General features: G+C 67.1%; 43 protein-coding genes, 1 tRNA gene and 2 pseudogenes (1 of these 46 running past the window's edge). 16 read left to right on the plus strand and 30 right to left on the minus strand.

The window, feature by feature from the left end:
- The first annotated feature begins 1,511 nt into the window (after positions 1–1,511).
- A complete protein-coding gene (locus C6N75_RS06240; RefSeq protein ID WP_105867837.1) occupies positions 1,512–2,948 on the plus strand; it encodes a DNA phosphorothioation-associated putative methyltransferase in 1,437 nt (478 codons plus the stop codon).
- A 13-nt stretch (positions 2,949–2,961) separates the two neighbouring features.
- On the opposite strand, the gene dndA is transcribed toward C6N75_RS06240, so the two are convergent.
- Positions 2,962–4,116 carry a cysteine desulfurase DndA gene (gene dndA, locus C6N75_RS06245; RefSeq protein ID WP_258177254.1) on the minus strand — a complete coding sequence of 385 codons (1,155 nt, stop codon included), beginning with the start codon at positions 4,114–4,116 and terminating at the stop codon, positions 2,962–2,964.
- A 249-nt stretch (positions 4,117–4,365) separates the two neighbouring features.
- On the opposite strand from dndA, the gene dndB reads away from it, so the two are divergent.
- The 5 genes from dndB (at position 4,366) to C6N75_RS06270 (ending at position 11,361) form a co-directional block, all read left to right on the plus strand.
- Entirely contained in the window at positions 4,366–5,505 is a 1,140-nt protein-coding gene (gene dndB, locus C6N75_RS06250; protein ID WP_258177255.1) for a DNA sulfur modification protein DndB, read from the plus strand.
- Positions 5,502–7,100: a DNA phosphorothioation system sulfurtransferase DndC gene (dndC, locus tag C6N75_RS06255; protein ID WP_105867839.1), complete on the plus strand. Its 1,599-nt coding sequence runs from the start codon at positions 5,502–5,504 to the stop codon at positions 7,098–7,100. Before dndB ends, dndC begins: the two co-directional genes overlap by 4 nt.
- On the plus strand, positions 7,087–9,117 hold the full coding sequence (gene dndD / locus C6N75_RS06260) for a DNA sulfur modification protein DndD (protein WP_105867840.1): 2,031 nt from the start codon (positions 7,087–7,089) through the stop codon (positions 9,115–9,117). Before dndC ends, dndD begins: the two co-directional genes overlap by 14 nt.
- Positions 9,107–9,487, plus strand: a complete 381-nt coding sequence (dndE, locus tag C6N75_RS06265) for a DNA sulfur modification protein DndE (RefSeq protein ID WP_105867841.1) — start codon at positions 9,107–9,109, stop codon at positions 9,485–9,487. The genes dndD and dndE overlap by 11 nt, the downstream gene beginning before the upstream one ends.
- Before the next feature lie 131 nt (positions 9,488–9,618).
- Positions 9,619–11,361: a DUF262 domain-containing protein gene (locus tag C6N75_RS06270; protein WP_105867842.1), complete on the plus strand. Its 1,743-nt coding sequence runs from the start codon at positions 9,619–9,621 to the stop codon at positions 11,359–11,361.
- Between the two features lie 2,841 nt (positions 11,362–14,202).
- Here C6N75_RS06270 and C6N75_RS06280 read toward each other — a convergent pair.
- The 5 genes from C6N75_RS06280 to C6N75_RS06295 are packed head-to-tail and all read right to left on the minus strand — an operon-like array spanning position 14,203 to position 20,943.
- Positions 14,203–14,676 (minus strand): DNA phosphorothioation-associated protein 4, encoded by a 474-nt coding sequence (locus C6N75_RS06280; RefSeq protein ID WP_105867844.1) that lies wholly within the window; start codon positions 14,674–14,676, stop codon positions 14,203–14,205.
- Complete coding sequence (locus tag C6N75_RS06285; protein WP_105867845.1) at positions 14,676–16,754, minus strand: AAA family ATPase; 2,079 nt, start codon at positions 16,752–16,754, stop codon at positions 14,676–14,678. The genes C6N75_RS06280 and C6N75_RS06285 overlap by 1 nt, the downstream gene beginning before the upstream one ends.
- Positions 16,751–16,936 carry a hypothetical protein gene (locus C6N75_RS30090; protein WP_086562769.1) on the minus strand — a complete coding sequence of 62 codons (186 nt, stop codon included), beginning with the start codon at positions 16,934–16,936 and terminating at the stop codon, positions 16,751–16,753. The genes C6N75_RS06285 and C6N75_RS30090 overlap by 4 nt, the downstream gene beginning before the upstream one ends.
- 60 nt (positions 16,937–16,996) lie before the next feature.
- On the minus strand, positions 16,997–19,147 hold the full coding sequence (locus tag C6N75_RS06290; protein ID WP_105867846.1) for a DEAD/DEAH box helicase family protein: 2,151 nt from the start codon (positions 19,145–19,147) through the stop codon (positions 16,997–16,999).
- Positions 19,147–20,943, minus strand: a complete 1,797-nt coding sequence (locus tag C6N75_RS06295; protein ID WP_105867847.1) for a hypothetical protein — start codon at positions 20,941–20,943, stop codon at positions 19,147–19,149. The genes C6N75_RS06290 and C6N75_RS06295 overlap by 1 nt, the downstream gene beginning before the upstream one ends.
- Before the next feature lie 270 nt (positions 20,944–21,213).
- Here C6N75_RS06295 and C6N75_RS06300 point away from each other — a divergent pair.
- Positions 21,214–21,809, plus strand: a pseudogene (locus C6N75_RS06300) (HD domain-containing protein).
- 107 nt (positions 21,810–21,916) lie between these two features.
- Here C6N75_RS06300 and C6N75_RS32190 read toward each other — a convergent pair.
- The 3 genes from C6N75_RS32190 to C6N75_RS06315 form a co-directional block, all read right to left on the minus strand.
- Positions 21,917–22,159: an NUDIX domain-containing protein gene (locus tag C6N75_RS32190; RefSeq protein ID WP_407703199.1), complete on the minus strand. Its 243-nt coding sequence runs from the start codon at positions 22,157–22,159 to the stop codon at positions 21,917–21,919.
- 562 nt (positions 22,160–22,721) lie between these two features.
- Positions 22,722–23,738: an NAD-dependent epimerase/dehydratase family protein gene (locus tag C6N75_RS06310; RefSeq protein WP_105867848.1), complete on the minus strand. Its 1,017-nt coding sequence runs from the start codon at positions 23,736–23,738 to the stop codon at positions 22,722–22,724.
- Between the two features lie 11 nt (positions 23,739–23,749).
- Entirely contained in the window at positions 23,750–25,045 is a 1,296-nt protein-coding gene (locus C6N75_RS06315) for a nucleotide sugar dehydrogenase (protein ID WP_105867849.1), read from the minus strand.
- A 340-nt stretch (positions 25,046–25,385) separates the two neighbouring features.
- On the opposite strand from C6N75_RS06315, the gene metG reads away from it, so the two are divergent.
- A complete protein-coding gene (metG, locus tag C6N75_RS06320) occupies positions 25,386–27,107 on the plus strand; it encodes a methionine--tRNA ligase (protein ID WP_105867850.1) in 1,722 nt (573 codons plus the stop codon).
- A gap of 32 nt (positions 27,108–27,139) precedes the next feature.
- Here metG and C6N75_RS06325 read toward each other — a convergent pair whose 3' ends face one another.
- From C6N75_RS06325 to C6N75_RS06350, 6 genes are read right to left on the minus strand one after another with little or no spacing between them, the layout of a single operon-like run.
- Positions 27,140–27,778: a histidine phosphatase family protein gene (locus C6N75_RS06325; protein WP_105867851.1), complete on the minus strand. Its 639-nt coding sequence runs from the start codon at positions 27,776–27,778 to the stop codon at positions 27,140–27,142.
- Positions 27,779–27,801: 23 nt separating this feature from the next.
- Positions 27,802–28,356: an FkbM family methyltransferase gene (locus C6N75_RS06330; RefSeq protein ID WP_105867852.1), complete on the minus strand. Its 555-nt coding sequence runs from the start codon at positions 28,354–28,356 to the stop codon at positions 27,802–27,804.
- On the minus strand, positions 28,308–29,903 hold the full coding sequence (locus C6N75_RS06335; protein WP_105867853.1) for a hypothetical protein: 1,596 nt from the start codon (positions 29,901–29,903) through the stop codon (positions 28,308–28,310). The genes C6N75_RS06330 and C6N75_RS06335 overlap by 49 nt, the downstream gene beginning before the upstream one ends.
- Before the next feature lie 7 nt (positions 29,904–29,910).
- Positions 29,911–31,053, minus strand: coding sequence for a glycosyltransferase family protein (locus C6N75_RS06340; RefSeq protein WP_258177256.1), 1,143 nt, complete (start codon positions 31,051–31,053; stop codon positions 29,911–29,913).
- Positions 31,054–31,067: 14 nt separating this feature from the next.
- Positions 31,068–32,384 carry a N,N-dimethylformamidase beta subunit family domain-containing protein gene (locus C6N75_RS06345; protein WP_105867854.1) on the minus strand — a complete coding sequence of 439 codons (1,317 nt, stop codon included), beginning with the start codon at positions 32,382–32,384 and terminating at the stop codon, positions 31,068–31,070.
- Positions 32,381–32,950: a class I SAM-dependent methyltransferase gene (locus tag C6N75_RS06350; protein ID WP_105867884.1), complete on the minus strand. Its 570-nt coding sequence runs from the start codon at positions 32,948–32,950 to the stop codon at positions 32,381–32,383. The genes C6N75_RS06345 and C6N75_RS06350 overlap by 4 nt, the downstream gene beginning before the upstream one ends.
- Positions 32,951–33,324: 374 nt before the next feature.
- Between C6N75_RS06350 and C6N75_RS06355 the strand changes: the two genes are divergently transcribed.
- The gene (locus C6N75_RS06355; RefSeq protein WP_105867855.1) at positions 33,325–36,846 is read left to right on the plus strand and encodes an NB-ARC domain-containing protein; all 3,522 of its coding nucleotides are present in this window, start codon (positions 33,325–33,327) and stop codon (positions 36,844–36,846) included.
- 25 nt (positions 36,847–36,871) lie between these two features.
- Complete coding sequence (locus C6N75_RS06360; RefSeq protein WP_105867885.1) at positions 36,872–38,098, plus strand: damage-control phosphatase ARMT1 family protein; 1,227 nt, start codon at positions 36,872–36,874, stop codon at positions 38,096–38,098.
- Positions 38,099–38,569: 471 nt separating this feature from the next.
- Here the strand turns inward: C6N75_RS06360 and C6N75_RS06370 are convergent, their stop codons facing one another.
- Both C6N75_RS06370 and C6N75_RS06375 read right to left on the minus strand, forming a co-directional pair.
- Positions 38,570–39,193, minus strand: a complete 624-nt coding sequence (locus C6N75_RS06370) for a nucleotidyltransferase domain-containing protein (protein ID WP_105867856.1) — start codon at positions 39,191–39,193, stop codon at positions 38,570–38,572.
- A 368-nt stretch (positions 39,194–39,561) separates the two neighbouring features.
- Positions 39,562–40,266 (minus strand): nucleotidyltransferase domain-containing protein, encoded by a 705-nt coding sequence (locus tag C6N75_RS06375; RefSeq protein WP_105867857.1) that lies wholly within the window; start codon positions 40,264–40,266, stop codon positions 39,562–39,564.
- Between the two features lie 190 nt (positions 40,267–40,456).
- Between C6N75_RS06375 and C6N75_RS06380 the strand changes: the two are divergent.
- The 3 genes and pseudogenes from C6N75_RS06380 to C6N75_RS06390 form a co-directional block, all read left to right on the plus strand.
- Positions 40,457–40,804 (plus strand): annotated as a pseudogene (locus C6N75_RS06380) (DUF317 domain-containing protein); the annotation flags it as partial.
- Positions 40,805–40,984: 180 nt separating this feature from the next.
- Positions 40,985–41,794: a DUF317 domain-containing protein gene (locus C6N75_RS06385; RefSeq protein ID WP_105867858.1), complete on the plus strand. Its 810-nt coding sequence runs from the start codon at positions 40,985–40,987 to the stop codon at positions 41,792–41,794.
- A 165-nt stretch (positions 41,795–41,959) separates the two neighbouring features.
- On the plus strand, positions 41,960–42,415 hold the full coding sequence (locus tag C6N75_RS06390; protein WP_146132497.1) for a hypothetical protein: 456 nt from the start codon (positions 41,960–41,962) through the stop codon (positions 42,413–42,415).
- A 301-nt stretch (positions 42,416–42,716) separates the two neighbouring features.
- Here the strand turns inward: C6N75_RS06390 and C6N75_RS31380 are convergent, their stop codons facing one another.
- The 7 genes from C6N75_RS31380 to C6N75_RS06420 all read right to left on the minus strand — a co-directional run bounded on the left by C6N75_RS31380 (position 42,717) and on the right by C6N75_RS06420 (position 48,707).
- Positions 42,717–42,893 (minus strand): hypothetical protein, encoded by a 177-nt coding sequence (locus C6N75_RS31380; protein WP_258177257.1) that lies wholly within the window; start codon positions 42,891–42,893, stop codon positions 42,717–42,719.
- Between the two features lie 30 nt (positions 42,894–42,923).
- The gene (locus tag C6N75_RS31385) at positions 42,924–43,103 is read right to left on the minus strand and encodes a hypothetical protein (RefSeq protein ID WP_258177258.1); all 180 of its coding nucleotides are present in this window, start codon (positions 43,101–43,103) and stop codon (positions 42,924–42,926) included.
- Positions 43,104–43,210: 107 nt separating this feature from the next.
- The gene (locus C6N75_RS06400) at positions 43,211–44,947 is read right to left on the minus strand and encodes a relaxase/mobilization nuclease domain-containing protein (protein ID WP_105867860.1); all 1,737 of its coding nucleotides are present in this window, start codon (positions 44,945–44,947) and stop codon (positions 43,211–43,213) included.
- Positions 44,944–45,231 (minus strand): mobilization protein, encoded by a 288-nt coding sequence (locus tag C6N75_RS32045; protein ID WP_322888030.1) that lies wholly within the window; start codon positions 45,229–45,231, stop codon positions 44,944–44,946. The genes C6N75_RS06400 and C6N75_RS32045 overlap by 4 nt, the downstream gene beginning before the upstream one ends.
- 388 nt (positions 45,232–45,619) lie before the next feature.
- Positions 45,620–46,858 (minus strand): hypothetical protein, encoded by a 1,239-nt coding sequence (locus tag C6N75_RS06410; protein WP_105867862.1) that lies wholly within the window; start codon positions 46,856–46,858, stop codon positions 45,620–45,622.
- 254 nt (positions 46,859–47,112) lie between these two features.
- Positions 47,113–47,814: an ATP-binding protein gene (locus C6N75_RS06415; protein ID WP_105867863.1), complete on the minus strand. Its 702-nt coding sequence runs from the start codon at positions 47,812–47,814 to the stop codon at positions 47,113–47,115.
- A complete protein-coding gene (locus tag C6N75_RS06420) occupies positions 47,811–48,707 on the minus strand; it encodes a hypothetical protein (protein ID WP_105867886.1) in 897 nt (298 codons plus the stop codon). Before C6N75_RS06420 ends, C6N75_RS06415 begins: the two co-directional genes overlap by 4 nt.
- 257 nt (positions 48,708–48,964) lie before the next feature.
- Here C6N75_RS06420 and C6N75_RS06425 point away from each other — a divergent pair, with 257 nt between their 5' ends.
- A complete protein-coding gene (locus tag C6N75_RS06425) occupies positions 48,965–49,249 on the plus strand; it encodes a helix-turn-helix domain-containing protein (RefSeq protein ID WP_105867864.1) in 285 nt (94 codons plus the stop codon).
- A 490-nt stretch (positions 49,250–49,739) separates the two neighbouring features.
- Complete coding sequence (locus C6N75_RS06435; protein ID WP_105867866.1) at positions 49,740–51,242, plus strand: LacI family DNA-binding transcriptional regulator; 1,503 nt, start codon at positions 49,740–49,742, stop codon at positions 51,240–51,242.
- 11 nt (positions 51,243–51,253) lie between these two features.
- Here the strand turns inward: C6N75_RS06435 and C6N75_RS06440 are convergent, their stop codons facing one another.
- The 5 genes from C6N75_RS06440 to C6N75_RS06460 all read right to left on the minus strand — a co-directional run bounded on the left by C6N75_RS06440 (position 51,254) and on the right by C6N75_RS06460 (position 55,024).
- Positions 51,254–52,039 (minus strand): helix-turn-helix domain-containing protein, encoded by a 786-nt coding sequence (locus tag C6N75_RS06440; protein ID WP_105867887.1) that lies wholly within the window; start codon positions 52,037–52,039, stop codon positions 51,254–51,256.
- A gap of 119 nt (positions 52,040–52,158) precedes the next feature.
- A complete protein-coding gene (locus C6N75_RS06445; protein ID WP_105867867.1) occupies positions 52,159–52,848 on the minus strand; it encodes a DUF488 family protein, N3 subclade in 690 nt (229 codons plus the stop codon).
- Between the two features lie 260 nt (positions 52,849–53,108).
- Positions 53,109–53,182, minus strand: a tRNA-Pro gene (locus tag C6N75_RS06450).
- A gap of 28 nt (positions 53,183–53,210) precedes the next feature.
- A complete protein-coding gene (locus C6N75_RS06455; protein WP_105867868.1) occupies positions 53,211–53,975 on the minus strand; it encodes a Pr6Pr family membrane protein in 765 nt (254 codons plus the stop codon).
- A 104-nt stretch (positions 53,976–54,079) separates the two neighbouring features.
- Positions 54,080–55,024, minus strand: coding sequence for a metallophosphoesterase (locus C6N75_RS06460; RefSeq protein WP_105867869.1), 945 nt, complete (start codon positions 55,022–55,024; stop codon positions 54,080–54,082).
- 139 nt (positions 55,025–55,163) lie between these two features.
- Here C6N75_RS06460 and C6N75_RS06465 point away from each other — a divergent pair, with 139 nt between their 5' ends.
- Entirely contained in the window at positions 55,164–55,628 is a 465-nt protein-coding gene (locus tag C6N75_RS06465; protein ID WP_105867870.1) for a GatB/YqeY domain-containing protein, read from the plus strand.
- A 190-nt stretch (positions 55,629–55,818) separates the two neighbouring features.
- Here the strand turns inward: C6N75_RS06465 and C6N75_RS06470 are convergent, their stop codons facing one another.
- On the minus strand, positions 55,819–57,671 hold the 3' portion of the coding sequence (locus C6N75_RS06470; RefSeq protein ID WP_105867871.1) for a transglycosylase domain-containing protein. Its footprint extends 391 nt past the window's final position; the window shows 1,853 of its 2,244 coding nt (coding positions 392–2,244); its start codon lies off the right edge, out of view — the gene reads right to left on this strand; it ends in the stop codon at positions 55,819–55,821.

Consider the following 57,671-nt stretch of genomic DNA (forward strand, 5'->3'; position numbering starts at 1 on the left):
CCCCCACCCGACCGGCGCGCCGCGACCTGCCGCCCCCGGCGCCCGCTGACCCCGAACGCAGTCCAGGCCCGGCGCTGATCTCTCAGCACCGGGCCTGACCTGGTGTTTCGGCTGTCGGGGTGGCGGGATTTGAACCCACGACCTCTTCGTCCCGAATGAGGTCCACCCAAGATCGACACCTGCCTATCTACTGAAACTGCAGGTCAGAGGGTTGGTCTGGGTTGGTGTGGCGGGGTCTCAGTTGGTCTCTGGGAGAAGATCATCTCCCAGATTTCTCCCAGCGCTTGGTGCTGGGACGGTGGCCCATCGGCGCGCTGCATCCGTGGGTCGCCTTGCGGTAGCAAGTTCGCACGCTGGTCAGGGCGACTCGGGTGCTCCTGCAGGCTGGCACGAAGGCGGGCAGGTGTGCGTCGTGGACACTGACGACGAGGTCACGTCGGAGAGGAGGCCGGCGGTGCCGGAGGCGAGTGAGCTGCGGACCAGCAGGTGGGTGACCGCGGTGGAAGCGGACAGCGGATCGCAGATGTGGTCAGCAGGGGCAGCTGGGTGCCGCCGGTTGGCATCGGTCAGGTCGTCGACTGCAGATCGGTCGGAGCCGGAGACAGGACGGTGGGCACGTGCAGTCCTTCCGGGCTGGTGGTGGTGCGGACAAGGGCGAGTGGCATCAGGAGGCGAGAGCGAGGAGCTTGGTCTCGCGGCGGTCCGCGTTCGCTCGCCTCGCTGTCGTCGAGCGCGGTGTAGAGGTCAGGGAACAGGTCGTAGACCCGGCCTTCGGACAGGGCGAAGGAGGAGGGAAGGCCGAGTCAGGAGTGCATGACCTGGCCTTTCTCGAAACCACCCTCGCGATTCGAACCAAGGACCTACGCATTACGAGGGTCCGCAAGATCATCAAGACTGGTGCCGGACGATGCCACAGAATCCCGTTTCGCCAGGTCAGAGACATCCGTCCGTGATCACCATGACGTTGGGTCTACCCTAGTGCCGCCCAGTCCGCTCACGCAGCGCTCACGCTTCAGACCTGCGCCCGCATACCAGCACTGAGCGGTCCGCATTGCCAGTGCGGATACCGCGAACCCAAGGAATCGTCGCAGCGGATTCACGCTGCCGGGGCGAGTGCTCATTCTGGGGTCAGCAGCCCAAGTCTCACCCAGTGCCATACGGCGGCGGGGTGCCGAGACGTCCGAAGCAAGGACGGCCACGACGGTTACCACGGCAAGAGCCCAGGGCTCCCGGTTCTGCTGACCCAGGTGCCAGGTGGCGTGTCGACGGCAGCGGTGAGAACAGCTGTTCGCGCCGGCAGCCGAGCCGAGGGTGCGCAACGTCGCCGCTGCCGAGATAGTCACATCCACCTGCTCGGGCGGCGACTGGTCCCCTCTTGCCTGCCAGCCAGGCAAGTTCACCGGTTGCAATGAGGGACACGCTGGAAACCTCAGCTTCCGGAATCCTCTTCGCCCGTACCGTCACCCTGCCTATGCTGCGACCCGCACCTTTCCTCGACTGACGAGGCCGACATGCAGAAGTCATGGAACAGCGACCGCCGCCGCACCGCGATCGGTCGCTCCAGCCTCTCCGTACCGGCACGCCAGGCTCTGGCCGACCGCCAGCTCAACGCGGACCGCACGATCCTCGACTATGGCTGCGGTCGAGGCGGCGACGTCGCCTCCCTCCAGCGCCTCAATTGCAAGATCACCGGTTGGGACCCCTACTACAGCTCGAGCACGCCGGTGGCCCCCTCCGACGTCGTCCTCCTCACCTACGTCCTGAACATCATCGAGGACCCCGTCGAGCGTCGGCAGACGCTCAAGGAGGCATGGAGGCTCGCGACCACCGTACTCATCGTCTCGGCTCGCCTCACCTGGGAGCGGTCCAAAGTCCGCGGCCAGGAGTACGGCGACGGCCTCCTCACCAGCCGGCAGACGTTCCAGCACCTCTTTAGCCCGGACGAGCTCCGGATCTACGTCGAGGAGGTCACAGGAACACGATGCGTATCAGCGGCCCCCGGCATCGTGTACGCCTTTAAGGACGACTCAGCCCGACTGGGCTACCTCGCACACCGCATCGTCCCCGACGCCGAGTGGCTCGCTTCAGCCGATACCACTTCCGCTATCGCCTCGCTGGTCGACTACGTCGAACGGCGTGGCCGTCCGCCCCGTGTCGACGAGATGCCCCGGCCGATGGCCGAACAGCTCGCCCACCTGAAACCCGGCGAACTTAAGCGCCTCATACGCGACTCCGTCGACGCCGAGAAGGTCTCCGAGGGCGCCAAGCGCACGACGCTGAACACGCTGCTGTTCCTCGCCGTCGAGCTCTTCAACGGCCGAGGTCCGTTCAGCAGCCTCCCCCTCGGCGTCCAGCTCGACGTCCGTTCGTTCTTCACCTCGTACAAGGAAGCCTGCAGGCGCTCCGACCGTCTGCTCCTCAAGCTCCGGGACGACACCTATGTCCGGGCCGCCATGAACGCATCCAGCGTCGGCAAGATCACCCCGACCGCGCTGTACGTGCACCGCCGGGCGATCGACCGGATGCCGACAGTTTTGCGCCTGTACGAGCACTGCGCCTCCGTCGCCGCTGGCCGGCCTCAGGAATGGACCATCGCCAAGCTGAAGCACCAGGGGCGAGCCATCAGCTGGCTCGACTACCCGGAGTTCGACAAGGACCCACACCCGCGGATCACTTCCTCGTACCTCGTAGATCTCAAGACCCTCGAGACCTCGCACATGTCCTACGCGAACTCTCCTAACCGTCCTTTGCTCCACCGCAAGCACGAATTCCTGGCGCCCGACGACCCGGACGCGCCGCGTTACCGCCGTCTAACCGAGTTGGAGCTACGCGCCGGCCTCTACGAGAATCCGCACCTGATCGGCACCGAGAATGGCTGGGAGGCCGAACTGATCAGGTGCGGTCGCATGCTTCGGGGACACCGGCTGGTCCAGCGCCCCGAAGACTGAGCAGCTCAAACGGTCAGGGGGCATCCGGTTGCATGTACGCGATCATCTCCGCCAAGCCGTCCGGGTCGAAGTCCGAGACCTGCCCGGGGAACCACGAGAAGCGGAGGCCATTGGTGGCCACCTCCTCCGGGAGGCCCATTGCGGTCAGCACGTGGCTCGGTGTGTACGAGGCGCTGGTGCATGCGGAACCGGTCGCCACGGCCACCTGGTCCTTGATCCGTACGATCAGGGCCTCGGCGTTGAGCCCGTCGAAAGTCACATTGAGGATGTGCGGGACCGCGTGGTCGGCATCACCGTTGATCTGGAAGCGGGTCTTCCCGAGCGCGGCGAGCAGCCGCTCCCGCATCTCCTTCGCGTCCCGTTCCCACCGCGACCGGTTCTCCTGGAAGACCTTGGATGCTTCGTACAGCCCCATAATTAGTGGCACGGGAAGCGTCCCTGGGCGCAGCTTTCGTTCCTGTCCGCCGCCAAACATGATCGGCTCCAGCGGCACCTTGTCCCAGCCGCGACGCCGGGTCACCAGAGCGCCGATCCCCTTGGGTGCACCGATCTTGTGGCCGCTGATGCTGGTCAAATCGATGGGCGCCTTCAGGTCTTCGGGAACCTTCGCGTACCCCTGCGCGGCATCGACGTGGAGATAAGTCGGGGTCTTCTGGAGCTTCTCCGCCAGCTCGGCCACGGGCTGGATGACGCCTGTCTCATTGTTCACGTGCATTAGCGAGACGAGCAGGGTGTCTGGCCTCAGCTTCTCCAGCACGGCCTCCGTAGAAATCCGCCCCGAGGGGCCGGGCTTGAGGAAATCGACCTCGAACCCCTGCTTCTCCTGCAGATGCAGCAGGGGCTCGATGACCGCCTTGTGCTCGATAGCGGAGGTGATGATGTGCTTCCGGGCATGCTTCTCGCCGTACGGGGCCATGCCGAGCAGCGCGATGTTGTTGGACTCCGTCGCTCCACTGGTGAAGATGACCTCTTCGGTCCTCACACCGACTGTCCCGGCGAGGAACGCCCTGGCCTCCTGGACCGCTTTCTTTGCCCGGGCTCCGTACTCATGGGTGCGGCTGCCGGCGTTGCCGAAGTCCTCGGTCATCCAGTGGAGCACCACGTCAGCCACCCGCGGCTCCACACGGGTCGTTGCCGCCACATCCAGATACGCCACCACCGCGCTCACCCATCCCAGAGCAATCATCCCGTTACCGGGTACGTCAAACCGTTAACGTACACGCATGCTTGGCTGACGCACAGCGCAGCTCCTCAAAGTAGTCAACGCAGACATCGCGGTACGCCTTCCCGGGCAGGAACGCCCTTCGCGCGAGCCGGGCGTACCTCCAGACATGCCGGTGCGTCTTACGTACGTGAAGGTGACGTGACTTCATCGAGCTTCGTACGTTAAACGGATGACGTACGCTAAGGTTGCCGGGTGGAGATCAAAGCAGCGACACCAGCGACCCGAGTCGTAGCTCCGCGCACCGCAACGGGGTTCGAGTACACGTTCCCGGCGATCCGCGGCATCCAGGCAGGGCGCGAGTATTACGTCTCGATGTGCCCCCTGCGCCTCATCCCAAAGATCTTTATCTTCGACGAAGACGAGCTCTCGCCGGAACTGCGCGCCCAGCGGCTCCTCAACAAGGGGCGCCTCCCGGCACTCACGAAGTACATTCTGGACAATCCAGGTGATTACGTCTTCAGTGCTTTGACCGCATCCGTCGACGGCGACGTGGAGTTCGACCATCTCGGCTCCGACGGCAACGCCTTCCGTGCCGGGCAGCTGCGCATCCCCATGGACTCCCGCTTCCTGATCAACGACGGCCAGCACCGGCGCGCAGCCATCGAGCACGCCCTCAAGGAGAACCCGGACATTGGCAACGAGACGATCGCCATCGTCTTCTTCCACGACGCGGGGCTCGCCCGCTCGCAGCAGATGTTCGCGGACCTCAACCGGCACGCAGTGCGTCCGGCCCGGTCCATCGGCGTCCTCTATGACCACCGGGACAGCGAAGCCCAGGTCGCGCGCTCGCTGGCCGGCCAGTGCAAGGTCTTCAAGGGCTACGTCGAGATGGAGAAGAGTACCCTCTCCGCCCGTTCCCGGATGATGTTCACCTTGAGCGCTCTCTACTACGGCACCCAGTCCCTCCTGCAGGGCCTGGAGATCGAGACAGACGCCGCAGCCGAGCTGGCGCAGGAGTACTGGGAGCACATCGACACGACGCTTCCCGAGTGGGAGATGGTTCGCAAGCGAGAGCTCTCGGCACCCGAGATGCGGCGCGACTTCATCCACAGTCACGGCATCGCATTGCACGCTCTCGGCCGCATCGGAAATTCCCTACTTCGGGAATCCACCGCGCCCAGTAAATGGAAACGGAAACTCTCCCCTCTGAAGAAGGTCGACTGGACTCGGTCAAACACAGACTGGGAGGGCCGTGCCATCGTCGGCGGCCGTGTCTCCAAAAGCCACCAAAATGTAACTCTTACAGTCAACTACCTACGCAATCACCTGCGCCTCGGCCTCAGCGCCGAAGAGCAGCGGGTAGAGGACGCATACCTGCGAGGCGAAGCATGAGCACCATCCCTCTGCAACTCGGCATCACGCCGGTGCGGCGGAAGCCGTTCGACGGGCGACCCCTCGAAGAGGTCATCGCCAAGCTCTCAGACGAGGTTCGTGAGCTCTACACCGCCGACCAGGTGCCCTGGGTCATCGGATACAGCGGCGGCAAGGACTCCACCGCTGTCCTTCAGCTCGTATGGAACGCTATCGCCGCTCTGCCGGCGGAGCAGCGCACCAAGACGGTCCACGTCATCAGCACCGACACCCTCGTCGAGAACCCCGTCGTCGCGGCGTGGGTGACGACATCCCTGGAGACGATGGAGAAAGCCGCCGCCAAGCAGGGCCTCCCTATCGAGCCTCATCGCCTGACGCCGGAGATCAAGGACACCTTCTGGGTCAACCTGATCGGTCGGGGCTACCCGGCACCGCGCCCCAAGTTCCGCTGGTGCACCGAGCGCCTCAAGATCAAGCCCTCCAACTCCTTCATTCGGAACGTCGTGGCAGCACATGGCGAGGCGATCATGGTGCTCGGTATCCGTAAGACCGAGAGCCAGGCGCGCGCCCGTGCCATGGAGAAGCACGAGAAGCGACGCGTCCGTGATCGTCTCTCCCCCAATGCAAACCTTCCCAACTCCCTCGTCTACAGCCCGGTCGAAGACTGGACCAACGACGACGTCTGGGAATACCTGATGCAGAAGCCCAACCCGTGGGGCTACAACAATCAGGATCTCCTCACCATGTACCAGGGCGCCTCCGGCGATGGCGAGTGCCCGCTCGTGGTCGACTCGACCACTCCCTCCTGCGGCTCTAGCCGCTTCGGGTGCTGGACGTGCACACTCGTCGAGCAGGACAAGTCGATGTCGGCGATGATCCAGAACGACGAGGAGAAGGAGTGGATGAGGCCGCTCCTGGACCTCCGCGACAAGCTCGACGCCCCGTTTGGCTATTTCGAAGAGGGCGAGGAAGGACTCCCCGCCGGCCGGAAGCTCCCGTATCCCCGCCCTGACCAGCCGGCCCGAGACTTCCGCCGCATGAACGGCAGGGTCATGGTCTACACGCGGCGGACTGATGGCGAAGAGGTCCCGATCCACGGCCCGTACCTGCAGAAGTTCCGCCAGGACTGGCTCAAGGACCTGCTGGACGCCCAGACGTGGATTCGCGCCAACGCGCCGGAGCACGTCAAGAACATCGAGCTGATCACCCTCGACGAGCTGCACGAGATCCGCCGCATCTGGGTCTTCGACAAGCACGAGGTGGAGGACTCCCTCCCCCGTATCTACAAGGAGTCCACGGGCGAGGACTTCCCAGGCGGACCTCTGGACGAGCAGCTCGTCATGGGCGCAGACGAGATGGAGCTCCTGAAGGAGCTCTGCGGGGACGACGACCTGCACTACGACATGGTCCGCGAGCTTCTCTCCGTCGAGCGCAAGTACCGAACAATGTCCCGACGCGCTGGCCTCTTCCAAGCCCTGGAGACCGCTGTAAAGAAGGGTTACTACGAGGACAGCGCCGACGCCATCGACTTCGCGCAGCGCAAGAACAAGTGGCGTGAGGAATCGCAGACCCACCTGACCCTGGACGAAGAAACCAATATCGATGCTCCTGCGTAAGATCACTCTCGAAGAGTTCGGGGCTTACCGCGGCACCCAGTCGCTGGATCTGACCACCAAGACGAACAAGCCGATCGTCCTCATCGGCGGCCTCAATGGCTGCGGCAAGACTACCCTCCTCGACGCCATCCAGCTGGCACTGTACGGGCCGCGAGCGCGTTGCAGCGGTCGCGGCAGCAGGTCGTACGAGACGTACCTCCGCGAGAGCATCAACCGGCAAGCCGACCCCACCCGCGGTGCGCAGATCATCCTGGAGTTCACGGTCACGGTGGACGGCACGGAGCACTACTACAAGGTGGTCCGCAGCTGGCACACCAGCGGCAAGACGACGCTTAAGGAATTCGTGAACGCGTTCGTCGACGAGGAGTACGGCTCCAGGGCGAAGCCGGGGCGACGCGTCGAACCTGAGCTGAAGTACAGCCGGGTTCTCAGCCAGGAGTGGGCCGATCACATCGAGAGTCTGCTCCCGCTCGAGGTCGCCTCGCTGTCGTTTTTCGACGGAGAGAAGATCGAATCGCTCGCCGACCCCGAGCGCGCGGCATCAGTCATCGAATCGGCCATCCACTCGCTGCTCGGTGTCAGCACCGTCCAGCAGCTCCGTACGGACCTGCTCGCGCTCCAGCGCCGGCAGAAGCTGTCGGACGAAGAGCAGCACCTGATGGACAAGATCCACGCGGAGGAGCAGGAACGGCAGGCGGCCGACGCCGCTCTGGAGAATGCAGAACAACGGGCCGCGCAGCGCAACAGCGAGCTCGTCAAAGCTCGGCGCACTCTCGAAACGCTGGAGGCTGCCTACAAGCAGGAGGGCGGAAACCTCTTCGAGCGTCGCGTCGAGATCGAGCACGAGTACGCGCAGGTTTCCGCTCGACTCGCCGAAATCCGCAGCTCCCTCGTCCAGTTGGCTGCAGGCCCGCTTCCGCTCCTGATGATGGGAAGTCACCTCAAGGAACTGCGCAAGCAGGCTGGTCGCGAGCGGACGGCAGCCGAGTCCCACCAGGTACTGGGGGTGCTCGAAGAGCGTGACCAGTGGCTACTGGACATGCTCCCTGACGAGGCGAAGGCCGCTGTAATGGAGAAGCTGGAGGCTGACCGCGCCAAGCGCGCCAAGTCCGCTGGCCTCAAGGTGGATCTCGGCCTCTCCCCAGACACGCTCCCCCAGCTGTCGGCACTCGACGAGGCACTCAGTCGCGACAAGGCACGAGCTGCCGAGCTCCTTCAGCAGGCTGCGGAAGCCGCCGAAGAGAGTGTGCAGCTGGAGCGTCAGCTGGCAGGTGTACCGGCCAAGAGCAAGGTCGAGGCCATCCAGAAGAAGCGTGAAGACCAGCTCCAGGAAGTCGCACGTCTGGAACGGGAGCACGAGAACAGCCTCAACAACGTCGACGAGTTGAAGCGCCGCCTCGAATACGTCTCCGCCTCTCTTCAGCGTGCCCATGAAGAGTTCGTTCGCACCAAGGTGAAGGCCGAAGAGGTCGAGCGGATCATCAAGTACTCGGAGAAGGCCCGGAAGACGCTGGAAAAGTTCGGCGATGCCCTCCTCAAGCGGCACATCAGCCGCCTCGAGGTAGCAATGCTCACGAGCTTCCAGACCCTCATGCGCAAGCAGGGCCTGGTGAACGACCTCCGCATCGATACCGACAAATTCACGCTCACCCTGGCTGACACCGACGGCCAACCGATCGATCCCGGCCGTCTCAGCGCGGGCGAGCGACAGCTACTCGCCGTCTCCCTACTCTGGGGCTTGATGAAGGTCGCCGGCAACCGCCTGCCCAGCGTCATCGACACGCCGCTCGGCCGGCTCGACAGCCGCCACCGCGAGCACTTGGTGGACCGATACTTCCCATACGCCAGCGACCAAGTCCTCCTTCTCTCCACCGATGAGGAGATCGACGAGTACCTGCTTGGCCGCCTCGAGAAGTCCGTCGCCCACACCTACACCCTGGTTCACGACGACACCACCTTCACCACCAGCGTCGTCGAGGGTTACTGGTGGAACGTAGGAGCCAGCAATGTCGCTTGAGAACATCCGCCTCGCCACCGCAAGTAAGGATCGCCTGAGCCGTCTGAAGCACACCACCGGCATCACCCAGTGGAACGTCCTGTGCCGCTGGGCACTGGTGCTCTCCCTGGCGGACGCCTCTACCCCCCTGGTTCGTGAGGTCGTCACCGACTCCAACGTCGAGATGTCCTGGAAGACCTTCGCCGGGCCCCACGGAGACCTTTACCTCGCCCTGCTCAAGCAGCGCTGCGTGGCCGACGGACTAGAGCCGACAGACGAGAACGTCTCCAATACGCTGACGATCCATCTGGCCCGGGGGGTCGGGTACTTGGGTGCGCACAAGGAGATGACGGCGATCGAGGGGCTGATCGGGGCCGTGACAACCGTCTGAAGTGTCAAGAATCGCCCAGTTTGGGGCCGACTCGCCTGCGCGGGTCGGCCCTTTCCTACGCCCCACACGATGGCGACCAGTCATCAGAAAACACAGATCCACTTAACTCGTTGACACATAAGCTGCCCCGTATGGCATCGGGACACAGCAGCACCTCGCTTCAGCTCTACCTCGTCGGCATCGGTGAGGTCCTGCGCAACAATCGCCTGGTCGTTCCCCAGTTCCAGCGCTCGTACTGCTGGAAGGTGGAGCAGGAGGTCCTCGACTACTGGACCGACCTGAGCCGGGCGATCAACGGCGGGGCCAAGGAGGAGTACTTCTTCGGCACGATCGTGATCACCCAGGACGGCGACGGGACTCGGAAGCGGATCATCGACGGCCAGCAGCGGCTGGTCACCTCCTCCCTCCTGATCGCTGCCATCCGCGACGAGCTGCGAACCCTGGAGGGGAACCTACTCAAGGCGGACGACTCCCAGGCTGTGGGCATCAGCCGCACCTTCCTGGCCAGCAAGGCATGGAACGACAGGTACGCGGAGTCGCACCTCAAGCTCAACGAGAGCGACAACCCCGACTTCCTCGGGATCACCACCGCGACCGTGCTCCCGGGGAAACCCGCGAGGACCGACTCCGACATCGTCAAGGCATACCGGTTCTTTCGGGAAAAGATCTCGCAGTTCCGCAGCCTGCATGGGATGGACGCGGCCAACGTCCTCGAGAAATGGGTGAGCTACATCCAGCACCGGGCGCAGCTCGCCGTGGTCGAGACCCCGACCGAGGCAGACGCCTACGTGATCTTCGAAACTCTCAACAATCGAGGCGCCGACCTGACCACCGCGGACCTCCTGAAGAACCACCTCTTCGGAGCTGCCGGCGAGCAGCAGAACCTCAACGCGGTGCGGAACAACTGGCACCAGTCGCTCGGAACGCTCCAACTCGGTGCCGCCGATGCGAAGTTCACCAAGTTTCTGCGCCATTATTGGAGCTCGAAGGTTGGCAAGATCACCGAGCGCGATCTTTACGGGGAGATGCGCAAGGAGGTGACGCACCGACAGGAGGCGCTGCACTTCTCGGAGAACCTCCTGTCAACCGCACATGCGTACACCGCGCTCTCCAATCCGGAGAGCGACTTCTGGGCGACCAAGTGCAGCGGCAACGGTCACCGTCCCGCTCTCGACACACTCGCCATGTTCGACCTGGTTCCCAACAAGATCCTCCTGCTTGCGGCAGTCGAGCACTTCCACTCCCACGAGCTCGAGAAGCTCCTCCGGTCCATGGTGAACTGGTCAGTGCGCGGCATGATTATGAGCATGATGAACCGCGGCCGCTTCGAGGACCAGTACTCTCAGATCGCAGTCGCCATCCGGAAGGGCGAGGTCACCACCACCGCGCAGGTCCGACTGCGCGTCGAGGACCTCATCCCCTCTGACACCGACTTCAGGGAGCAGTTCGCGCTCGCCACTGTCGGAAGAAGCGATTCCAAGCTTGCCCGGTACTACCTGAGCGCCCTGGAGACGACAAGGCGAAAGGAGTCCCAGCCAGAGTTCGTCCCCAACAGCAACCCGAGCCAGGTCAACCTGGAACACGTGTTCCCGCAGAACGCCAAGGAAACCGATTGGGAGGACTTCATCAAGAAGAGCGGGGACAAGCAGGACGCCGCCAGCTGGGTCTACCGCATTGGCAACATGGTGCTTCTGCAGACTGGAGTGAACTCTAAGATCGGGAACAAGTCGTTCGCCGAGAAGGTCGATCTCTTCAAGGCGTCGGGCTTCGAGCTGACTAGAAAGGTCGGCGAGAAGAACGAGTGGACCCCGGATAGCATCCGGCTGCGACAGACCGTCCTTGCCGGACTCGCGGTCAAGACCTGGCCGCGCTGAACTACGGCAGGCACGGAGACTCCCTTCCTCAACCGGCTCAAACGCCAAAGGACGTGAAATGTCAGCTGGCGGAGGGACGTTGAGGTCCCGCGGACGGGGGGCTGGTGGTCTGCACAGCCCTGTCTTCCTGAGGTGACTCGATCCGGTGCGGTAGTGCCCAAGCTCACGGCTCGGAAGACGCGAGCCAGCAATCCCCGTGGCACCACGGCGATGTGGGTGCGTGACCACCTCGATGGGCTCTGGGACGACGAAAACTGCATCTCCTGGTATCCGCGCGATGGTCGCCCCGCCTTTCGCCAGCTCAGCTGGCCACGGTATGTGTGCCGCAGTTTCTGCTCGGCCTCTCTGACCGGCAGGCGGCGCCAGGCAGTGCGGTGCAGGATCCACTTCACTTACGCCCTGGCCATGGAGCTGGACGACCCCAGTTTTCACTACAGTGTGCTGACGGACTTCCGTGATCGCCGGTCCCCAGGACGACCGCGCAGATCGACTCCTGTCCCTGGCCCGGAACGGATGCGCGATGTCGGTGTGGTCACAGAAGGTTCTGGCCGCGGCACGAGACCTCACCCGCCTGGAACTGGTTCTCGGAGCAGTACGTGCTGCTCTGGAGGCAGCCACCCAGCGGGCACCTGATGTGCTCACGGGCTGGTGGATGCCGCGTGGGCCACACGTTACGGACGTCCGGTCCGCCTCCCCAGCCAACCGACTCGCCCTGTCACCCGTCTCAAGCAGGCCGGAGCGGACGCTCACCGGTCCCTTGAGCGCCTGCCGCCCCACCGGCGTGGTCCTCGCGCGGAGGTGTTGCGGCAGATCATGGTGCAGAACTTCCTCGTTGACGCCCGCGGCGCTCTGCGTCGCCGCGCCGAGGAAGACGGGCGACTCAAAGGGGCTGCCCGGGTTATCTCGCTCTACGAATGCGAAGCCCGCCGGGCCATCCGGGGTAACACCCTCTGGAGCGGCTACCTGGTCCACGTCACCGAGACCTGCGACACTGACGCCCCGGTCAACCTGATCACGGACATCGCCACCACCGGCCGACCAGGGGTACCCAAGCCCTACCCGGCTTCACACCCGTCTCCGCCACCGCCGGCTGCTGCCCCCCCAGCACCTCGTCGACGGCGGCTATCTCTCAGTTGCCCTACTCGACTCCTCCGCACGCGACCACCAGATCCAGCTCATCGGACCGGTCAGGCCAGTGGCGCCTGGCAGAGCATGGAACATACCGGCTTCACCTGAGACGACTTCACCATCGACCTCGACCGCCGCCAGGTCACCCTGCCCGGGCGGCCAGACCAGGCGAGCCCGGAATCGAGCCACCTGTCATGGCCCCCTTGACACGGTCGCTTGTTTCCACCCACGCCAGTACCGCCCATGCCCGGATCGGCCCACCCGCACCCGTGGCCGCTCAGCGCGCACGGTGAACTTCCTCCCCCGCCACCCGCACGAACTCCAGGCGCGCAATCACTAGAACTCTAAGTGGCATTCAACGCTCGCCGGTTGCTCACTATCAGATTCCTGACCCTCCCGCCGCAAAAATCAATATGACTCCAACAACCGCGATGATTTTCGGCCGACACTCTCTGTAACGAAAGAGCTCTCATCGACTTAGCGTGAGGGTTTTAACTTTGCAAAGCAGCGGATCCAGACGTCATTCTGAATGGAAACGGAACGAAGAGTTCTGAGACTTGGGCAGCCTTCACGCCATCGCCCGGCACTCAATGAAGTAACCCATGTGAGACGTCGCTTCACTTTCTGCGAGCGCCACCCTCCGGACCAGCGGGTTTTAGGGGCGCAGTAGAGGGAATCCCCCCTTCCGGATTTCCTCTACTGCGCCCCTAGGCGCCAAGTCGCACCGCTCGCGAAGTGCACTGTGTTGGTGTACTGCTGCACGAACATGGTTGTGCGTATCGCAGCGGCGGATCGGATCAGGGAGCTTGAATTTATAAATCAAAGGCTGTGACACACAGCTACGTATAGCTGTTTGTGAGAACGTCCCGTTCCAAAGCGGTAGGTGACTCGGATGGTGTCAGAGTTACCCCGTCATGGTCGTTCCTCTTCCCTTTGGCTCGCTACAGCCGAAGGGGAGGGGTAGTTGGGCTCCGCTGTCACCTGCTACGTGGCAACCGCATGAGCCCGAAGAGAGGAGCAACGTGCACAATCCGCTTGGCGACGATCACTGCTGCACCTCGACGTGCCTGGGGGATGAAGGCCAGAGCACGTCTGATGGTCAGAGTAACGAGGGCCCCTCGAAGGGGCGTATAACTCCGGCCACAATCTCGGCAGTTGCCACCCTGATAACTTCCCTGGCTGCACTGATCACGGCCTTCCGGTAGCAGGCAGCTGTACTGCAATAGTTAAGACACGCTGCCAAGTCGTGCGTGAGGCGCAGGTGACGCCGGCTGACCATCTGGGATCACCTTCAGCGTCTTATCAGGAGTCGCACAAATTCCGAGCACGTTGCCCCACTCGGCATCAGTGGATTCAGGGCATGAAGCGCTTCGGTGCTAATTGGAGGCTCAATTCCATGAGCGGATCAAGTCATGGCCCGCCCGTCCTCTTACCCTGCCGAGCTTCGCGAGTGCGCGGTAGTACGCATGGTCGCGGAGATTATTCACAGGCACCCACCGGGTGGGCCGTTATGAAGGCGGTCGCCGCAGACCTGGGCATCGAGGCCGCGGCCACCGCAAAGTGGGCCGACTGGTTCAACAACCAGCTGCTTCACACTGCCATCGGCGACATCCCGCCCTACGAACACGAAACCAAAAATCGCGCTCCACAGAGGTGGGCAGGGTTGATAGCTGTACAGCTTCCGGCTGTCGACCCTGCCCTGAGGTAGCGGCTTTACCAGTCCAGATCAGCGCTGGCGAGGATGTCGCCAACGTCGTCCTTCTCTTCCTCCAGCGGCGTCCTAAGCCCTTCGAGGACGAGGTTCGAGATGATTGTGTCGAGGTCCTGGTCGGACTGACGGTTTATTAGAGTCTGCAGGTGGGACAGGCCGGCGTTCGCGTACTCCTCGAAGATGAGAACCCGCTCAGGCTGGCGGTCCGCGCTAAGGATCTCCGGGTCGGAGGGATACTCGACGGCTCCGAGCATGTCAAGGAGTACCTCCCCGTAGTCTCGGCTCTCCATGAGCGCAAGGCGGATCGGCTCATCGGCCTCGTCGAACGGCTTGCGCTCGCCTCGGCGGCGGCCGAGCAGTGCGGCGAACATCATCGCCTCGACCATGGTCGCGAACGTCCCGGTCTTTCTGTCGGTCAGCTTACCGAGCAAGTCCTCATGCGCCCGGGGCCGGCGGAATCGGTCCGTGTAGGCCATCAGAAGGTCACCTTCTCCAGAACAGTGTGCTCGAAGTCGCCGTGTGACACGTACGGAACCTCACGGTTGTTGATTACGATCGTCTCTTCACCCGCCGACTGGTTTGGCGTGTAAGAGCGCAGTACGTACATCTGATTGGCGGCCTGCTGGAGGTTCTCCAGAACCTTGCCCCGCGCCTGCGACTGCGAGAGCAGGGTGATGATCTGGGATGTCAGCGCCGGCAGGGCCTTGGAGATCTCTTCCTGATAAGTCAGGTCGAGGCTGCCGAAGGGGGCGTCCATGACGACCGGGTAGACACCGCCGCTGCCGGTCTCGATAGTCGCCTCCCCCCTATTCTTCTTTCGAGCACTGATGTTCCTGGCAACCTCGGAGACCGCGCCGACGAAGCTGAGGCCGAGGATCTGGTTCTCACCGGTGGAGCGGATGGCCACTCCGCTCGCGGTGTGCAGTTCCAGCTCGAAGTCGTCGTTCAGCTCGGGTACGTAGCTCTTGATAAAGATCCGGGAGAAGACCTCCTTGACCTTCTTGTCGAGCTGGTCGCGGACCTCCTCGGTCTTGATCTCGAGGATCTCCTTCAGCGCGGCACGCACCTTCTCGACGAGCTCGACCTGCTTTTGCACCTTGCGGGCCTTCTCGCTCTTGACCTCAGCATTCCGGTACTGACGTCCTGTGGCCTCTGCCTCCTGCTTGATCGAGGTGACCTTGTTCTCAGCCTCCTTGTGCGCGACACGGGCGTCGGTCTCCTTGGAAGCGTAGTTCTTCCGGCGCTCGATGAGGCGCTGGACGTCCTGGATATTCACCCCCTCCAGCTGCCGATCGACATCGGAGCGTTCCTCTTCCAGCTCGCTGATCTCTGCGTCCGCCTTCTGAATGTCGGAAGCGTTGAGGGTGAGCTGCTCCAGGATTTCCTGGCGCCTCTCCTCCAGGTTCTTCATCTTGCCGCTGACCCGCATCCAGCTCTCCTGGACGTCCTCGAGGCCGGCGTTGTACTTGCGCTTGTCCAGCTCCTCGTACTCTTGGGTCCCCTCGCGGACCTCACGGCCGCACAAGCACAGCTGGGCTTCGAGGATGTCCTCGATGAAGCTGCGCTGGATGCCTGCGGGCAACTGGCGGCGCTCTCGCATCTCGTCTGCGAGCTCAATCACCTTAGTGTCGATCCCGCTGGTCAGAGCCAGGAAGCCGTGCCGCGACAGCAGCTCGCGCTTACGGCTCTTGTACTCCATGTGCCGGTCGTGCGCGGCCTTGATCCGGCGGGTCAGCGAGTCACGCTTCTTCTGGAGCGGCTCCGCCTCCCTGTTCTGGAGCAGGGCGCGGTCAATGGCCTGGACTTCCTTCTGGAAGGCGCTGATTTCGCCGGAGAGGCGCAGCATCTCTGCAACCTCTTCCTTCTCGCGGGTGGCGAGGTGGTCCATATGGTCGGACAGCTGCTTCAGCCTGCTGTCCTCCTTGGAGTCGATCTCGCTGGCGAGCTTTCGGGAGACCTTCGGCAGGTCCTCCAGAGCACGCTCGATGGCCTCCAAGTCGAGAAGGGTCTTGATGGCCTTCTGGACCTCCTGGTTCTTGCCTTCGCCTTCCCGCTTCACGTCGCCGGAGAACATCTTCTCCATGCGCTCACCGTTGAAGAAGAAGAACTGACGCAGGCCCTTGGGCAGGATCTTCTCGATCCGATCCTGGCCGTTGAGGATGCTCTGGGCTTCGCCATCCGTCCCGATCTCCGTGACCGTCAGCTCAGGCTCGACTGGCTCCTGCTCCGCCTTCTCCTTGATAACAGTGACGTGCCGGACCACGGAGAACCGGGTCCCGTCGTGCTCGAAGTCCAGCCGAACGGAGGCCGTGATGTCCTCCCCGAACGCCGTGTCGGCCCATGCCTTGTCGTGAATGACGCGATGCTGCTGTTCCACGTCTTCCGAGAAGGTGCCGTACAGGGCCCAGGCGAACGCGTTGAGCAGGGTGGTTTTGCCGGCACCGTTGTTACCGAAGATGAGGACGGCGGGCTTGCCCTCCTCCACAGACAGGTCGAGAACCTGCTCACCGTAGAAGGCGCGAAAGTTCTTCAGCGTCAGCTTGAGCAGCTTCACTTGGTCAGCTCCCTCACGGCGTCGACGATCTTCGGGACGACCTTGGTTGTCTCCCTGATGTGGATGTTCTCGGTCTCCAGGTCGATGACCTTCTGGACGAGGATCTTGGCTTCCCGCGGCAGCTCGTTCAGGACGTCGCGCACCGTTCGTGCGGGAGGCTGGCCGGCTGTTTCGTCGCTCACGGATTACTCCTGGTTCGAGGTAGCGGGTACGGAAGGAATGGGGGTACTTGCAGTGAGGGCTCAGGTGTCGAAGAGGCCGTAGCGCTCGCGCACGGGGCGGAGGACATTGAGCGTGTCCCCCTCGTTGTCAGCGAGGTAGGCGAACTCTTCGACGCGAGCCAGTTCGCGACGGAGCAGGCTGCGTTCGGTCTCGTACTGAATCGCGTCCCCGCCCGCAGGCGGCACGACGACGAAGTCGATGATGTCCGCGCGCTTCTTGCCGGGCGCCTTACGCAGGACGCGGCCGCGGCGCTGGATGAACTGGCGGGGGTTGGAGGAACTGGACAGGAGGTAGGCAGTCCGGGAGGCCGGAATGTCCACGCCTTCGTCCAGGCAGCGCATGGAGGAGATGACCTGGAGGTCGTTGTTCTCGAAGCGGCGCAGAATGTCCAGGCGGGCCGAGCGCTTGGTCTCCGAGGTGTAGCGGGCAGCGGGCATGTGCAGCTCGTTGCCGACCATCTCCATGACCTGGTCAATCTGACGTGGGCCGTCGATGCCGTGTTCGTAGAGAAGGGGATGCTTGCCCTCGGCGCAGTAGATCAGCTGGTGGCTGGTGTCCCGGCGCCTCTCGATCTCCGCGTGGAGGATCTCTAGCTTGCCGCGGGCGTGGCCGATGATGTCGGCGCGCTTCTTCAGAAGTCGGCCGAGCGGGCTGTCCCGGTCGGCGGTCTCCTTCAGGTCTGTGCCGCCCGCGATCAGGCGGGCGATCTTCGCACTGGTCTCTGCGTACAGTTCGGCTTCTTCGTCGTCCAGCTCCACGAGGATGGGCGTGTAGGTGTAGCGGCACAGGGCGCTACGGCGGATGGCTTCGCCGATGCCCATCTCGAAGACGACTCGGTCGAAGTAGTCGGTGAGGGCGTCGGTGCCCTCCTCATCGAACCAGCGCTCCGGGGTGGCGGAGAGGCCGAGGCGGTACTGGGCCTTCTCCGGGAGGCGGGTACGCAGGTGCGCGGCGCCGAGGTTGTGGGCCTCGTCCGCGATGAGGAGGAGGTGCCCCTGGTAGGAGCTGAGCAGGTTCTTGAAGGCATCGCCGCCGAAGGTGGCGTTGGTGGTGACAATGACGCCGCCTCGGGTACCGCCGAGGGCGATGTTCTGGAGCAGGCTGTGAGCGCGCGGGGACCATCTGCTGGTCGCCTCGTAGGCCCGCAGCGGTGTCACGCCGAACCACTCGATGTCCTTGGCCCATTGGTCGACCAGATGCTGGTACGGGGCCACGACGACGGTGAGGAGTGAGACGGATGCATCGTTCTTCCGAAGGAGCGTGCCGAGTTGGGAGGCAGCGGAAAGTGCGGTCAGGGTCTTGCCTGTGCCTGTGGCCATGCGGAGGATGCCTCGGCACTGGTTGCGGAACCAGTTCTGGACAGCTTCCTTCTGGTAGTCGCGAACCTTCAGGCTAGGCGGGATCGCAAGCGTGCCAGGAGGAGGCAGCGGCGTGGTGCGGATGGGGGTTCCGCCGGTCGGGAGGTCGTCCAGCTCGTACTGGTCGGCGGTGGCCCGGGCGCTGCGCTCGACGATCACCTTGGCGGCATCGGTGAACGGGATGACGCGCAGCATCTGCGTGCGGTTCTCCCAGAGGTCATCGAAGTCCTTGCTTATGCGCGCGGCCCGGCGTTCATCGCTCGGGTCCCAGCTCCGATAGACCTCGATCGCCTCGAAGTTGCCAACGAGACCGGAGCGGGTCTCGTTGGCGCTGCCCTTGAAGGCGATGACGTCTCGGCCGTCCCGGAAGACACCGATCTTCTCGTGGTACATGCCGACGCGACCACGCTCTTCGACATAGGCCAGCTTGAAATCGACTCGGTGCTCGGCGACCAGTCGTCCGAGCTTGCCGAGGCCGCGGGCTGCCCGCGCGTCCTCGACCGCCTGTTCCAGGTCGCGGAGGGCAGCCCGCTGGAGGACTTTGCGCAGCTCGTAGCCGTCCTCAATGTCCTTGATGTCGGCTGGGTCAAGGTAGGGGGAGGCAATGATCCGCATGGTGCCGCCGCGCGAGGTGAACTCGTCGATTCCCTGCCCGAGCGTGGCGATCACGGAGGCGGCGAAGTAGCCCACGGCCCGGTCGTAGGCGGTGGAGGCGGCGAGGGCAGGCAGGTAGAAATCCTCGACAAGGTTGTTGCGGTCGCTGCGGTAGTCGGACTCCGCGCCACAGTCGCGGAGGAAGGGGGAAGCCGACATCAGATCAATCCCAGGTGGTTCATGAGGTCGTCCACGTCGGGGGCCTCGTCGACGGGGTGGGGCTGCTGCTCAGCCGACGGATCGGTCTGAGCGGTGCGGGCTGCGGGGACAGCTGCTTCCTCGGAGCCAGTGTCCAGGTCTTCAGCTATACGGCGGACCATCCCTCCGCGTGCGGTGAAGGGCGCAATGGACATGGCGGCCCGCAGGCTGGACTCCTTGATGTCGAAGTCTCGGCGGAGAAGCGCCACGACCTTGTCTGCCTCAACCTGGCCGCCGTGCGCATCGACCATGTCAGAGATCAGTTCCTTGATCGGCTTGTACACCGGGAGGTGCCACTCGGTCAGCGCCCACTGGTTCCGCTGGCTCCGGCTGAAGCGGGCATCCCCTTCGATCTGCTGCCGGAGATACTGAATCCCGATGGCGACGCCCGTGCGCTCCTTCAGCTCCTCGACAGTCAGCGGGGTGTCCGCCTCGCGCAAGGCGGCCTCCACCTTGTCGAGGCGCTCGCGCTCACGCTGAAGCCCGCCGCGCGAGCCGACGCCGCTGGCAGCCTCGGTGGTCGAGGCGGACGCTTCTTCTCGGGAGAAAAGTCCCTGGGCCGGGATCGCCGCAGCGGAGGGTGCAGTCGAGTCGGAACCGTTCTGGAGGCACCAGGCTCCCCTGGCCGTGATCGCGAAGCGCGCATCCGTGAAGAGCGCCTCTGTCACTTCTCCCTGTGGCACGACTCCGTCCAGTGCACCCTCGATGAGCGAGGTGCTCATGCCCTCAGCGCAGCCTTCGAGGAGCTGCGCGATGAGGTCTCCGGGCGACGCCTCCAGACCCGCTTCGCCGGCATCCGCCAGCGTGCCTGCAAGTGGAATGGATCCGTCACTCTCTGCTTCCCTGTTTTTGACTTCCTCGGCCGCACTCGAAGGGCTATTACCCTCCGTAGCATTTTGCTCCGCCGAGGTTCCTTCGCCTCGCACTGCCCGACGCCGCTCGGAATCGGTGGAGCGATCCGGCACAACCCAGCCCTCACCCGCCGTGAAGGTGGCGTCGCGGAGCATGCGCGAGACCACTCCAAGCTCCCCGTCCGCCGTCTCCGCCTCACCAAGAAGGTCACCAAGAGTAATAATGCTCTCGCCGTCTTTATTTACCAACAGGAGGGCAGACAGCTGCTCGACCAGCTCTGACAGCCCGCGAAAGACGACAGCGGTCTCAGTCGGCTGGGGCTTGGAGCGAGTCAACGAGATCTGGTTGCCCTTACAGTCAAGACCGCAGTGGATCAGCCACTGACGCAGGGTGTCGAGATCGCTGGGGACAGGCACCTGGCGTGCGTCGAGAAGAGCGGAGGCTGTCGACAGGCTCATCACCTCGTCGACATCAAGATCAAGGGCTCTCACCGTGGCGGCGCCACACTCTTTCAGATCATCCATGAAGATCCACTGTCCGGTCGGGGACGCTGAGGTGGTCGCGTCCAGCCAGCGCATGCCGGTGAACAGGCGGAGGACGGTTAGCGTGTCCCCAATGTTCTCGCCAAGCCAGGCGTGGCGGTCCAGAAACGTACTGACGAGGCAAGGTTTCCGCAGGTCAAGCTCCGCATGCTCTATCCAGGCACGCAGTATCAAATCCCCCTCGACACTGCGGTTGAACTCGTCCATGAGGAAGTTTCGGCACTGCCGCGCAGTCTCCCGAAGAAGGGCATGCTGAGAAGCAAGTTCGCCCAGCGGAACTGGAGCCTCTGCGCAGAAGTGCTGCAGGACGAGGTCCCGGTTGAAGCTGCTGAGCCCCTTGTACCAACGGTCGAATGCGTTCATGGCCTTCAGAGGTAGGGGTGGACGATAGTCAGCGCGCTGGGAGCAGCGCCTCATCACACGCGACGATCGGGTTGCCGGTCACCGCGCGTTAAAGGCGTCATTGGGTTGTTCGTTCCAGCGCACCCCTGTGCCTCTTCCTCCCTCCTGGTACACCAGCGACAGCGCTGATGCTTCCAACGGTACGGGCGACGCCTTGAACTGATCCATGGTTCCCTGAACTGCAGCAGACGCGGAACGGCGGCCGCGGTCCTACAGCCTCACGCCGCCTCCATGTGCGGGCACACCCCGGGCAGGGAGCGCGGCGTGAGTGATCTGATCGAAGAGTGGGCAACGAGACTGGCGGCAACCGAACTCAGTACCGCGCTCCCACGTCGGTGGGCGCATACACAGGGAGTGGCAGAACGTGCGACCGAGATCGGGCAGGTCCTCGGCACAAACGCCGGACTACTCGTCGCCGCCGCCACGCTGCACGATGTCGGGTACGCGCCGCGCCTGGCCGCTACCGGGTTTCATCCGCTAGACGGGGCCCGATGCCTTCGCGACGAGCACAGGGCCGAGAGCGGCTGGTGCGGCTGGTCGCGAACCACTCGTTCGCGCTCCTGGAGGCCGAGGAGCGGGGGCTGCGGGAGGAACTCGCGAGCGAGTTCCCCTTGCTGGAGGAGCCACTGCTGGTGGACGCGCTCGTTTACTGCGACATGACGACCACGCCCGATGGCGGCCAGACCACCGCTAAGGAGCGTGTCGCGAAGATCCTTGGCCGCTACGGGCACGACAGCGTGGTCGGGCGGTTCATCCGCCGGGCGACGCCAGAGATCTTCGCCGCCGTGGGGCGTGTGGGGTGCGCGCTGGCGGCTCAGCCGAGGTAGGGGTAGGGCCAGCGAGGTAGTCGCCGATCTGCTGGCGCATGCTGGCGTGGATGTCGTACTGGTCGAGGTCGGCCAGCTGAACGAAGCGGACGCCGTCGGCCTCGTCGTTAATCGTCGGCTCGCGCTGAGGGGGTGGCCGATGTAGGTGTTCTCGTACTGCTGGCGGATCTCGCCGTGGCCGCCACGATGTGGCGGGGGTTGGTGTAGACGCCGAGGAAGCCGGTGATCTCGGCGACGATCCCCGTCTCCACCAGGCATTCGCGTACCACGCACTCGGTGGCGGTTTCGCCGATGTCCTGGGCGCCGCCGGGCAGCGCCCACTGGCCGGTGTCACGGCGGCGCTGGAGCAGGGGCGCGCCGCCTGTCGTCGACGACCAAGCAGCTTGCTGGCGGGGATGAGCGTGTGGGCCTTGGGGGCATTCGCGTCGTTGTAGTCAGTCCGGCTCATGTGCGGCGATCCCCTCCTGGTTCGGGTGCCCACGGCCGTGCGCCGGTCCAGACGGCGTCGAAGCTCTGAGCGTGGTTGTCGAACCAGCCGCCTTCGGTGCCCTGTCTGAGGTGGGAGCAGCGAGCGGCGCTGGCTGGGCGTCCCCCAGACGTGAGGGTTGACCAGAAGGGTCCCGTCGTAGAGGAAGAGCGAGGTGTACAGGGTGTGGTGCCGTGCAGTCGTACCTCGCACGCCGGCTTGCCCAGAAGGGGGCGGTAGTAGGTCAGGGAGGCGCGGATCTTCGCCCGCGCGTGTCGTCGATCCCATCCTGCCGAAGCACAGACGTACGCGGGCGCCGGCCTGCGCGCGCTCGGCGAGCATCCAGGCCACGTCGGTTCGCGTTAGCGTGAAAGGCGCACCGCTCGGAGCGGCGCCGACATATGTTTCGGTCAATGCCGCAGTGCCGCCTCGGGTTTGGGACTGTCCTACAGAGGCAGCCCAAGAGCAGAGGCGACTACCTGGTCGGCCTCGTCGTGCGCGATCTGGTCCAGGGAGCCGCTGCGGCCGGGTAAGCCCGAGGCGCTGAGCCAGCGCGCTGTCGCGGAGATCCCTTCCTCAAGCCCTACAGGTGCCACCGTTGGGAAAAGCGCCCGCAGACGACTGCTATCGGCCTGAGAGTGAGGGACGTCGCCGGTGCGAGCAGACACGTGCTCCCGCCGGACGCGGTGACCAGTCGCCGACTCGATCTCCGGGATGAGGTCCAGGAGCGGTGTGCGAGTCCCGAAGGCCAGGTTCACGGGGCGGGGCTCGACGATCCGGCGGAGGAGGGCGTCGGTGAGGATGCGGCACACGGTGCCCACGTACGTGAAGTCGCGGGTCTGGGTGCCGTCGCCGTAGACGGTCACGGGCTCGCCGGCGAGCGTGGCGCTGATCCACTTCGGGATAACCGCGGCGTAGGCGTGGTCCGCGCGCTGGCCTGGGCCGTAGACGTTGAAGAAGCGGAAGGGCAGCACGGGCAGGTCGAAACTGTGGTGGTAGGCGCCCAGGTACGCCTCCGTGGCGAGTTTGGTCACCGCGTACGGGCTCATCGGAGCTGTGGTGAGGTCCTCGTGCTTCGGCAGGCGAGGGTTCGCGCCGTACACGGAGGACGAGGACGCGGCGATCACGTGCAGGCCGCCCGCGCGGCGTGCGGCTTCCAAGACTTGGAGGGTTCCGGTCGCGTTGGCCTCGTGGCTGGCCAGGGGGTCTCGGACCGAGCGCGGTACGGAGGGCAGCGCGGCGAGGTGGACGATGGCGTCCGCGCCGCGGAACACCTGGTCCAGCAGGTCGGCGTTCTGGATGTCGCCCTTGAAGAAGTCGACGTCGAGGCCGGCGATGTTGGCCTCGCGGCCGGTCGAGAGGTTGTCCACCACCCGGACCTGGGCGATCTTGGGGTGGTCGGTCAAGGTACGGGCAAGGTTGCTTCCGATGAACCCGGCGCCGCCGGTGATCGCGATCTTCACGTGGCTTCCCTTCAGAGAGAGTCGACGTGTGCGCCGACGAGCTGACGGCGGCAGTCGAGGATGTACGGGGCGTGCGCGGTGATCAGGGGGTAGTCGAAGGCGTCGTGGTCGGCGAGGAGGACGACGGCGTCGGCCGCCGCGAGTCCGGCCGGCGTGACGTCGACTCGCCTGAGGTTCGCCAGGCCGTCGGCGCGCGGGTGAGCGTCGTCGCTGACGTGGGGGTCGGCCGCCTGGACCTCCGCGCCCATGCCGATGAGCAGCTCCGCGATCCGCGCCGCGGGCGTCTCGCGGGCGTCCCCGGTGTTGGCCTTGTAAGCGAGGCCGAGCAGCAGTACCCGGGAGCCGTTCACGGACTTCTTGCGCTTGTTGAGTCCGTCGACCAGGCGCCGGACGACGTAGTCGGGCATGTGGTTGTTGACGTCGTTCGCGAGCTCGACGAAGCGGAAATTGCGGCCCACGGTCCGCTGGACGCGCCAGGACAAATAGGAGGGGTCTATGGGCAGGCAGTGGCCTCCCACTCCCGGCCCCGGGGTGAAGCGCATGAAGCCGAACGGCTTGGTGGAGGCCGCGTCGATGGCGGCCCAGACGTCGATGCCCAGCTCGTGCGCGAAGATCGCCAGCTCGTTGGCGAGCGCGATGTTCACGTGCCGGAAGGTGTTCTCGAGCAGCTTCGTCAGCTCGGCTTCCTTGCAACTGGCCACCGGGACGACCTTGTCGACGAGGGATGCGTAGAAGTGACGGATTGCTTCCTGGGACGCCGCATCGATCCCGGAGACGATCTTCGGGGTGTTCTCCAGTCTCCATTTCGGGTTGCCAGGGTCGATGCGCTCAGGGCTGTAGCCAAGGTGGAAGTCGGAGCCCGCCGTCAGGCCGGAAGTGCTTTCGAGGAGGGGGCCGAATACTTCCTCCGTGGTGCCCGGGTACGTCGTGGACTCCAGGACGACGGTCGCCCCGCGAGTGAGGTGGTGGCCCAGCAGCAGCGCCGAGTCTTCGACATGGGACAGGTCCGGAGCTCCGTCGCGGAGCGGCGTGGGCACCGTGACGACCGCTACGTCGAATCCCGCGCAGTCGGAGGGGTCGAGGGTGGGCCGGTAAGCGCCGGCAGCGAGGAGGGGTGCCAGACGCGAGTCGGTGACGTCCTCGATGTAGGACTCTCCGAGCATGAGTCGCTTGACCCGCCCCGCGTCCACGTCGAAGCCAACGACCTGGTGCCCGGCCTCGGCGGCTCTCACCGCGAGCGGGAGCCCGACATACCCCTGTCCCACGACGGCGACGCGGAGCCGCTGGGTCTCACGCTTTTCGATCATGCTGTCCACCTCGTTGTGTAAGCGTGCGGATGTGTACGGCGGGCGCGGCCCGTGGCGTGGCGGTGGCTCTAAGATGGGAAGCGCCTCGGCCGTACGAGACTCGCTTGGCCGCCTGTCTTGGACGGCCGAGTGCTTTTCGCGCTTCGCCCAGGCCGGTCAGAAAACCTGTGGGATGGGGAAAGCACCGGTTCGATACGATGGCGGTGGCTTGTAGACCCGTTCCGTCACCGTGCGCGACAACAGCGTGCGATCGGAGTGATCGCATCGGCTGCAGCCTCCCGACTTGGGCCCGCCGTGGCACTGTCACCGGCGCCGTACGTACGAAATGGAGCATCCGAGGATGGCTCGACACCTGGTCACCAGCGCGCTTCCCTACATCAACGGGATCAAGCACCTGGGCAACATGGTCGGGTCGATGCTTCCTGCGGATGTGTACTCCCGGTACCTCCGCCAGCGCGGTCACGACGTCCTCTACATCTGCGCCACCGACGAGCACGGCACGCCGGCCGAGCTGGCCGCCAAGGAGGCCGGGCTCTCCGTCGCCGAGTTCTGCGCGCAGGCCCACGACGCCCAGAAGGCCGTGTACGACGGCTTTGAGCTGGCCTTCGACTACTTCGGCCGGAGCTCCTCGCAGCAGACCCGCGAGATCACTCAGCATTTCGCGCGCAAGCTGAACGAGAACGGTTTCATCGAGGAGCGGGCAATCCGGCAGGTGTACTCGCCGGTCGACGGCCGCTTCCTGCCGGACCGGTACGTCGAGGGCACCTGCCCGCACTGCGGCTACGACAAGGCCCGCGGTGACCAGTGCGAACACTGCACTCGTGTGCTCGATCCGACCGACCTTCTCCACCCGCGCTCGGCGATCAGTGGCTCCACGGAGCTGGAGGTCCGCGAGACCAAGCACCTGTTCCTGCTGCAGTCCAAGCTTCAGGCCGAAGTCGAGGCGTGGATCGACGCGGTCAGTGAGCAGTGGCCGCACCTGTCCACGTCGATCGCCCGCAAGTGGCTGACCGAGGGTCTGCACGATCGTGCGATCACGCGGGACCTTGACTGGGGTGTGCCGGTCCCGGCCGACACGTGGCCGGAGCTCGCGGCTGAGGGCAAGGTGTTCTACGTCTGGTTCGACGCTCCGATCGCGTACATCGGCGCGACGAAGGAATGGGCGGACGCCGCCCGGGACGGCGAGACCCGCGACTGGAAGTCGTGGTGGTACGAGGCCGACGACGTCCGGTACACCGAGTTCATGGCGAAGGACAACGTCCCCTTCCACACCGTGATGTTCCCAGCCACTGAGCTGGGCGTCCGTGAGCCGTGGAAGATGGTCGACTTCGTCAAGGGCTTCAACTGGCTGACGTACTACGGTGGCAAGTTCTCCACCTCTCAGAAGCGCGGCGTCTTCACCGACGCGGCCCTGGAGATCCTCCCCGCCGACTACTGGCGTTACTTCCTGATCGCCAACGCCCCCGAGTCGGACGACTCGTCGTTTACCTGGGAGCACTTCACCGCCACGGTCAACAAGGACCTGGCCGACACCCTCGGCAACTTCGTCAACCGCGTGCTGTCCTTCTCCCGGAAGCGGTTCGGCGACGAGGTCCCGGCCGGCCGCGCCGCCGGCGAGGCGGAGGCGAAGCTCGGCGAGCAGATCGCGCATCTGCTGGCCGAGTACGAGGAGCACATGGAGGCGCTCCAGTTCCGCAAGGCGGCCGCAGCTCTGCGCGCTCTGTGGTCCGCGGGCAACTCCTACTTGGAGGAGAAGGCTCCCTGGCTGGAGATCAAGACCGATGCCGACGGTGCCGCGCTGACCCTGCGTACCGCGATGAACCTGATCCACCTGTACGCGGTCGTCTCGGAGCCGTTCATCCCGGCCACGGCCGCCGCCATGCGCGGGGCCTTCGCCCCGGAGAACGACACCGCGACCTGGGTGACCGCCGAGCAGGCCAAGGCCCTGGACGCTGTCACGGCCGGCACCGCGTTCACCGTGCCGCCAGTGCTCTTCGCGAAGATCACGGAGGAGGACCTGGAGTCCTACCGTGAGCGCTTCGGCGGTGCCCCGGACGCCTGACCGTGTCCCCCGAGCCCGTACTGTCCGTGCTCTCATCGGGCGGTACGGGGGTCGAGATGGCTGGGCAGGCTCGCGGGAGGCACGTTCATCAGCCGGATGTGGGGCGCCGTGCCGTCTGCCTCGACCCACGTGAGACCGGCTGACCCAGGGACGTGCTGGAGGTAGCGCTCGAAGCCGTTCCCCGTCAGCCACAGCAGCAGGCATGCGATGCCCCCACCGTGCCCGATGAGGACGGTCGTCCGATGTGGCCCGGTGTGGACCTGGTTCCACAGGTCCACATAGCGGGCCTGCACGTCCTCCGATGACTCGCCGCCTGGCGTGCGGAACTGGTGGATGGGCACGCCATGGTGTGCTGCCTCAGAGGCGGCGAGCTCCCTGGGCTGGCCACCGAGGTGGCCGCTGTTCTTGGCAGCGAGGCGTTCGTCCACGAGTACGTTGGTCGGCCTGAGCACTGCGGTCAGCAGCGCCGCCGATTCGCGGCAGCGGGACATCGGGCTCACGAGCATCTGGTCCACGGTGATCCCGGTTCCGGCGAGGCCGGCGCCGACCGCGCGGATGTCATTCCTGCCGCGCTCGCTGAGCCTGCCGCCGACGGCCTGGCCTTGGTGAATGCCCCGCAGGTTCTCCTCGGTCTCGCCGTGCTTGATCAGGTAGATGTGCTTGGTGCGCATGGCGTGGCGTCCCCTTTCTCGAATCAGTCCCAGTCGCGGACGTCGACACAAGCGGAGACCGCGGCAGCGACCTGGTCGTGTTCGGCACGGCTCATGGCGGGGAAGCGGTCGTGGTGCCACTCGATGTAGAGGACCGAGATCAGGTTGATCGTCCCGTCGTCCAGCAGCTTGGTGAGCACGGGGTACTCGGCACCTTCGATGTCCATCTTCACGACGACGTGATCGCCGGGACTGACCGTCCGCCGGAGCCAGGCGCTGAAGTCGATGGCGGGCACCGGGACCGGCGAGCTGTAGTCGATCTGCTGGTCGTACATCGGCGGCACGCGCTTGCCCGGCATCACGGTGGAGCTTTCGTGGTGGCCGAGGAAGAGGTCGATCGTGCCGTCATGGGTCCACACCGCGCTCGGGGAGATCTCGATACGGGCCGAGTCCTGGGCCTGTTCGACGTGCCGGCGGATGGAAGGGATCAGCTCCGCGTTCGGCTCGAAGGCGTAGAACTCGTGATCCGGAAGCTCGTGCATGAAGCGGTTCAGCACGATTCCGAGGTTGGTGCCGCAGTCGATGAAGATTTTGCGCATGAGGGGCTCCCGTGGTCGGGTTTCGGGGGTTCGAGGTCGATCTCGTGTAGGACGTCGTGGGCGAGCAGGACGAAGTCGCCGGTCGCGGGGCGGTAGCAGCGCTCCTCGTACCGGATGGTGATGCGGCGGACGGCTTCGTGGCCGCGGTAGGGAGGAAGGTCGCCCCACCGGTAGAGCTGGCCGCCGGGCGCTTTGAGCCAGCGCAGTGTCCTGGGCAACGGCCCTTTCGGCACGCCGCTGTTGAGGCGGCTGAACATCGTGGTCAGGAAGTCGACGTGCTCGTTCGCCAGCTGCTCGTCCTTCTGCACGCGGCCGTAGGTCTCCTTAAGGTTCCGCAGCCGGTCCGGATCCCCGTCCGCGTGGACGATGAGGTCGCGGAGCCGCCGGTCCCAGACGATGCCGAGGTGGTCGTGGAGGACCGGTTCGCTCGTCAGGAAGTAGCCCAGGACGCGGCCGAACTCCCGCTCGTACGGGCACATGAAGCCGTTGTAGAGGCCCTGCTGTTCGCCGGAGGCGGTCTCCACCTGCCAGTGGACACGGGCTGTGAAAGGGGAGTCCCACCACCCCAGGTGCCAGGGTTGCCACAGCAGGTCGGCGGCGCTGAGCAAGAGCACCGTGAGTGCCAGCAGTGCGGCTGGCCAGCCGAAGGCCGCCGCGTCGTACTCCGCAGCGGGCAGAAGGCCGACGGTGATCGCGAGAGCGATGTTGGTGCCGATGTTCTCCCAGAAGAGGATGCCGGAGGCGAGAGCGACGGCGAGATTGAAGAGGGCCGTTCCCGCGAGCACCGCGACCAGAAGGCGGCGGTCGAGGAAGGCGATCAGCCCCACCGCCTCGATCGCCATCGCGAGAATATTGATGGGGCGGTCAAAGCCGCGTGCACGGCGCAGTACGCGGGACACGGTCTCGGGACGCAGGAAGCGTGCCCAGCCCCAGGAGTATGCCGAAGCGATCAGGTAGTGGGTGCGGTTGTGCCAAGCCCATGACCAGGGTCGCGGCCCGAGTCGGGCCTTGCTCCAAGCCGGCTTCACGTAATGAGAGAGCGAGACGCAGCCGAGCACGAGCAGGAGGGCCGGCGACGAGCCCGAAGTCTCGCAGAGGGTCGCCACGACGAACCAGGCGAGGTATGCCTTGAGCAGCCGCAACGGCATCATCGCGTGGTGCTTCCAGCCTCGGAGCTTGCCGCAGTACACCCCCATCCAAGCCATGAGAGCCGGAGGCCAGAAGCACGAAACGGCACCCAGCACCAAAAGCAGCTGCTTGTCCAGGCGCTGCGGTCCGATCGGCTCCGTTACGTCGTAGTCGCTCGTCACGCCCTGCCAGGTGAGCACCGTGATCACGAACAGGGCGAACCACCGGATCGGTCCGGGATCGGGCGATGGCAGGAGGATGAGCAGTACGGCGGGTGCGATGCTCGTGACGAGGATCAACGGGGTAGGACGGCCCGCGATGGCCCGTACAGTCGGCGAGATCATGAAGCGGTAGCAGGCCACCACAGCGGTGACGGTCACGGTGGTGTGCAGGTACGCGGCGAGCGGTGGCGTTCCCATGGCGCGCCTACCGTGTGGTCGGGGCGAAGATCGGAGAACCGGCTGTGGGCAGGCTCTCCAGGTAGGCGGCGATCCGCTCCCGGGGGTCGACCGCGAGGTGCTCGTCCCGGTGGCGTACGACGTTGGCGCGGAGCTCTCGATTTCGGTTGAGGAAGTCGAGCACCGCTCCGCCGTCGATGCGGGGCACCGATGTGCCAAGTTCCGCCACGTGGACGACCTTGGCGCACCAGTGTTGGTCGTACGTGGGCAGCGGGATCAGATGGACCGGTTTGCCGAGGACGAAGGCTTCGCTGATGAGATTGAAGCCGGCGTTGGAGAAGACAGCCTCGGACCGCGCCATGTCCCTGATGAACGCCTCGCGGTCGAAGGTACGGATTTCGATCTTGCCGTCGGCGTACTGGCGCAATTTGCCGATCTCCGTCGGCTGCACGTAGATCCGTAGGGCGCGGTCTGGGACGTACTGGCGGAAGACGGCGGTCAGCGTTCGGACGGACTCTTCCGGTCCGTGGTCGAAGTAGCGCGAGAAGTATGCCGTGGCGAGGGGTTCGGTGGTGACCGGCGTGGAACGTACCGAGTCGGGGATGACCGGGGCGATGAACTCCAGCCGTCGGTCGTCCGCCTTCAGGGGGACGTAGGAGCAGATGAACGACCGGTCGACGCGCGGCGCGAAGTAGCGGAGGCGTTGTTCGTCAGCGGTCCTGGCGTATCGGCCGACGGTCGGAAGGTCGAGGTGTCGGTACTTGCTCTGCTGGTCGACGGAGATCAGCGGTCTGCCGAAGTGATACGCGAGGCGTGGAGTGTTGGGCTCGTAGTCGGTGATGAACACGTCGGGGACGCCGGTCTCGCGAACGATTCGGCGCAGGCGCATGTGCTTGGCAAGGCCGGCGGGGGCCTGCCAGATGTTCGCGCGTACGGCGTCACTCGCGGATATGCGGTCCGCGCGGGCGAGGAGCGTCGGCATCCACGCGTCCCAAGCGGGGAAGCCGAGGTCCCGGAAGTACTCCACGCGGGCGCCGCCGTTGGTGACGATGCGCACCTCGTGCCCGCGGTCGCGGAGGTACTGGGCGATCACGCTCTGTCTGACCGAGTGACCCATGCCGATGCCGTTGACGCCAATGATCACATTGAGCGGCCGTACGTTTCCAGACACGATGATCCCTTCGGTCAGGAGAGACGGGTGAAGACGTTGCGGGTGATGGCTGCGACCCGCGGGGCGGTGGCCAGAAGCCGGGCCCAGTCGGTCGTGGCAGCGGTGAAGACCGTGCCGTTCGCCGTGTAGAGGCCGAGGGTCGCTGCCCGAGGACTGTCCATCGCCTCCCGAGCCGCGAAGTTCCAATCGCCGGGCAGCGGCGCGATGCCGAGAATCTCGAAGTCCTTGGGAGTCCCGTCTCGGCCTGTCGGGCGCGGTCGGCCGGACGCGTCGAGCTCGTACGCCGCCCCGTCGCATTCGTAGCCGACCAGCGCGCCGTCGCGGCCGACGACGTCGCCCGTCCGCAGGCCCGTGCCGGAGAAGAGCCAGTGGTCCGCATCCGTGACGGTGAACCCGAGGGGAGTACGCGGGCCGTCCCAGTGGCCACCACCGTTTCGGTAGCTCACCCCGAGAAGGGAGTTCTCGGGCTCCGACTCCCACCAGTGATCCGGGCAGCCGTACGAGCTGTCCGGGTCCTTCCCGGCCGAGGCTCCGGGCGGGAACTTGTCGCAGCGCAGCCCGGCTCCGTCCGGCGCCACGTGTACTCGCCACCAGCAGGTGTTGGCGCCGAAGTTGGCGATGTTTCCTCCGCTGTCCCGGAACGCGGTGACGTTTCGACGGATCTCGGCGCTCCAGTACTCGTCGTGGCCGGCGGCGACCAGGAGGCGGTATCCGTCATGGAGGTGTCGGCCTTCGTGAAGGTCCAGGTCGGTGCAGAAGTCGCTCTCGATCCGGTTCATCTCCATCCACGCGATGAAGGGGGCGTCCCAGTGAGCGAAGGTCTGCCGCGGGGAGGCGGTGTCGTACGGGTCGGGTAGGCCCTTGACGGGGCCGCCGACGCCGCCTCCGGGGCGGAGCATCGTGACCTGGGCGGCGCTGTAGAGGCTGCCTCCCCCTGCCGTGTTGTAGGCGTGGTAGGTGAAGGTCGGGATCTTGAAGAGGACCTTGCGGCCAGACGGCGCGGAGGGTGTGACCACGAAGAGGATCCGCGCCTCACGGGAGTCCATCGGCGGCATGTCCGATGTCGGCTCCGTGCTCAGCGCCGCGATGTAGACCCCGGACCTCCACTCGGGGGGCACGAGGAACTCGTAGGCGGGCCACCGCCAGTCCGCGTCGAACGTGCCGGACTCTGCGGTGCCGCCGGGCCACTCGACATGGCCGGCGTGGTGGGGCGTCGCGCCCCAGCGGTAGAAGTCGACGTGGAAGCGCGGGGCCGAAGCGGAGATGTGCAGCCGGAGCACTTCGCCGGCGCGGACGCTGGGTCGGGCCGGGTAGCCGCTCATGCTCGTCATTCGCTCGTCCAGGGGCGAGCGACACCAGCGATGTGGTACCGGTCGATCGACTCGACCTGGGCTTCCCATTCCAAGTCGCGCAGCTGCGAGGTGAGGGCGGCGGCGTCACGCAGCACCTTCACGGCCAGGTGGTGGGATCCGTCGGCGAGCCTGCGGCGCACCGTGGGCACCTGGGCCTCGGCAACGCCCTCCTCGATCTCCGCCTTGGCAGGCGCGTCGTCCAGGAACACCACGCGGCCGCCCGGCGCCAGCGTCCACCTCAGGAGGTCCCAGAAGGCTTCCATCTCCACAGGCGGCACGTGGCTCAGCCAGAAGGCGAAGAAGATGGTGTCGTACTGGCGATCCGGTTCCCAGCTGAAGATGTCCGCCTCGATGAAGCGAGTCGCGGTTCCGTGCATCCGCTCTCGGGCCGCGGACAGCATCTCCGGCGCGGCGTCCAGGGCGGTCAGGCTGCGTACGCGGTCGGAGATCAGTCGGGTCCACTGGCCGGTACCGCACGCCAGCTCCAGGACGTCGCCGCGGATCGGCAGGCCGTCGAGGACGTGCGCGAGCTGAGGCATGGGCATGCGGTCGCTGTAGGAGTCGTCGTATTCGCCGGCTCGCGCTCGGTAGTAGGCGATCTGCCTATCGGACCACCCGCCCTCACCGCCATGCTGCTTCGTTCCGATCACCTGAAACCACCCCTTCGTCGTCCACGCGGAGCGGCAGCGCTCCGTGATGAGCAGACTGCCGAGCGGTGCGGGACAGCGGGATGCCGTCGCGCCGCACTCGCGTGGCAACGCCGTCGCTCACGCGGGCGATCGCGGGACTGCTGGCTTCGCCGTGCGGGACCACCCGGGTGCCGAATCGGTGCTGAACTTCTGTCGAAGCGAAGGCCCTACGCCCCTGGTCAGACCGCCCTACGCTGTTACCGTCGTTGGTGTCGGTCGAAGGAGCTTCGGTGGCCACAGTGCAGCGCTGGACCGGAAGGGAGGCGCGCGCTCTGCGGCTCGCGACGCGTCGGAGCGTGCGTCGTTTCGCCGCCTACCTCGGCGTCAGCGACCGGACGGTGTCCAATTGGGAGGCCCGAGGCGAGGAGATCGTTCTCACCCCGGATTCCCAGGCGTTATTGGATACGGCGCTGGAGCGGAGCGACGCGGAGGTGCGGCAGCGCTTCTGGGACTCTGTTGGTGCTCCGATGTCCTCTGCCGCGCCCGCACCGGACCATTACCTCCCGATACCCGTCCCGGAGCCCGGCTTGGTGCACAGGTCAGATGATTTCGAGGGGCTCGTCGCCGTCCTACGGGAGGCGTCGGCGGACAACAGCGCCTCCACGGTCGCCCTGTGCGGTCCCGGCGGGTTCGGGAAGACGACGCTCGCGACGCAGGTATGCCACGACCCTCGTGTACGGAACTCCTTCTCGGATTTCCTGTGGGTGGAGACAGGCGAGGGGTGCACAGCGGCGAGGGTTGTCGAGCTGATCTCCGACCTGTGCGTTCATCTGGACGGCAGCCGCCCTTCTTTCGCGGATCCGGAGCAGGCCGGCTTCCACCTGGCTCGTCTGCTCCAGGGACGGCGTGCCCTCCTCGTCATCGACAACGTCTGGTCCGCGGCCGATCTAAGCCCATTCCTGTTGGGTGGGAAGGACTGCGTACGGCTCGTCACCACCAGGAACGTGCGCGTGTGCCCCAGCGCCGCCAGGCTCGTACGGCTGGGTCCCATGGCGCCGGGCGAGATCCGGGAGCTGCTCGTCCGCAACGTTGGGAACCTGGGCCAGGCGGAAGCCGCGCGCCTTGCCGGCGCGTGCGGAGGATGGCCCTTGCTGGCGTCGATCGTCGGGGCGAACGTCGCACAGGAGGTCGTCTCTGGTGCCCCGGCCGGTCGTGTGGTGGCTGAGACGAGCGCGACGATCCGTGCGTACGGCCCCCAGGCATTCGACGTCTGGGACTCGGACCAGCGGAAGAACGCGATCGGGCAGGCCCTCGCGTCCAGTCTCCGCAGCCTTGAGGAAAGCGTCTCGATCGCGGGCCACTCGGACCTGCGGGACCGGTACCTCTCGCTCGCGGTCTTCCCGCCGTCGCTGCCGATCCCCGTGTCGGTGCTCACTCACTGGTGGCGAACAGCGCACGGATGGGCGCCTCACGTGGTGAGGCAGTTCTGCCGACTGCTGTCCGACCGGTCCCTGATCAGCGCCTATCTCGCCGACCGGGACGCCATCGTGCTGCATGATGTGTTCCGGTCCTACCTGCGCCACCTGATCGGCGATCATTGGGCGGCCCTTCACCGGTCCCTTATCGAGTCATACCGGCACGGCATCGAGGGCGCGTGGGAGACGCTGGACGAGACCGAGGGCTACCTGTGGCGCCATCTCCCCTACCACCTGCGTGAAGCCGAGCTCGACGCCGAGCTCGTCAGCCTCCTGGCGTCCCCGTCGTACGTGGTACGCAAGGTCGCGCTCGTCGGACACCAGCACCTGACCGCGGACGCCGCCGTCCTCGACGCTCTGCCAGGGCGGCGCGAGGCCGGCCACCCCCAGCGTGAGGAGTGGCTGACCGCCCGCGCCCTGACCGGCGCCGGGTACCTGCTGAGCGGACTGGAAAGCCCGGCTGACATCGCCTCGACGCTTTCCATCGTGCTGCGGCGCTCACCTCTGTCCCAGGCCACGCGAACCCTCGAACGCGTCACTGGTGCGGAGGTGGTGCTCGCCCCGAAGTGGCTACTGCCTCCCGAGGACGACACCACGGGAGCGGCCCCCGGCCACATTGGTGCGATTGTCAGCGTCTGCGCCGCTCGCGACATGGTCGCGTCGGGTGGCGAGGACGGAGTGGTCAGGCTGTGGAACGTCGACACCGGTCGGCTACTCCGAGCCCATCAGGCGCACATCGGGTGGGTGTTCGCCACCGCGCTCTCCTCGGACGGGCTGGTCCTCGCTTCGGCAGGAGACGACGGGGCGATCCGACTATGGCGTACCGACACCGGAGAACCCATCGGGGTGCTGCCCGGGCACAATCGCCGCATCCGCAGCCTCGCCTTCTCCCCATCCGGCCCGTTCCTGCTCTCCGGGGCCGAGGACGGAGCTGTGCATGTGTGGGACGTGGACAGGCTCGTGCTCGTGCGGTCGATGCGTACGGTCGGCACTCCCGTCTGGTCCGTGGCGATTGGAGGAGACTCCCACTCGCTTGTGGCCGTGGCCGGCGAGGACGAGTTCGTCCGCCTCTTCGACCTGCGTACAGGTCGTCTCCTGGACGAACGCGCCGCTCACCGCGACTGGGTACGTTCCGTGGCCTTCGCCCCCGGCTCCTCTCTGTTGGTCTCCGGATCAGGTGACCGCTCCATCGCCGTGTGGGACGCGGCGGATGGCCAGCTCGCTCTCGTTCGCCGAATCGCCGATCTCAAGGCGCGCGTGCGTGCCGTTGCTCTGTCTTCGGACGATGCCATCGTCGCCGCCACCGAAGAGCCGAGGATCCAGGCGTTCTCAGCGGAAGGCCCAGCGGGCGAGACTCAGCCTCCTCCGGGCGTCGACTGGGTGCGTTCACTCGCCAGAACAGGCGACGGCTCCGTGATAGCGGGATGTGAGGACGGTGCTGTTCGCGTCTGGACGGTGGGCAGGAGCAGGCTCAGGACGCTGGCCAGTGGCTCGAACACTGTGTGGTCCACGCAGTTCGCCGCCGACGGCCGTACCGCTGTGGTCGGCGACGGTGCCGGCGGCATCGGTGTCATCGACACCTCGACCGGGACGGTCAGCAGGAGGCTCGCCGCAGCCGATGGGCGAGTTTGGTCCCTGGCAGGCAGCGGTGAGCACGTCGCGGCCGCCTGCGGCGACGGAGCGGTCAGGGTCTGGTCGCTGCTCGACAAGGCGTGGTCCCTCATCCTGAACCAGGACACCCCGCGTACGTGGGCCGTGGCGATGGCTCGCTCGACATCCCGACTTGCCGCAAGCACGGGCGACGGACACATCCGGGTTTGGGATTTCTCCGCCGGGGCGCTGCTGTGGAGCCAGGATGTTCATGCTGGCCGATTGCGCTCGCTTGCCTTCGACGACAGCGGAGATCTCCTCGCTGCCTGTGGCGGCGACGGCTCCGTACGCGTGTGGCATGCCCTCACCGGCGAGTTCAAGGGCCGGTTCTCCAGCCCCAGCGGGTGGGCCCGCGCCGTCACGGTCGACGAACCGGGGCATCGCGTCGCGGTCGGGGCGGGAACCGGCGATATCGCCGTACGGCACCTGGGTACGGACAGGTTCACCTCCCACCTCTCCGGGCACACCGGCCGCATCCTCATGCTGGGCTTCCTCAACGACGAGGACCGCCTGGTGTCGGCCGCGGCGGACGGGACGGTGCGCCTGTGGGCGCTCGGAGAGCAGCGCCAGATCGCCAAGGTCAGGGTGGACGCCTCTTTGCACTGCGCGGCCTTCGAACCTCGTACGGGCGAGGTGCTGGTCGGCAGTGCGGCGGGGGTCGTGGCCCTGAAGATCAAGGACTCATGAGCAACAAGCGAAGGGCTTGGACACCATGACAGAGAAGACTCCCAGCACCGCGGACGAAGGGGCCGACATCAGCTCGGGCCAGACCGCCGACCGCGAGGCGCCAGTCATCCTGAGTAACGAGCCCGGCTCGTTCGCCTGGGGCGTCCTGGCCAAACGCCACCCGGCCCTGATCCAGCAGGTGCGAGACGCCTTCCCGTACGGGCGCCGACAGCACGAGGCCCTCGATGCCCTGCTGGACGAGATCACCAACGGTGTTGTCGAACCGCTCGCTCCTGCGGAGCACGATCACGGGCAGTGGACGGACTGGGGGCGGGAGCACTTCGGGCGACCTTGGTTCGACGCCCCGTTCCTATGGGCGGAGAGCTACTTCTACCGCAGGCTCCTCGCCGCCATCGAGTACTTCGGTACCGGCCCGTGGCAGGGAGTCGATCCCTTCGCTCCGTTCAAGCAGGCCGAACTTCGCAGCGAGGCGGTGGAAGAGGAGCTGCGGTCCCTGGACGCGCTCGCCGACGGACCTGCGGACGAGCGAGCCACGGCGTTGCTCCACGCCTCGCTCTGGGGCAACCGCGCGGACCTCGGCTTCCGTGTCTCGGCGGGGGAGCCAGCGACCGGCGAAGCTACCTCCGCTCTCGTCGCTGACGAGAGCGGCGTGCTTTGGCAGCTCCTGCCCGCCGGAGCGCCCGCGACCGTCGCCGTGGTGGCGGACAACGCCGGCCGCGAGCTGATCCCGGACCTGATCCTCATCGATCACCTCCTCGAACGCCGGCACGCCGAGCGGGTCGTGCTCCACGTCAAGCCGTACCCGTACTACGTCTCCGACGCGATGACGGCGGACGTCGTCGACTGCCTCCGCCGCCTCACCGAGGCATCCGGCGAAGCAGGCACGATCGGCGGCCGACTGTGGAAGGCCATGGCGTCAGGACGCCTGGAGGTCCGCACCCACCCCTTCTTCTGCGCTCCGCTGCCGTACGAAGAGATGTCCGAGGACCTTCGAAGCGAGTTCGAGGCCGCCACGCTCACCATCCTGAAGGGCGACCTCAACTACCGCCGCCTGGTGGGCGACCGGCTCTGGGACGCCACGGCGCCGTTCGCCGACCTCACCGCGTACTTCCCAGGGGCCGTCGCAGCCCTCCGCACCCTGAAGTCCGACGTCATCGTCGGCCTGGACCACGGAACGCTGGACGCCCTCGAACAGTCCGGTGCGGCGTGGCGTACCAGCGGCACTCACGCTCTGATCCAGGTTCGGCCATAGCCCTGGCCGCGACGCGACTCCTCGCTGACGTGTTCCATGCACCGAGCGGGGCCAGGTCCTACCTAGTGCGACCTGGAGCCGTGGGGTGCGTGGACGGACCTCCCTTCTGGCTTCGACCCCTGGCCCTGTCCGCCCACGCTTCTCGAAATCGATGGATCCGACGAGGTATCGGCCCGCCACGCTGCCGCCTGCTCGGCCCTGACCACACAGAAGCCCGTTTTTGGAGTGTCCACGAGGTCTCCGGAAGAGCGAGTTGGGCCGCGACTCCCTCGCCGAGCCCATTTCGCGCCACCGGCGGGATCCTCCCGCACATCCACGTCTCCGCCGGCCTGAAGGCCCAGTCGGCCGACGGCAGGACGAGCCACCTCCTCAGCGTCAAGGTGCAGTTCCTCAGCGAGCTGCTGATCGTGGAGGTCACGTCGCCCACGATGACCTCGCCCCGGAACCCCGACCTCTACGACGTTCCGCTGCTCACGTTCGGCTGACCGGCAGGAGCTGGCGGAGCCAGGGGTGGCCGGGCGCGGTCACCTTGATCGCGTCCGCCAGCCAGGCGCGTGCCGGAGCGTCGAGCAGCGGTAGTACCGCTGTGAAGTCGGTCTCGTCCTTGTCCCGGGTCGCCTTCGCCTTGTAGAAGAGCTGCACCTCGGGCGCGAGATACGGGATGCCCGTCTCGCTCGTCCGCCCGAGCCGGTCGATCGGGAGGCGAATGTCCGGGGTGCGCCGCGAGACCCACTGGGTGCCCTCGGCCTCGTCCAGCATGAGCTGCACCGACCAGGGCGCCTCCGGCGTGCGGCGGCACCAGATGTCGTGCAGCGGCGGCCGTAGGAGCTCTCCAGGACGCCACGGTCGCAGCTCCCCCTGGCCGGGTGGGTCGGCCACGTACAGGTCCCAGTCGGCCAGGAGGTTCCGTACCCGGGCCTGGTCACGCCGGAGGACGAGGACGTCGAGATCGCCGTGTGCGCGCAGCTCCCGGCCGACCGCGAGCTCGATCGCGTAGCCACCGGCGATCCACCATGGGAAGTCCGCCATGGCGAAGACCGCGGCCACATCCTCGGGACGATCCGGCACCCAGCGTCCCAACACGTCAGCACTCACCCGCCCATACTCGCAGTGATCAGGCGGGCGGAGGCGAAGGCGACAGCGGTTCGGCGGTCTCGCTGGAGCGCCTGTCGCCCCTCGAACCCTGTGATCACGAACGCCCATGAGCATCAGGGCTACCGGCAGCCATCCTTGAGCGAGTGACTCGCGACCAGCCTCGTGGCCGGGGGCTTGAGCCACGACCACCCCATGGGCCGGACACGCTCGATGCCATGGCGCTTTATGCGGTTTCTACGCCTTTCGGTGGCGCACGCACTGCCGCAGCCGCTCCGGATCCCTGCGAGGAGGCCACCGACCCGCAGGAGGTCCGCCGCCCGATGACCAGTGCGCCGTTCGCCGCCCTCGTATCTCGGTCCCCGCCAGGTTCACGAAGTCCCACCACGCTTGTAGCCGACCCACAACCGACCACCGGCCTGCCCGATCACCTCGTCGACAGCGGCTACGAGGGGCTCTACCCGCCCCTCCAACACCTCCCGCAGGCCACGGTGCAGTCGCAAGCTGAGCCCCGGTGAGGTCGTCTCCAGACGGCGTGCGAGCCACTTTCCACCCCCGCCCCACGAGTGGCTGATGGCTAGTGCCAACTCGCCTGTGCGTCGAACCAGTTCGGTGGCAATGAACATTCGCTCGCTTTGGTCGCTGCTTCCTGCGAGGTCGTCGAGGAGGTCGGTGATCGCGTAGCGGCGATCGTCAATCTCATCGGCCGACACCATGGGTGGCCCTGCGGCGGTCAGCTTTCGGGCCTCCGCTGCGATGCGCGCGCCGACTCCGTCAGCGTCGAATAGCAGCTCACCGTCGGCGCACATCCAAAGCAGCGGCGACCGGCGCTTGCGTACTTCCCGCTCAACGTACGCGTACCACGTCGCTTCGGTGTGCACGAACATCTCCACCGGCCAGTCGTCACTTCGGAGGCTGGCCCGGTACGGGGCTGGGGCTCCGTGGAGCAGGACCACGATGTCGAGGTCCGACATTGCCGTGCGGCGGCCCGTCACCACGCTGCCTCCCAAGAAGGCAGCCTGGGCGTCGGGGTGGTGTTCAACTACAACGGCATGTGCGGCCTCGATCGCATCCATGCGGCAACTATCAGCATTCTGCCCACCACGCGCACGCCGTTTCTCCGCCGTACGACGACGCTGTCTCACGCCTCGTCGCAGTTCGCCCGGGGCAGACAGCAAAGATCCGTGAACGACTGGCCAACGCTGCAACGGCATGTCAACGTGGACGACCCTCCTGCAAACCACCAGGTCAAAGAGGTGATCGCCCGTGATTCCGGAACCCCCGAGTCCCGGATTCTCCACCACCATCGAGGCCCTGCGGTTGCGTAAGTGGCAGCTCGGCCCGGGCCAGCCCACGCTCGTAATGGATCAGTTCTGCGCCGACGACTTCAACCTGGTCGTCGATGACCGCGCGGACGTACACGTCAACTCCAAGGACGGCTCCTTCTATCTCGGATGGTTCCCGTCCGGCCGTCCTGGTACCGACGGCGAGGGGTGGAAGATCGCCGTCACCGGTACGGCCAAGGTGCGCGGCTACCAGATGTCCTTCGACACCGAGACGCCGGCGGATGTCGTCGCCGCCGCAGTCGCTCGCGTGCTGGAGACCTCCAGCAGGTGTGACAGCAGAGGCTCGAGTCGGCGGCCCTCGGGCGGCTCGGCCGTCGCCTCGCCAGGCCGCCATGTGGAAACGAAGACCGGTCATCTGCCACCCAAGGCCGCCGCAAAACCGGCACGGCATTCCTGACCAGCCGCCAGGCACCGGCGGCAATGAAACCCCCACGCCTTTGGAGGCGCCCTGCATCCCGACTTCCCGTTCGAACCGCTCGCCCCGACCGGCGACCCGTCCGCGTGCTGGGTTGGCCCCCGTCACCTGGCTGGTGACGACGGACGTCTGTACGACGCTGTCGCCGACACACTCGCCGGCCTGGGCTGGACGAGCCTGGCGATCGTTCGTGGTCGCCAGGTGCCGGATGAGGCGCCGGAGGACCGTCAGGTCCTGCGCAGCACCGTCCTGCACATCAGTCCCGACTCCCTGCGGTGGGCGCAGTGGGTTCTGCCGGACGAGCCGTTCCACCTGGGAAACCTGCCGATCGCTTGGCAGGTCTCCGCTCGCGCGGGCCTGAGCAGTCCGCTCGCCCAGTGGTCGGCCTACTTCACCCCCGAAGTCCCCGGAGAGGTCCTCGCCGACTTCCTCGCTGCTCTCGACGCCCGCGATCAGCCCGCCCTTTCGCTCGGTGGCTCCGAGTTGGTCCTCGACGCCGTTACGGCGCACGGGTGGCTGCGTGACGTCGACCAGCCCGGCGCCGGAGCGGTCGATCCGACTTTCGCCTCCCACATCCGCCTCGGGGAGGTGCCGCCCCTCATCCAGGACGCCGACCCTCGGGCGCTGGTGGCTGAGGCGGACGAGGCGGTCCTTGCTGGATGGCAGGCGTGGGCTGAGCCGGTGCTCGGCGCGGGATACCTGTGGGCGGCTTCCTTCGGCCCCAGCGTGCCGCACGACCTCGTCGCCGCCTTCGCCGACTCCCTCAGTTCCAGCGCACCGGTCCTGCGCCGGGTGCTGCCGGAGAGTACACGCGACCGGCTCCTGTGCGCTCCAGCCAGCTAGGGATCCTGTCCGATGGGTCAGTGACGAGCTGAAGACCGGCCTCCGCCCGACTGGCGGGACCGTCGGCGGCGACGCCCAGCACGTTTCTGCCGAATGGGGGAACACATACCGGGTGCCGACCTCGAGCGCATGGCCCCAGGCCAGCCAGTCGTGACAATCGCGGTCATGACATCGATGACGGAGACCTTCCACGAGGCCCTACAAAAGGCGCTGGCCGGTCGGGACACGGTCAGCATCCGCGGCACCCTGATCGAGATGCTGCATCGAGACCCCTCCAAGACGGAGGTCTCAGCAGCCCACAAGGCGGCCCGAAGGATCGCCGAGGACGGGGACGCGGTCCTCATCTCCCTGCTTCCAGACCAGGCCGGCGCCGACGCCTACGTGCCTACGGGCCGCGGGGCTAGGAGTCGGGCCTCGAACTACCTGACCGTGGACGAGAAGATCATCAAGGACTTGCCCTGCCGCGTCGAGCTCGCCACAGAGAAGTGGGACGCGATCATCGACGAAGGCATGCGGCTCACCCAGCAGAAGATCGAAAGCGACCCAGTGCTCTCGGCGTTCCTGCCTGGCTGGCAGGCCGAACCGTGTGCCGAGAAGAGAGCTCGTCTCGCGGCCAGCTGACCGCGTGACGCAGGCGATGGAGCTTCGAAAAACCACCGGTACTCCATCGCCCTACCGCCTCGCTGGCGCCCGCACAAATCCGCGACCCACCGGACGCGCCTAATAAGGGCCATTCAACACATCGAAGCCGGGCCTCCCGACGGGAAGCCCGGCTTCGATGCGTGTCCTGTCCTGGCGAAGCCCGTGCGCCACGGCTCGCGGTTGTCGGCTACCGGGACGCCGTACACCTCGGTGTCAGATGCTGGCATCCATCCCAGGGGCCGGTCGCATCCTCACGCTGGGCGCTGGCGACCGACCCTCGTCAGAAGGCGTACGGGGCGAACGGACGAACCGGGTCTGCTACGAGGCGGAGCAGTCGATCGAACTCGGTCCGGTCGTCCTCGTTCATGAGCTGGACGGCGTTGCCGAGGGTCTTCTCGGTGAGCTGCTCCATGAACGGGGCGAGGAAGTGCTGCAGAGCCTCCGGCGCTTCCTCCACCGTGCGCAGGTACTCCCGATAGCGCGCAAGCTATTCGTTCACCCCTACGAGTTCGACTCGGGTGGCGGTGAAGGCCAGGGCCTGTTCCTCCTTGCTGAACGGGCGTCCGTCGCGGTGGGTCCATGTGTTGGTGTCACGTCGGCGCTTGAAGTCGGCGTCGCAGAGGAGAGCGACGATGTCGGGGCGGGGTCGGTTCTCGGAATTGGGCATACGGGTGCTCCTAACAGGAGTTTGGGTGGGTGCAGGCATCAATGGTCTGGAGGATCGCCGGTTTGCCCAACCGGCGATCGTCGGCTATGTTCCGCCCGCCTTGCCGGTTAGCGCCGACGGCTGGAGTCGTTCGCTGAGCTGGGCGCCGGCTGTGTGGAGGGCGCCGGGTACACGGTGCGCCGACTGCCTCGGGTCGGGGTGCCGTGGGGGCTTTCGGGTAGGGCGGGCAAGTGGGCGCTGCGTCGCAGGCGCCACACGAGAACGTCGCTGACGGACGTGGCGGTGCCGAGCTCGCGCCGTCGGGTGGCTTCGGCAAGCAGGGCGGCCGGGTCGTGGCCGGCTCTCTGGACGTCGTCGAGGGTGGCGGCCAGGGCGGGCCAGCCGGGTTCGGTCCGGATTCGTTCGGCCAGCTCCGGCAGCACCTCGTGGAGAAGGTCGGCTTGCCGTTGCCGAACACGCGGGGCCAGACGATGGCCTCGCTGGCCGAGGATGGCCATGGGGTGGGCTGCGGCGGCCTGGTAGGCGGCGCGGAGGTGTTCGGCAGCTTGCCGGGCGGCGGCGGCCTGCTGGCTGTGGTGCCTCTTGGCGTGCCAGTTCGCCGTGGCGATGGCGAGGAAGAAGGCCATGTCGATGAGCATGGCGGTGGTGGCGCCGTCTTCGCCGCGGCCGAGGGCGGGCCCGCTGTGGATGAGATCGCGGGCGGCCTGGCGCAGGGCGCGGTCGTGCCCGCGGACGGCCTTCACGTGGGAGCGGCTGGCCCGCTCGAACACGAAGGCCGCCTTGCGGAGTTCAGCGTGGGTGTGGGCGGCGGAGGTCTTGGCGAGCGCGTCCAGGACCTCCCCTGCAGCAGCGATCTGCGCTGCTGCTGTGCCGTCGTCGCCGTGGTCGATGATCAGCAGGGCCTGCCACGTGGCTGCGGTGGCCCGGCGCCGCGCGAACGCTGGACCTGTCACGGGCGGCAGGGTGGGCTGCTCCAGCCCGGAGCCGTCCGCCGAAGTGGCAGCCTCCGCCGGAAGGGTCCAGCGTTCGCGGATGCGGGGCAACGACAGGTCGGGTGCGAGTGTGGAACCGGCGTAGAAGACCGGCTCATCGTCCTTGTTGCGGTCGTCGGCGAGGGCGACCTTGTAGCCGAGCAGGTCGCCGGAGGGCGCAATGCGCTTGCGGATCAGAAGACCGGCGGCGGCCAGCCGGTCGAAGAACTCCTCCTCGCTCGTTGCGCCGGCCACCGCACGCCGTACGGTCTCCCGCAGCTCCTCGCGCGCCGGGCGCTCTCGACCCTCGCGTTCGGCCTTGTGCCGCTCCGCACTGGTAGCCCGCTTGGCGGCGGTGCCGTCCCCAGACGCGACCTGGTGCAGGCCGAGTTCCTTTTCGAGCAGGCGGCACTCGGCCTGAGCGCGTTTGCCGGAGCGGTGGTGGTCCGGGCGGCGGCCGTCCTCCCGTACGAGGGTGGCGATGATGTGGATGTGGTCGTCGGCGTGGCGGACGGCGGCCCAGCGGCAGCCTGCGCCATCGCCAGGATCGATGCCGGTGGCGGCGACCATGCGGCGGGCGATGTCGCCCCACTGCTCGTCGGACAGGATCGGGTCGTCGGGCGCGGCGCGCACCGAGCAGTGCCAGACGTGCTGGTCGGGACGCCGGTCCGCGTCGAGCAGGGACAGGGGCTGGTCGAGGAGGTGCTGGAGGTCCCTTTTTGTTGCCGAGGGGTCACGTCCGGGGTCGGGGGCCATGTTGTCGAAGGAAGCGACCAGGTGTGGATCGATGTGCTCCTCGTGGGTGCCCTTGCCGTACAGGTAGTGCAGGAGCCCGAGGGTGTTGCTGCCCTGCTGGTGGATCCGGGGGATCAAGCCGCCTCGCCCTCCTGCCCGTTGGCGACCCTGTCGGCTGCCCGTTGGACGGCCTGCGCGGCACGCTGCAGGTCGGCGAGGGCGGCGGCGAAGTGTGGTGCGTCGACACCGGAGTTGAGTGCCTTGACCGCCTGGTTGACGTTGCTGCCCGCCCAGCCGAGCTGCCGGCGCACACCGAACAGGGCCGTCAGGATGTCCCGCTCGGTGGCGATGGTCGCTGCGGTGCGGGACTGGTCGCGGGCAGCGGCCAGGGCCGAGTGGGCAAGGAACCCGGCCACGCTCATATCGACGTGCTCGGCGCCGGATCGGATGATGGCGAGTTCCTGGAAGTTGAGGCGGACGCTGTGCGCGGGGCGCTGCCTCTTGTCACGCGGACGCGACTTCCCCTTCCTGGCCTTGCCCTTGCGGCTGGCCTTGCCTGGCTGCGGTCCGCCCTCGGTCGCAGCCCTCCCGTCCGGCGCCCCCTGGTGCCGGACGGGCCCCGCCACCCCCGGGGCGGGGTCGGGTTCGGGCGCTCCCCCTGCGGGGGAGTGTCCGGACCTCCAACTTGCTCGCGCTGGGGACGGGGTGGTTGGTAGGGCGTTGTCGCTGGTGGTGGGGTCCTCGCGGTGTGGGTCGTGCATCGAGCCTCCGTCTCAGGGTGGTGGCTGTGGGAGCGGTTGGTTGTGGGGCTCAGGGAGCGGAGTCGCTGGGCGCGGCCTTTAGTTGGTTTTTGAATTCGCGGACGACGCGTCCGGCGTCGTCGCTGGAGACGGTGTAGCCGGCGTCGCGGAGGGCGTCCTCTACCCGGTCGCGGCCGATGCGGCCGGTCTCCTCGTACACGCGGCGGGCGAACTCGCGGATGACCTCGTCGGAGGCGCGCGCTTTGCGGTCCTCCTGTTTCTGCCGGGCAGCCGGTTTTCGCTTGCGCCTGCCCGGGGCGCCGCCGGATGTGTCGCTGCCCGTACGCGGTGGGCCGTCTTCGGGTTCTGCCCGTCGTGTGGGCAGTCCTGGCGTCGGGCGGGCAGGTTGCGGGCGGGCAGTCGGCGGCGTCTGGTCGTCGCCCGGGTGCGATGGATGCGGGCGGGCAGTCTCCTCTGCACGCTGAGCTGGATCCGGGCGGGCGGAGGGCGGCTGGCTCTGCCCGGAGTATCGGGCGGTGTACGAGGCCGGAGCGTGCCAGCGTGGCGGCAGTGCGACGGTGGCGAGGCCGAGAGCCTGCTTGCGGGTGGCGAGCTTGCGCAGCAGCAACTCGTCTTGGAGTGGGTCTCCGTCGACGTCGGCCCGCTCCAGCGCCTCGTGCAGACGATCGGACAGGCGCCGGCCCCGCAATGTGCCGCGCTGCTTGTCGGTCATCGATTCGGCGCGGAGGATCAGGGTGACGGCGTCGCTCAGCGCACGCTCGCGGATGAGCCGGGCGGCGTCCGCGTCCTGGTCAGCGATGCCTAGCCGGGCCAGCAGCCGTTCACGCATCTGGCGGACGAGGACGGCGGCCAGACCACGCGAGGCGGCCTGCGGTGTGCGGTGGCGCAGCTCGATGCCCATGGCCAGGTGCCACAGCATGGCGGCCATGACCGGGCCTACGAAAGCGCGCACGGTGCCGCCGACGAGCCCGAACTCGGCGTAGGCGGGGATGATCTGCACTCCGGTGAGCACCCACACGAGGACGCCTGGCACGCCCGGCGCGCGTGCGGGCCCGTTGAGGTTCTGGCGTGCCATCAGCGCGGTAGCGAACAGGGCTAGCTCGGCGGTGGCGAACATGAAGGCGCGCTCGACGGTGCTGCCCATGTCCAGGTAGTCGGCGGCGAACCGCCAGCTGGTGTCCGCGCTGTAGGCGGTGCAGCCGAGCGCGGCCATGGCGGCGACCGGCATTGCGACGGTCCCGCGCCAGCGGTTTGCGCCGGGCGGCTGACGGCGCTGCTGGCGGAGCATCCATCCGGCGAGCACGAGCAAGGCGAGCAGTACCGCTGTCGTTACGGGGGAGGTGACCCAGTCCGGGAGGAGCGAGATGCTGGCGCTCTGGGCAGCCAGGCGCGTGAGAGCGGGGGAGGGCAGGGTGGGCCTACAAAGGTTGGGGGAAATGAAGGGCGGGAGTGGCCGCTTGGCTCGGTCTCCGGGAGGTCTGGGCCGCCAAGGGCAGAGTGTGGTGAGCGAGGCAGGGGGGAGGGGCACGCGCACGGGCCCGATCAGCCGGTGGGCGTGCTCCGGCGGCGTCGGTCGGGGCCGGTGAGGATGACGCGTTCGGTCATCTCGGCGAGGCGGGAGGCGACGCGGTCACCGAGCGCGGTGCGCAGCTCGGGGGTCGGCAGGTTGGTGGTGATGAGGGTGGGACGCATGTGCTCGTACCGGTGGTTGATGAGCCGGTAGGTCAGCTCCTCGGTCCACTCGCTGGTCTTGGCCGCTCCGAGGTCGTCCAGGAGCAGCAGGGGGCACTTGGCCAGGGCCTGCAGCTCACGTTCGCTGTCGAAGCCAGAGCGCGGACGCAGGCGGGCGTGCAGGTCGGCGGCGGTGACGGCCTCCCAGCGGAGCCGGACCCCCACTGCGAGGAGGCCACGGATGGCGCCGTACGCCTGGTGGGTCTTGCCGGTGCCGGTGGGGCCGGCGATCAGCAGGGAGGAACCCTCCGAGATTCCCGGTGCGCCTGCCGGTCCGGGGCGGCCGGCGCGGGCGATCTCGTCCACCCAGGCTGTGACTTGGGGGTGGTCGGTCAGAGCGCGCCGGTAGCGGGCAGGGATGCGGGCGTCGGCCAGCTCCAGCGCGGTGACGGGCTCCGACGGCGGCTCGTGCGCGGTGGCGTCGGGGCCGATTCCCCGCTGGGTCAGGATGGCGCCGAGGCGGTCGGCTATCCGGCCGACCTGGTGCGGGTCCCGGGTGAGGGTGGCGGTCACAGGTCACCTCCGTAGGCGGCGGCCACGTCGGCGGGGTTGGTCCATGGCCGGTGGGCGGCGGCGGCGGGCGCGGGCGCGGAGGCGTTCATGGCCTCGTGGACGAGGCTGGGCAGGGTGCTCGGGTGCAGGCCCTTGGCCCGGTGCCGTGCGAGACCCGCCCGTACGTGGACCGGATCGATGCCCTCGTCGAGGAGCTTGCGTACCTGCCCGCCGAGATGGCTGAGGACGTCCCGGGGCGGTCGGTGGGTGCACGCGGCGGCGTACTCGCCGATGAGGTCCTTCGCCGAGACGGTCTGCGGCGCGGGGGCGCTCGCGCCCCCCAACGGGGTAGTTCCTAGATCCCTGTTCCTAGGTCCTAGATCCGGATCGTGAGGGCTCACCGCGGGCTCCGTGAGTCCTCCCCGCACTTGCGGTGAGGGCTCACTGAATCGCACCTGACCTGCGGGTTTGCCATTCACGGCCGCCTCCGTGCTTCCTCCCCGCCCCTTCACGGAGGGCTCCGTGACTGCTCCGTGCACGTGCGGTGAGGGCTCACGCGTGGCGCCGAGGTCGTGGCGGGGGCAGGCGGGGTTCCGGACGCCGCTGGGGCGGTTGATCTTCTGGTGCTTGGCGAAGGAGACGATGTGCAGGTACCGCTTGCCGTCGTCGCCCTCGTAACGGCAGATCAAGCCGGCGGCGTCGAGCTGGGTGAGATCGTCCTCGACCTCCACCGGGCCGTGCTCACGGCGCAGCGACCACAGCTGGCCGGCGATGACGGCCGCCTGGTCACGGAACCGGCCCTGGTCGTCGGCGAGGGTGAGCAGGCCGAAGAAGGTCCGCTCGGCGGACAGGGACACGGCCGCGAGGGACTCGGACGCGAACGCCTCGGGCTTGATCGTGCGGATACGGGCGATGCCGATCGACCACCTTTCGAAACGGGGGGCAGGGAATCCGGCGGGGCCGGGGTGCGTGGACAACACAGCCACACCCAGGGGCCAGAAGTCCAGTGTTAGTTCAAATCCCCGACACAACTTCTATCCGGCCGCTTGACGGTAGACCCGAAATCCCGGTTGGCCAAATCAACCCGAAAATCCACCAGTGGTCGGCGCATCGCTCACAGCAGACAGGAATAGCGTTCCCAAGCGGCCCCGACGCAAGCTACAACACACCAATGCCGCCACGCCCCCTTGAAATCGGACCCGCCGGACAAGCCGCCGCCCACGCCATCGAGCGCACCCGCGCCGCGCGCGGATACTCCCAGCGCCAGCTCGCAGCACGCGTTACCGCGCTGGGCCGCCCCATGACCTTCACCGCGCTCTCCCGCATCGAACGCACAGTCCGCCGCTGCGACATCGACGACCTCGTCGCCATCGCCGCCGCCCTCGGAACCCCACCGCACACCCTCCTCGCCGGCCATCACGCACACCCAGGGCCGGTCGGAGCGGGCGGAACATAGCCGACGATCGCCGGTTAGCCAAACCGGGGATTCTCCGCATCATTGTCCTGACGCCGAACCCGGCTGCCTGTTGTGGGGTCTCCTTTGCGACCCCGGAAAGGGAATTCCTCTGTTGTCCGATCCCGTGATATCTCCCGCTCTCCCCCGCCTGCATACGGCTCGGGAAGTCGCCGAAGCCCTGGGCTGTTCCGTCTGGTGGGTCAAAGAGCGCGCCCGGCGTCGGCTCATTCCCTTCACGTACGTGGGCGGCGCCTATCGCTTCACGGCGGAACACGTTGTAGAAATAGTGCGGCTCCACGAGGAATTTCCTTCACGTGCCCCGCGACGGCCTGCGCCTCGCCTCTCAGCCCCCGTGTCCATCGCGCGCGAGCCCGGCGCCGCCTCGTCCGGACCCGCGCTCACCGCACGGCCACCGCGTCGGCTGCTCAAGGCCCAGTCCCAGTACGACATCACCGCCTAGACAGCCCCAGCGAGAGAAGGGAGGCAACACTTGGGATACGCGGAGAAGCGCAGCACCTACTGGCGGGGCCGCTACAAGCTCGCCGACGGCAAGTACGGCACCGTCTCCGACCCGACGGGCGCCGTGGTCAAGTTCGCCACCAAGCGGGAGGCCAAGCAAGCAGCCGACGCTGAGGAGGTCGCCGTCCGGCGTGGTGAATGGCGGGACCCCGCAGCCGGCCAGGAAACCTTCGGTGAGTACGCCAGCCGCTGGTACGCCGACCAGGACCTCGCGGCGTCCACCATGCAGAACTACCGGCGTCACATCGAGGAACACCTCCTCCCCACCTTCGCGGACAAGTCCCTCTCCGGCATCCTCCGCTCGGACGTGGAGCGCTGGGAGAAGGCGGAGAAGGCCGTGTACGCGCCCTCCAGCGTGAAAACTTGGCGCTCGACCCTGCACCTCATCCTCGAGGACGCGATCGACGAGGGCCTGATCGCATCCAACCCCGCCGCCCGACGGCGGGGACGCGGCAAGCGTGCCGGCCGCTCCCGCGACCGCGGCCCCGAGAAGGTCATCACCGACCCGCTCGGTGCCCTGCTGATCGCCGAGCGGGCGGCCCTGCTCTCCGGGCGGGACGACGAGTTCGTGGCGGTAATCCTCAAGACGTACACCGGCATGCGGTGGGGCGAGATCGTCGGCCTGGAGACGGAGTTCGCGCGCCCCGGAATCGTCCGCGTCGAGTGGCAGCTGTACGAACTCGATTCCGGCGAGCTGGTGCGCGTACCGCCGAAGGACGACAGCTACCGCACCATCGACGCCACGGACTGGCTGTCCGCCCTCGTCGCCGACCACATCGCCCGTACGAAGCCCGTGCCGTGCCCCTGCCACGGTAAGATTTACGTCTTCCGAGGCCAGGGCGCCGCCCGCACCAGCGGACACGGCGGCGCGAAGCTCGTCGACGTCGCCCGCCGCGCCGGAGTCTCCACCGGCACGGTCTCCAACGTGCTCAACCACCCCGAGCGCGTACGAGAGGAGACCCGCGTCCGCGTCGAACTCGCCGTCGCCGAGCTCGCCTTCGTACGCAACGCGGCCCCCTCCCAGGAGGCTGCTCACTGGCGCCGCAACGGCTTCGCCACCTGGCTCTTCCAGCCGGCCGCCACCGGCTGGTATCCGAAGAAGGCACCTCAGGAGCCGCGCCCCGTGCCGCTGCTCGGCGAGCCGTGGCCAGGCGTCCCGGTCCGCGGCCGGAACGCGAGCCAGCGGGCCGATGCCTGCTGGCTCCCCGTTGCCAAGGGCCTCACCCCGCACGGCCTGCGTCATTCCCACCGCACGCTCATGGAGGACCTCGGCACGGAGAAGGTCCTCATGGACGAGCGCATGGGCCACCTCGACGGCTCCGTCTCGGCTCGCTACGCACATGTGACTCCGGGCATGCGCCGCCGTCTCCTCGCCGGCCTGACCAACCAGTGGGAGGCGGCCCTCGACGCTCGCCGCGCGATGCACCCGCGGTCCCCGGTGCAGGTGCTGGACCGCCTCCTCGCCGCGCGCTGAGGAGGGGACCCTCACACGGAGAACAGGTCGTCCTGAACGAAGTCGACGACGTTCCGCTGGGGATAGAAGAGCCCCAGCAGCATGAACGTGCGAGGATGTGCCGCGATGTTGCCAACGAAGCAGTGGATCGCCCGATCGGGGGTGACCATGCGGTCGAACCAGCGCTCGCGCAGTTTGTCCAGGACGGCCTGCTCGCCGTAGGTGCGCCGGAATTTCCGGTAGGACTCGCCGGCCTCCCAGTCCTTGAGCCCCATGTCGTGCCCCGTGCAGGCGTCGTCCGCGCAGCGGAAGCGATAGCGGAACTCGAACGGCACCCACTCCAAGCGCCGCAAATCTTGATCGAACAGGTCCAGCTGGTCCGCGAGGGCGGCCTTCGCAGCGGGCCACGGCTCCGCCTCCGACAGCCGGAAGTCGATGATCTCCGCCGGTCGGAAGATGCCGAGCGAGGTCCCCTTGGCCTCCTGGTCGCGCTTGATAGCACAGAGCGATCGCGCGACGAGCGGCTCGACGTACGAGTACCGCTGCTTCCAGCCGTCGGAAGACGGAACCTGCTCGATGACCTTTAGCGTGTCGAGATCGGGCCGCAGGCTCTCGGGGCGCCTGTCCCTGTGGTGAGGGCGGACGTCGACCTCGACGATCGAGTACTTCTTGAACTGCGCGCCCTGCTCCAACAGCCGGAACGGGACCGGAAAGAGCCGCACATGCTGCGGGCGCCCCTGGTCCAACCGGATGCCGGCCACACAGCTCGTCTCACGGTACTTCGACGACAGTTCCGGATACGTCTTGACCGTGATCATGATCCTGGCACGCTGCCGGCCATCGGCCATGCTGTCCCCCTCCCCTGAATCGCCCTGGTTCAGATGGGAAGGGAGCGCCCGTAGTCGGTCAAGACCGACGACACGGGGAGTGGCAGGGATCAGGCCAGCGGTCGCACGTCCACCGCGGCCCGCTTGCGGACCGTGTCCAGGACGACCTTGCGGTGGCAGCGCTCCTCGTCCTTCTCGAAGCACAGCACCGCCACACGAGAGTGTGCTGCGTGCTCAGCCAGGCGATCGAGGTCCGTCTGTGCCTCGTCGGAGCGCAGGATGCTGCGGAACCGGGCGCGTCCCACGCTCACGCGGCCGTCCCAGAACGGAGCCCGGTTGTCCTTCGGGTTCCCCAACGCACGCAGGTGGGTGTACTCGATGCCGGCCTCGGCGAGCGCCTGCCCGAGGCGGGTCTTGCTGAAGCCGGGCTTGCGGCTGATCGGCGTGAGCCGTACGTCGGCAACCACCTGGATGTCGCTATCCAGGAGGGAGGAGACGAAGGAGCCGATGTCGCGACCCTCGTAACCCGCGGACCAGAGCCCAGGCGTCGGCTTCGCCTGTCGGAAGAGCTCCTCCAGCGATACGTCCAGGGCTTCCGCGATGTCGCCGACCGTGAAGAAACTCGGCTGGATCGCTCCCTCGCTCTCCAGCCGCCTCAGGGTGCTCGTGCCGACTCCTGCCTCTTTGGCAAGACGCTCCACCGACCATCCACGCTCTTCGCGCAGGGACCGGATCCGCCGTGCGAGCGCTCGGGCCCGGGAGGCGTGGTCGGAGCTGTTCGCGGAGAGTCGAGCGGCCATGGGCGGTGATCCTAACGGGGTGCGAACCATGTCGTCTTGCCGTCCTGGGGGAGAAGCACGTTTCCGGTCGGTGAGAGGTGGCGATTCACGAACGCACAGGAGGATCGGACGTCACGGCTGCGCCATCCACTCCCCACAGTGCACCTTCCTGGGAGACCCCGACCAAGATCGTCTCCCAGATTTCTCCCAAACGATCTACAAAGCCAGTCAGGGGCCTGATTCGATCTCTCGAATCAGGCCCCTGACCTGGTACTTCTCTGTCGGGGTGGCGGGATTTGAACCCACGACCTCTTCGTCCCGAACGAAGCGCGCTGCCAAGCTGCGCCACACCCCGATGTCGCCGTGTCTCTCGGCGACGTCGTTTACTTTAGCCCACCGGAGCCCGGAGGCGAAATCCGGTTCCCGGGCTCGCCCAGGGCGGGGCGGAGGCGGTCGAGGCCGATCAGGAGGAGGCCGAGGGCCAGGAAGAACGCGCCGAGCAGGGCGGCGTCGGCCAGGGCGGCGCCGTAGCCGTGCGCTTCGACGTCGAGGAAGGGATACGGGTAGCGGGCGACCGTGCCGGGGGAGAGGGCGGCGCCGCGGATGAGGACGAAGGCCAGGTAGGCGGCGGGGTAGAGGAGCCAGAGCGCGGCGTGGCGGGGGCGCAGGCCGCCGGGGCGGGTGAGCAGCAGCCAGTCGGCGAGCACGGCGAGCGGGGTCACCGTGTGCAGGAGCTGGTCGGCGACCGCGTGCCGGCCGGCGTCCGAGCCGGTCATCGAGAAGGGGGCGGCCGCGTCGGAGAGCAGGACGTGGTAGACGAGGCCGGTGACCAGGACGTAGAGGAGGGCGGCGGTGGTGAGGGCGGGCGGCAGGGGCATGCGGCCGGACCAGGCGCGCCGGGCGGAGAGCGCCAGGACGACGGCCACCAGCAGGTTGGACTGGACGGTGAAGTAGGAGAACACCCTGCCCGGATCCGCCAGGGACAGGTCGATGCCGACGCCGGTGGCGGCCGCCAGCGCGATCAGCAGACGGAAGACGGCGGCGTACCGGCGGCGTACGGGAGGAGGGACGACCGCGGAGGCGGGCACCTGCGTCGAGGAGGAGGCCGTGTACGCGGTCGAGTACGGGCGCGAGTGCGGGTCGAACATCACTCCACGGTACGAAACGCCGTACGAGTGGTCGTGCCCATGGTCGTACGACGGGTCCCGGCGGGGGAGGGGCGGGCCGCCGGGGCGCGAAGGGGACTGCCGGGCTACTGGTCCTTCGGGGTGAGGGTGAGCAGGGTCGCCTCCGGGGGGCAGGCGAAGCGGACCGGGGTGTACCGGTTGGTGCCACAGCCCGCGGAGACGTGCAGGTAGGAGGTGTGGCCGCCGGCCTGGTGGGTGGAGAGGCCCTTGACCCGGTCGGTGTCCAGGTCGCAGTTGGTCACCAGTGCCCCGTAGAAGGGGATGCAGAGCTGTCCGCCGTGGGTGTGGCCGGCTAGGACCAGCGGGTAGCCGTCGCCGGTGAAGGCGTCCAGGGAGCGCAGATAGGGGGCGTGGACGACGCCGATCGACAGGTCGGCGTCCGGGTCCGGGCCGCCGGCGACCTGCTCGTAGCGGTCGCGCTTGATGTGCGGGTCGTCCAGCCCGGTGAAGGCCAGCTCCAGGCCGTCCAGCTTCAGCTTGCCCCGGGTGTTGGTGAGGTCCAGCCAGCCGGCCGCGTCGAAGGCGTCCCGGATTCCCTCCCAGGGGTTGTGGACGACGCCGACGGCGGGTGCGTTGCCACCGTTGAGGCCGTGCCGCCCCTGGGCCTTCTCGATGAGGTAGCGGGCCGGATTGCGCAGCTTGGGCCCGTAGTAGTCGTTGGAGCCGAAGACGTAGACGCCGGGGAACTCCATCAGGGGGCCCAGGGCGTCCAGCACCTCCGGCACGCCCTCGGGGTCTGACAGGTTGTCACCGGTGTTGACCACGACGTCCGGACGGAGGCCGGCGAGGGACTGGAGCCAGGCGCGCTTCTTGCGCTGGCCGCGGACCATGTGGATGTCCGACACCTGGAGTACGCGCAGGGGCCGGGTCCCGGCGGGCAGGACGGGGACGCTGATCCGGCGGAGCCGGAACGAGCGGGCCTCGAACCCGGCCGCGTAGGCCAGCCCGGCGGCGCCGGCCGCCGCGATGCCTGCGGTGATCTTCAGGGGGACTCCGTATCGCGCGCGCATACGGCCATCGTCCCAGAAGTCCCGAGGACTCGAATACCCGGAGATCCCCAGGATCCGGGGACTCCGAAGGCCTGAGCGTCAGGAGGTGCGGGGGAAATGGGCGGGCGGGGGGCGGTGCGCACCTGACACACTTGTCCGTATGACCACGCTCAAGGCCAAGCTGCACGAAGACCTCACCGCGGCGATCAAGGCACGGGACGAGCTGCGCTCCTCGACGCTGCGGCTCACCATCGCCGCCGTCAGCAAGGAGGAGGTCGCCGGCAAGCAGGCGCGCGAACTCTCCGACGACGAGGTGCAGAAGGTGATCGCCCGCGAGGCGAAGAAGCGCCGGGAGGCGGCCGACGCCTTCGCCCAGGGCGGTCGGAGCGAGCAGGCCGAGCGGGAGCGCGCCGAGGGCGTGGTGCTGGACGAGTACCTGCCGAAGCAGCTCGGCGACGACGAGCTGCGGGAGATCGTCGCCCAGGCCGTCGAGGAGGCGCGGGCCGGCGGCGCCGAGGGGCCGCGCGCCATGGGCGCCGTGATGAAGATCGTGAATCCGAAGGTGGCCGGGCGCGCCGAGGGCGGCCGGGTGGCGGCGACCGTCAAGCAGCTCCTCGCCGGCTGACGGCCGCCTGGGAGGACGCGAGACAAGAGGCACGAGACACGCGAGGACGCCCCCGCCATCGGTCGAGACCGGTGGCGGGGGCGCCCTTGTGTCGGTGCGGGACGGCGTACGCGGTCGTCAGCCGCCGGCGCCGCCGATCACGTCCGGCGGGAGGGTGATCCCGTCGACGGGGGAGCGACCGTCGCCGCGGTCAACCGCGGTCCCAGTCGAACCAGCCGCCGTCGTCGTCGCCACGACCGCCGTTGCCACCGCCGCCGTTGCCACCGCCGCCGTTGCCACCGTTGCCACGGCCGCCGTTGCCACGGTCGCCGGGCTTGGCGTCGTCCGACGGGGAGCGGCTCGGGTCGGGCTGGTCGCTCTTGGACGGGGCGTCGGGGATGGACACGCCGCTGAAGTCGGGCGCTCCCTTGCCTTCCAGCGCGCCCGTCATGGCGTCCCGCCAGATCGGTCCCGGTACCTGACCACCGAAGACCTTCTCGTGGTACTCCCCGCCGATGCGGATGTACTCCATCTTCACCGACTGCGTCGGGCTGCCGACCCAGACCGCCCCGGACAGGTTCGGGGTGTAGCCGACGAACCAGGCGTTCTTGCGGAAGTCGGTGGTACCGGTCTTGCCCGCGTTGTCCCGGCCGGACAGGCCGGCCTGCTGGCCCGTACCGGAGTCGACCACTCCGCCGAGCAGCTGGTTGATGGTGTCGGCCGTCTTCTCCGACATCGCCCGGGAGCAGCTCGTCTTCGGCACGGCCAGGCTCTTGCCGTCCGCCGTCTTGATCGACTCGATCGCGACCGGGGTGCAGTAGGTGCCCCGGTTGGCGAAGGCCGCGTAGGCGTTGGCCATGGTCAGCGGGGACATGCCGTCGGAGCCGAGGGTGAGGGTGGAGGGCTCCTCGGGGAGCTTCTTGCCGTTGCCCATCACCACGCCGAGCTTGTCGGTCATCTCCACGACCGGGCACATGCCGATGTCGCCGAGCATCTGCACGAAGTAGGTGTTGACCGACATCTCCATGGCCTCACGGAGCGGGTACGGGCCGACCTCCTTCTCGTTCTCGTTCTCCAGCTTCTGCGAGCCGTTGTAGTTCCGCCACGGCTCACCGCTGCACTTCGCGATGTTGTCCGGGTAGGGCATTTCGTACGGCGCCGGGTACACCTGGTTGGCCGGCTTGCCCTGCTCTATGGCCGCGGCCGCGACGAACGGCTTGAACGTCGAACCGACCGGGAAGCCGTAGTTCGAGCCGCCCATGGAGTGGTTGACCGAGTAGTTGATCTGGGTCTCGTTCTTCCCGAAGCCGTACGGCTTGGACTGGCCCATCGCCAGCACCTTGCCGCTGCCCGGCTCGACCATGGTCACCGCGGTGGCGACCTTGTCGTTCTGGTAGACGTGGTCCTTGATCGACTCCTGGGCCGACTTCTGCGCCTTCGGGTCCAGGGTGGTGCGGATGGTCAGACCGCCCTGGTTCCAGACCTTGCCGCGCTCCTCGCGGGTCTTGCCGAAGACCGGGTCGGAGAGGAAGACCTCGCGCACGTAGTCGCAGAAGAAGCCGGCGCCGTCCACGGCGGTGATGCAGCCGTTCGCGGGTCGGCTGACCTTCAGCTTGATGGGCGTCGCTTGGGCCTCCTCGGCCTCGGCGGCGCTGATGTCGCCGACCGCCGCCATCCGCGCCAGCACGGTGTTGCGGCGCTTGGTGGCCATGTCGACGTCGCTGACCGGGTCGTACTTGCTCGGTTGCTGGACGAGGCCGGCCAGCATCGCCGACTCGGGGAGGTCGAGGTCCTTGGCGGGCTTGGAGAAGAACCGCTGGGCCGCCGCCTCGATCCCGTAGGCCTGCTGGCCGAAGAAGGTGATGTTGAGGTAGTTCTCCAGGATCTTCTTCTTGCCCAGCTCCTCCTCGACCTGGATCGCGTACTTCAGCTCCTGGATCTTGCGGCCGAGGGTCTTCTGCTGGGCCTCGGCGACCTTGTCCGGGTCGTCGCCTGCCTCCTCCACGAAGACGTTCTTCACGTACTGCTGGGTCAGCGTGGAGGCGCCCTGGGCGGCGCCGCCGG

The organism is Streptomyces solincola (assembly GCF_002982015.1).
GTDB classification, from domain to species: domain Bacteria; phylum Actinomycetota; class Actinomycetes; order Streptomycetales; family Streptomycetaceae; genus Streptomyces; species Streptomyces solincola.

Coding starts and splice junctions, on each gene's coding strand:
- C6N75_RS06360 (WP_105867885.1), top strand. CDS start 36,872: ATGACAGAGAAGACTCCCAGCACCGCGGACGAAGGGGCCGACATCAGC.
- C6N75_RS06445 (WP_105867867.1), bottom strand. CDS start 52,848: ATGGCCGCTCGACTCTCCGCGAACAGCTCCGACCACGCCTCCCGGGCC.
- C6N75_RS31385 (WP_258177258.1), bottom strand. CDS start 43,103: ATGCCCAATTCCGAGAACCGACCCCGCCCCGACATCGTCGCTCTCCTC.
- C6N75_RS06350 (WP_105867884.1), bottom strand. CDS start 32,950: ATGCCCATGCCTCAGCTCGCGCACGTCCTCGACGGCCTGCCGATCCGC.
- C6N75_RS06465 (WP_105867870.1), top strand. CDS start 55,164: ATGACCACGCTCAAGGCCAAGCTGCACGAAGACCTCACCGCGGCGATC.
- C6N75_RS06295 (WP_105867847.1), bottom strand. CDS start 20,943: ATGAACGCATTCGACCGTTGGTACAAGGGGCTCAGCAGCTTCAACCGG.
- C6N75_RS06375 (WP_105867857.1), bottom strand. CDS start 40,266: ATGGATGCGATCGAGGCCGCACATGCCGTTGTAGTTGAACACCACCCC.
- C6N75_RS06330 (WP_105867852.1), bottom strand. CDS start 28,356: ATGCGCAAAATCTTCATCGACTGCGGCACCAACCTCGGAATCGTGCTG.
- C6N75_RS06345 (WP_105867854.1), bottom strand. CDS start 32,384: ATGACGAGCATGAGCGGCTACCCGGCCCGACCCAGCGTCCGCGCCGGC.
- C6N75_RS06460 (WP_105867869.1), bottom strand. CDS start 55,024: ATGCGCGCGCGATACGGAGTCCCCCTGAAGATCACCGCAGGCATCGCG.
- C6N75_RS06335 (WP_105867853.1), bottom strand. CDS start 29,903: ATGGGAACGCCACCGCTCGCCGCGTACCTGCACACCACCGTGACCGTC.
- C6N75_RS06410 (WP_105867862.1), bottom strand. CDS start 46,858: ATGCTCCGCCAGCAGCGCCGTCAGCCGCCCGGCGCAAACCGCTGGCGC.
- dndE (WP_105867841.1), top strand. CDS start 9,107: ATGTCGCTTGAGAACATCCGCCTCGCCACCGCAAGTAAGGATCGCCTG.
- C6N75_RS06315 (WP_105867849.1), bottom strand. CDS start 25,045: ATGATCGAAAAGCGTGAGACCCAGCGGCTCCGCGTCGCCGTCGTGGGA.
- dndC (WP_105867839.1), top strand. CDS start 5,502: ATGAGCACCATCCCTCTGCAACTCGGCATCACGCCGGTGCGGCGGAAG.
- C6N75_RS32045 (WP_322888030.1), bottom strand. CDS start 45,231: ATGAGCGTGGCCGGGTTCCTTGCCCACTCGGCCCTGGCCGCTGCCCGC.
- C6N75_RS06455 (WP_105867868.1), bottom strand. CDS start 53,975: ATGTTCGACCCGCACTCGCGCCCGTACTCGACCGCGTACACGGCCTCC.
- C6N75_RS06240 (WP_105867837.1), top strand. CDS start 1,512: ATGCAGAAGTCATGGAACAGCGACCGCCGCCGCACCGCGATCGGTCGC.
- C6N75_RS06280 (WP_105867844.1), bottom strand. CDS start 14,676: ATGGCCTACACGGACCGATTCCGCCGGCCCCGGGCGCATGAGGACTTG.
- C6N75_RS06270 (WP_105867842.1), top strand. CDS start 9,619: ATGGCATCGGGACACAGCAGCACCTCGCTTCAGCTCTACCTCGTCGGC.
- C6N75_RS06425 (WP_105867864.1), top strand. CDS start 48,965: ATGCCGCCACGCCCCCTTGAAATCGGACCCGCCGGACAAGCCGCCGCC.
- C6N75_RS06290 (WP_105867846.1), bottom strand. CDS start 19,147: ATGTCGGCTTCCCCCTTCCTCCGCGACTGTGGCGCGGAGTCCGACTAC.
- C6N75_RS06440 (WP_105867887.1), bottom strand. CDS start 52,039: ATGATCACGGTCAAGACGTATCCGGAACTGTCGTCGAAGTACCGTGAG.
- dndD (WP_105867840.1), top strand. CDS start 7,087: ATGCTCCTGCGTAAGATCACTCTCGAAGAGTTCGGGGCTTACCGCGGC.
- C6N75_RS06325 (WP_105867851.1), bottom strand. CDS start 27,778: ATGCGCACCAAGCACATCTACCTGATCAAGCACGGCGAGACCGAGGAG.
- C6N75_RS06390 (WP_146132497.1), top strand. CDS start 41,960: ATGACATCGATGACGGAGACCTTCCACGAGGCCCTACAAAAGGCGCTG.
- metG (WP_105867850.1), top strand. CDS start 25,386: ATGGCTCGACACCTGGTCACCAGCGCGCTTCCCTACATCAACGGGATC.